Below are 57,671 nucleotides of genomic sequence, written 5' to 3'. Positions count from 1 at the left end.
TCAATTAATAAATTATCTAAAGGCAACTGATTGTGAAGTTGGATTACTATTGAATTTTGGCAAAAAGCCCGAATTTATTAGAAAAGTGTATCAAAACTATCAAAAATAAAATCTGGAACAATCCTTATTATCCGCGTTCGAATATATAAAGGCAAAAAAAGAAATCCGCGACTATCCGTTTAATCCGTTTAATCCGCGTTCCAAAAAAATAATAAAAATGGATCTACAAGACCAATTAAAAAACCTATTCCCAGACCACGTGCCTTCTGCAGAACCGGAAGCTGTTGTGGAACAAGAGCACGAATTGTATGTTCAAAAAGAGCCTATGATTTGTAAATATGAAAAACGAAAAGGTAAGCCTACGACCATCATTTCTGGTTATGAAGGTGAAGAGGAAGATTTTAAACTTTTAGCCAAAGAATTAAAAAACAAACTTGCTGTAGGTGGTACGTTTAAAGACGGTGAAATCATTATTCAAGGCGATTACCGCGATAGAATTATGAAAATCTTGCAGGAGAAAGGGTTTAAGACTAAGCGTGTGGGAGGATGAGGAAGTTTTCAGTGGTCAGTTTTTAGTGGTCAGTGGTCAGTGATTAGTGATTAGTGATTAGTGATTAGTGATTAGTGATTAGTGATTAGTGATTAGTGATTAGTTAACCATAAACAACAAACAACAAACAACAAACAACAAACAACAAACAATAAACAATAAACAATAAACAACAAACAACCAAATGATACAATCATCAGAATTAATATTAAATCCAGATGGAAGTGTTTATCACTTGAATCTGAAGCCTGAGCATATTGCGCGCGACATTATCTTTGTGGGTGATCAAAATCGTGTGGAGAAAATCACTAAGAGTTTTGATTCTATTGAGTTTTCGCAGCAAAAAAGAGAATTTAAAACGCAAACGGGACTTTATAAAGGAAAGCGCATTACAGTGATGTCGACTGGCATTGGTCCGGATAACATTGATATTGTGATGAACGAGTTGGATGCGTTGGTGAACATTGATTTGGAGACTAGACAGCCTAAAACTGAGTTAACTTCATTGAATATCATTCGTATTGGTACTTCGGGTTCGTTGCAAGAAGATATTCCGGTAGATAGTTTTGTGATGTCGAAATTCGGATTGGGACTGGACAATATGCTTCGCTCCTATTTACTTGATGAGGTTTCTAATCCTGAACTGGAAGCCGCTTTTGTAAACCACACTAATTGGGATTTACGAAAAGGAACTCCGTACGTGATTTCGTGTTCAGAAAAACTTGAAAAGATAATCGAAAGCGACCAAATGCATAAAGGTATTACGGCTACAGCTGGCGGATTTTATGGTCCGCAAGGACGTGTGTTGCGTTTGAACATTCAAGACGAAGCTTTGAATTCTAAAATGGATACTTTTGAATTTGAAAGCAACAAAATTACGAATCTAGAAATGGAAACAGCGGCTATTTATGGATTAGGAAAACTGCTTGGTCACGAGTGTTTGTCGCTAAATGCTATCATTGCTAACCGTGCAAGTGGTACTTTCAGTGAAGATCCTTACAAAGCTGTTGATGAGTTAATTGCTTATACTTTGGATAAGTTGTCGAAGTAGTTTTGGAGTAGTAAGATTGGAGTATTAAGTATTAAGACTTTTTTAGTATTTAGATTTTAGTCTTGAGTAGTAATACTTGTTTACTATTAAGATTTGAGTGTTAATAGTAAATCTTGACTATATATTAAAATGGGACATTTTATTCAGAAACTATTTTTTGCTTTGGGTGGATTTGCTCGATGGATTTACTTTATGTTTTTGAATGTTGTTTTTGATAGAAATTACGAGAAGAATATCGGGTATTATTTATTTGAAGAGGAATTGCAGGATAATAGCGGACTGGATTCAAATAAAAAGAATTTTGTTCTTGGAATCTTTGTCTTTATTTTAATTATTATGGCCATCGAGTATTTTGAGTAGCTAAATTGAAATTAAACTATGCATTTAACTTTAGAAACCGAACGTTTATTGCTTCGCCCTTTAGAATTATCGGATGCGGAAGCTATGTTTGCTATGGATCATAATCCGAATGTGCACAAGTATTTGTGGCAAACTCCGACGCAATCGGTGGAAGAAAACGTTAAAGTTATTGAGATGGTTCAAAAGCAATATGTTGAGCACAACATTGGTCGTTTTGCGACGATTTTGAAGTCAACTGGCGAGTTTATTGGCTGGACCGGCATTAAGTATGTTACCGGTCACGTAGAAAATGGCAATACCAATTTCTATGATTATGGGTATCGACTAAACGAAAAATTCTGGAATAAAGGTTATGCAACCGAAGCTTCTGTTGCGTGGTTAGATTATGCTTTTAGGCAAATGAATATTAACGAAATGAATGCTTACACCCATTCTGAAAACGGCGCTTCTAATCATATTTTACAAAAAGTAGGATTTAATTTTGTGGAAGATTATCCTGATCCGCAAGGCGTGATTTGGAAATGGTGGCAGTTGGTGAATAGTGGTCAGTGAGCAGTGGTCAGTGGTCAGTGGTCAGTTGTCGGTTGTCAGTTTTCGGTTGGGAGTTGTCAGTTGTCGGTTGTCAGTTGTTAGTTGTCTGATTTTTAAAATTAGTGGATTGAAAATTTATTTTAGTAATGCTTCCCTTCTAACCTTTTAAACTTTTAAACCTTTAAACCTTTTTAAACCTTTAAACTCTTAAAACTTTAAACTCATAAACTCTTAAACCTTTTTAAACCTTTAAACTCATAAACCTTTAAACTCTTAAACTCTTAAACCTTTTTAAACCTTTAAACTCTTAAACTCATAAACTTTTAAACTTTTAAACTTTTAAACTCTTAAACTCTTAAACCTTTAAACTCATAAACTTTTTAAACCTTTAAACTAATAAACTTTTAAAACTTTTTTACAAAAATGAAACACATAAAAATCGCTGGTGTTCCAGAACATTTTAATTTACCTTGGCATTTGTGTATTGAAAATGGCGAATTTGAAGCCGTTGGTATTGACTTGCAATGGACGGATGTTCCGGAAGGAACGGGCAAAATGTGTCAGATGCTTCGCTCTGGTGAAACGGATATTGCTGTGATTTTGACAGAAGGTATTGTGAAAGATATTACGGCCGGAAATCCTTCAAAGATTGTGCAAGTCTATGTTGATTCGCCTTTGATTTGGGGTATTCACGTTGCGGCTGGTTCTGACTATCAAACCATTGCTGATTTGGAGCACAAGAAAGTTGCAATTTCGAGATTGGGTTCGGGTTCGCAGTTGATGGCTTATGTCAATGCCGATGCTCAAGGTTGGAATTCCGACCAGTTGCAATTTGAAATTGTGAACACAATCGATGGTGCGGTTGAAAGTTTGACGAAAGGTGCTTCAGATTACTTTATGTGGGAACGTTTTATGACCAAACCATTGGTTGACAAAGGTATTTTCAGACGCGTTGGCGATTGTCCGACACCTTGGCCTTGTTTTGTAATTGCGGTTCGCAATGAAATCTTGGAACAGCAACCAGAGGTAGTTAAGCAAATTTTGGAAATTATTAATCAAACTACATCAGAGTTCAAAGAAATTCCGAGTATAGATAGAACTTTAGCGACCAAATACGAGCAAAAAATTGAAGATATTCAAGAGTGGTTATCGATTACGGAATGGTCTCAAAGTGTGATTTCAGAAAAAGTGTTAAACAAAATTCAAAATCAGTTATTTGACCTCAAAATTATAGAGAAAAAAGGTACTTTTGCATCACTTGTAAAAGCGATATAGCTTTACCTGTTCTTACAATGTTAGAAAAAACAAAACTTTATTATCTCTATTTCAAGAATAAGCTTACGGTTAAAAAACCGTGGGATATGGTAATCATTTTTGTTTTAAACATTTTAATAACCATTCCGATTTTTATTATTGTTCATCAAAATATTATTGAATTGGAGTGGTCGCTACACATTGACCGCATCCTGATTTTTTTGAGCTTACTAATTGCTATACAATTGGTTTTAAGAGCAATGAAACGTATTACTCTTATTTCTATCTTTTTATATTTAATTGCCTTAATTTATGGCACATTGATTGGTGGTTATGGTTTTCAAACCGTATTTGAAGATTATCAATCAATGCTTTACACGATGAGTAATAATCCTTATCCTCAAGATATTATTATTGATCGCTTATTGCCATTTCCGAATAAATCTAAGGTAATTGATGCGATTGATTACACCAATCCGAAGGTTCGGAATTTTTCGTTGATGGCTGTCAACAAACATTTTAAAGAAGTTAAAGGTTATAATGATTACTTCACCATTATACAGTGTTTTTCGGTATTTAAAGAAATAAACACCAATTGGAATTACGTCAGCGATCCTAAAGGAAGAGAGTATATTGCTGAAGCAAGCGAATCGGTAAAATACCTCTCAGGTGATTGTGACGATCATTCGATTTTGATGGCTGCATGTATTAGATCGATTGGTGGTATTCCGAGATTAATTCATACGGATGGTCATATTTATCCCGAATTGTTAATAGGTACCAAAGCAGATTTAGAAACTATTAATTACTTGGTTAAAAAAGAATTGTTTACCTCAGAAAGTAAAGGAAAATCATTGCATTACCACATTGATGAGCGCGGCAATATTTGGTTGAATTTGGATTATACTGCAAAATACCCTGGTGGACCTTTTATGAAGGAAGAAATTTTGAGTGCTTTAACTTTGAATTAAATTATAATTTCTGTCAAACCAATACTATATATACTTTTTATAATCTATAGTTTAAAAAAGATTTTAATTGGTTAGTACTTATTGTAGTATCCGTTTCAAATGAATTTTGAGCTAGAATTACAAGGTCCGATTTTGGGGATTAGTCTTGCGTTTTGGCTATAAAAAATGGGGCTATAATCCAGTATAATTGTATTTGAACGTTTCGAATGCTTGTCAGCGGCTGACTTTTTTTTTATAGAGTTATTATTAAATCTTCTAGTGCATTTTTTACAGTCGGAAAATTTGTTGCAACTCTTGGATCCATAATGTTGCCGCCAAATCCATTTTGTTCTGTTGAAGCATTTATAATTAGTTTTTCCAAATTCTTCTTGAAGTCTTTTGGTTTGAACTCTTTCAAAGTCCAGATACAAATTACAGTTGTAAAATCATCTTCTTTATTTGTTGCTATTTTATTTATCAAGAGATTGATAACTTCTTCATTATTGTATGCTATTAGTGCCCTTGAAGCAGAAACTCTGTTGTGATAATTTGTACTATCATTAAAAAAGGGAATTATTAAGTTGAAATATTTTTCAAGTTTCAAATGAAATATAGTTTCCAATGCAACATGTTGAAGGAAAAATGTATTAATTTCATCTTCTCCAAATCCTGCTGGTTTTGTAGAAAGTGCTTTATCAATGAAGTTAGTTATTTGTTTTGTGTCGTACTCAAAATTATGATAATTGCTAAATATTGCAGTCATCGTCATTTCATAAACGTCAATTGGGACAGATGCTTGATGATATGAATGTCGATAAGTAGCGTAAACATTGTCGTCTTTAATGTAGTCGAAACCAGATGTTGGTGTTGAAATACAATACTTACCTTTTGAGTTTTTTTTGATAAAGAAATAGCTTTGTTTAATATCTTTAAAACTTGGAAATTCCGCGCCGTGACCAGCAGAAGTACTCATTATGTCTAACAAATAGAAGTCAGTTATTTCAATTTCTACTGGAAGTTTTTCTCCACCAAATTGTTTTAAGATTTTAATTTTAACTCCTTTTTCATCATCGCAGGAAATTATGTCAGCCAAAACGAAATAGTCTGCTTGTTTAATAACTTTGTCTGCCCAAGGTTCATCCCAAGTAGTTGCAAATGTTTTTATGTTTCCTAAATGAAACAAGATTGTTAAAATTACCAGTTTATTTATTTTATGCATCGTTTGTTTTTTTAAGGTTGCCGCTGGTGTTTGGCAGCTTGGCGATGTTGCTAATTAAGGAAGTCTAAACTTTCGGTTTATGACTAATTTTCCAAGTACAAAACCATCTTTAAATTAAGCCCAAAACCCCAATCTTGCCAAACTGCTGTTACCAGCATGTGTTTTACTCATTCTCACTTGTCAGTCATTAATTATTGCTTTTAACTTAAACGTTTTCTGTCCTCTGTCAGGCAATACAGAATTTATTTTGTTGCTGAAGAAGTCTTTTAAAAAATCCCAATCACTTGCATTCATTCCACCATTACCATTTTTGTCAAGATTGTCAACTATTTTAAGATTGCCAATAATTTCAAAATTGTCTCTAAATTTCATAAAGTCTTTTCTCCAAATTATTAGCCCATACGAACCTAAAAAGTATGGTTTTGTTTCTGGGTGTATTCTCCACATTTGATTTAGTTCGATGTCGGAATATTTAAAATAGTCATTCTTCGTATTTCCAATTCCCCAAAAGTCACTATGTAAAATGTCTTCAACTGTCGGTTTGTCTTCATTTTCATAAGTTAAAGCAGCAAAAGAAAAGTTCTGTGGACTTTTCTCTTTATATGTGCTTGTACAAAGCAAGACTTTATACTTGCCATCAGTCGCTTTAAATGTCAATAAGTCACCCTGATTTATGTCGGTTATTTTTTTCATTGAGTTGTCTGTCTTAACATTGCTGGTAACTAGACTATAGGCGCCACAAAACTATGTTAAACTTGTTTGTATACTTTTGTAATGAGCTACTACTTTTACTTATTTTATCAAAGATAAAATTTCTTGCAAGAAATAAACGTGAATTTACTACAAAATTCGCAATGGCGAGAAAAGTGTATTGGCAGTAGTTTTATCATTTTTGTATGCAATCACAATTTGTGTCGCCATAATATCCCGGTTTTCTATTTTCTGTTTTTATTTTTTTAAATATTATTGTGTCTGTTATAATTGGTTTTTTCCAGCCAATATTTGGGTCGGGATTTTTCTGTTTAAAGACTACTTTTACTTCGTTATCTAATTTACTAATACTAATATCTTTACAATTTTCAGATTCTCCAAAACTTTCATTTAAACTATTATCAAGTATTTCAAATGAGTATAACATTCTATTTGTTCCGATTTGTTTAATTGGGATTCTGAAAATAAAATATGAATTTGGTTTACTTATTTTATAAAAATCTTCAGAACTACAAGCATTATCGATTTTTACGATACTATTGTCAAAAAGTTTTAATTCAGTTTTATTTGGTTTGAATATATATCTATTATAACTCAAAATATTCTTATCCACGTATGATTTTGGATAGAAAGAGAAAAATATTAATGTGTAAGTTAATGTGTTTAATAAGCAGAGCAGAATGTAATAATTTTTCTTTAATTTACTTTTAAAAATTAATTTGCTGATACAAATTTCAGAAAATGAGATAATAATTAAAACTAGACTTAAGCATATAATAATTGTAAATATTTCCGAATTTTCATTTGGGCTAAAAACGCTTATGTTTATTCCTTTTTCTATTGCAATTTGATACAAAACATTAGAAATTGAGAAAAATATAAAGTTTGGAATTAGAGCTTTTTTAAATATTCCTTTTTCAGTTTCATTTTTTATTTTTAAGAAAATAATTGAAATTAAAACCGATATTAAAAACAATATGAATAGTGCTATTAATAAGGATAAAATTTCTTCAAATGATTGATTTAAGTACATTTATTACGTCGTTTTTCGTTCAGCGGAAAAATTACTGGCAACCAGACTATAGGCGCCACAAAACTATGTTAAACTTGTTTGTATACTTTTGTAATGAGCTACTACTTTTACTTATTTTATCAAATACAAAATTTCTTGTGAAAAGAGAACTTGATTTTAGTGCAAAATTTGCAATCTTTTCAAATGCCTTTGTATGTTGTACCTATCAAATATTCAAAACCTTGGAACCAAATTTTATTTTTTTTTAAAACAATTGCTTCAATAAAAGTAAAGAAGAGTCAAGCTTTAATAAAATGAATCATTTGCAACTTGAAAAACTCGTTTTTAAGCCATCAAAAATTTACGATTTTGAACTTTAGTTAAAATACAAACCTCCATTAAATCACTTTAAAAGATGTTGAAATTTTATGATTTATGATTTTGTTATTTAAAAATTGTGGTTGTGCAACAGCTACTGCTGTTACCTGCTGTTTTTTTTTTAGATTGACCAATTTGCTTCTACATATTTAATATTCCATTTTCCGTTTCTTTTTTCTACAAATATTGAATTTCCATAGCTGCTGTCATTATTTGAATAATGATCAAATTCTATGTAGGCTTTTGTACTGTCCGTTGAAAATATTGGAATAGAAAATTGTATATATTTTTCAGCTATTTTATTGTTTTTAGTTTGTTCTATTGTTTTAAATTTTCCCACAATACTTTTTGGAATTTTGAATGTTTTAAAAGTTTCATTTTGATTTAAAATATCGAGTGAATCATTTTTTAGGAAAAATATGTTTTCAATTGGATTTGATTTGTAAATTTTTTCAATACAAACTTCTCCTTCATTTGTAAATGTTTTTTCAGGAAGTTTTATACTTCTTATTTTATCGTTAGTTTTAGTTTCTACGAAACATTTATTATTTACAAGAATTTTTTTTAAGTTTAAACAAATTGGAAGTTCACTTTCAGTTGATAAATCCTTTACTATTTCTATACCTTTTTGATCAATTATAGTTTGAATAATATTAATAGATTCTTTTTGACGTATTAAATTTTCTTTTTTGCTATTACAGCTTAGCAGCATTAACATAAATAACAATACTATATTTTTCATTTTTGTCAATTTTTAATTGAAAACCTTTAAGGTAAGTTTTTATGAGGTTTTTCCATAAAATAGCGGGTAATATGTCTCGGCTTCAAAAAGTGGCGATGAACCAAGACCAAGCCTTTACAAATATAGAAAAAACTTTAAATTTATAACCTTTCTGAATTCTGATAAATCCCGTGCCACGCCATTTCTTGAAACCGCTGTTATAAGCCGTTTTTCTTCATTAAATCTTCTATAAAATTTTTCAATTCGTCTTTTTTAATAATGCTAAAACATTTCCAATTTTTCATTTCGAACATTACACCTTGATTAAGAAAAAGTAAAAAGTCCTTTTGAGTTTTCGAAAAGTAAATTCTTAAAGCATATTGTTTTTTTTCAGTTAAAACATCAAATTTACACTTTTCCAATTGTTTAAAGTAAACTACTAATTTCTCAGATTCGCATTTAACAAGTGTTTTTGAATTCATTTCTTTAGATGTAAATTCTTTGTTTTTTTTAGATTCTCCTAGCGAATATATTTCAATTTTTTTTATTGTATTCCAATCAATTTTTTCTTGAGAGTAACTTCTTTGAGATAAACTTATTAAAGTAATAATTGAGTATAGTATGTATTTCATTTTTCTATTTTTAATTTTATTATCAGTCTTTGTATATCAAATACACAAGAAAAAATATAGTGATACAAGTTTTTTTTAGAATTAATTTGGACTATTCAAATCTATGTATTTTTACAATTGTTATTTTTTTTCCTTCGCTAAGCCTTTATTTTATTCGATTTTTCATAAAATGGCTTATAACTAGACTATAGGCGCCACAAAACTATGTTAAACTTGTTTGTATACTTTTGTAATGAGCTACTACTTTTACTTATATTATCAAAGATAAAATTTCTTGCGAAATGTAAACGTGAATTTACTACAAAATTCGCAATCTTGCCAAACGCTTGTTAACTGTAGTTTTTTTTATATCTCAAGTAGAGTGTTTTCTATGGTTTTAATTACGCTTTCTGTTTCAACTTCTAGAGTGTATAATTTTCCAATTTGATTTTCAGGACAAGGTTCACGCCATCCTTTCCATAAAAACTTAAGCATTCCATCTTTTTCAATTAATGAAATTAAATAAGCGTCAATAGTTTCATCAATAGTTACTTGAAGTGTTCTGTAATCTTGGCTATCATCCCAAATCAAATCAAATATTTCAACGTCAGTTTTGTCTTTGAATACTTTATACTTGTCTATTTTAAAATTTCCGTTTTCAATTTCAGTTTTTAGAATTTCGATTGAATTTTTCCAAGTTCCCAAATAACAAGTTTCATTTATATCGCCAATAATTTTGTCCGCCAACATTAAGTGACAGGTCGCAATCTTTGAATTCTCATTATTTTTCAAATATCTTATAGCAAATTCTTTTTTTTTACCGTAATATTTTTCGTTTTCGTATTTCATAAAATTACAGTTAACGTTCTAGTACTACTGCGGGTTTGGGTTTTAAATTAAGATTTATTTTTCGGTTATCACTAAACTACCAAATACAAAACTAACTTTCCATTAAACCAATTGCCCAAATCCATTGTAGTAACTATTAAACCTCGTTATTTTAGCACTCGTTTATGTTTCAGTGTCCTTCCATTGAGTAATTCTACTTCAATCTCCAATTCTTTAAACTTTTCTAATGAGGTATTGAAATTTTTTGGTAACCAAAAAAAATAATTTTTTGAAGAAATTCTACTTCCTGAATACAATCCTCTATTGTCATATGTTCCTTTGTATCTTTCCCCAGCTAATGAATTGTACAAGTTAATAAAATCTTCTATGTTTTTTATTATATGATTTCTATTCTTAGTTATATCATTTTTGATAAGTTTTCCTCCGAGATGTTCTCTTTTTAAGTTTTCAATTATTTTACCACTTTTTTGTTCGTAACATTCGCAACTAAAATCATTTATATTAAGTTGTGCTTTGGTGTATTTTTCAAAACTATTTAACATTTGTGCTTCTTCAATGTTATATAATTTATCTGTAACGTCCAATGTGCTATTATTGTTTATAAAAACTACTTTAACTTTCTTTATTTTTTCTTTAGTTCCATCTAATCCTGGCTCAAAAGCACAACAATGACTTCCTTTTCGTGGATTTTCGTAATTTACGTTAAGTTTAAATACTATTCCAATTTTCTGATTGCTTTTTATAGTGTCAGTTACGTTAAAAAGTAAACAAGGAATATCCTTTGTTTTTTTTTCATAAATCATAGCTATATCAACCTTTTCCAATGAAAAAGTATCCTTTTCTACGTTTTCTTTCTTTTGCGAACAAGAAGCTATTAAAAAGACAGATAAAATATATAAAATGATTTTCATTTTTCTTATGCGATTTTTGATATAATGAGGTATAACGTGTCGCGGCTTCAAGAAGTGGCGATGAACCAAGACCAAGCCTTCAAAAATATAAACAAAACTTTAAATTAAAAACCTATGCTATTTCAAATAAATCCCGAACCACGCCATTTCTTGAAACCGCTGTTGGCAGTAGTTATTTTAATTTTATATTTTCTGCAATAGTTTTGAATTCATTTATATGTTCAAAATTATCAGAATGATCTGTTCCAATAAATTGATAAATTCCTTTTGGATTATATTTTATGAATTGATAAATTTTTTGTTTTTCACCATTTAATTCTCCAAGCATTTCCACTTTTATTATTCTATTTTCTCCTTCTAGATAATCCTTTTCAGACAAAATTTTAATTTTAATACTTTTTTCTTTGTAAATGTTATTTTGATATTTACTAATTAATCTATCACTATATGCTTTCAAATCAAAATCTTTTGAAATTGGGATTGTACTAATTACAAAATGTGTGTTTTTTTCTGTAATATTTTCTCCGCTTAAAGTGTAAGTTCCAAGATTTAATGAAACTGAACTTAATTTGAAGTTTGAATTTTTCAAGTCTACTGAATAATATAAATTATCTTCAACATTTATTTTTAAACCTTTGTTATAGTATGAACTTAAAACTAAATCCATTATTTCTTTTCTTTCTAAGTCTTTGTTCGGATATATTCCTGCAACCATAACAGCAAATGATTTATCGCCAAATACAAGAAAAATTTGTTCTTTTTCACCTTGTGGAGCAATTCCAAAGTAAGCATTGTATTCACCTAATTTAAATTTCTTTTTAACTCTTATATTTCCTCCTTTATTTTGCAATTCATCAATTTTGTTTGAGGTTTTCTCAATAATTGCATCGCAATCTTGTCCGATATATTCAATTACTTGAAAGAAATTATTCTGGTCTTTTTGGAACCTTTTTAATTCATTGTAATAAGTATAGTTATTTGATTTATCAATTAAAACTTTTGTTCCAAGAACAGTAATTTTCTTATCCAAGTCTTTTATTTCAATTTTATCTGGAATATTTATGTTTTGAGAATTAGTTTCACAACTAAAAGTAAATAAGATTAAAATAAATAAAATAGCATTTCTCATATATTGTCTAAAGTGTTGATTTTGTTCGGTTTTCATATAATTACTGCCAACTAAAGTATAAGCGCTATTAAAGTAGGCTAACCTTGTTTGTTTACTTTTAATGAGCTACTACTTTTACTTATTTTATCAAAGATAAAATTTCTTGTGAAATGTCATCGTGAATTTACTGCAAAATTCGCAATCTTGTCAAACGCCTGTTACCAGCAGTAGATTTTATTCCTCAAACTTTGTTCGAATACTTTTCGGTAATACTTTTCAATACTGAGATTAGAAATCCTAAAAGTAACATTGCTAAAAATAATCCAACGCTAAACTTTACTTCGATTGTCTTACCATTAAAAAATTTCATTCCAATAAATATTAAGGCGAAAATTATACTAAAAACTATACTATTTACAATGTTTAACACAAACTTATTCCAGTTTCTTTTCAGAATCCAATTTCCAACAACTATTTGATACAAGCTTGAAATTAATATTATTACAAATGCGAATATTAAATATACTGCAGTACTCAATTCATATATTTCACACGTTTCTAATTCAGCTTCGTTTGTCGCAAACTTGTCAATAACAAAAAAGTATGAGATAAAAAGCAACGAGCCAATTGTACTTGGTACTATGGTTTGTAAGATAGTTTTAGAGATTTTCATTTTAAGCAGGTTGTTTTTCTATTGCTGGTAACTAAAATATACTCGTTATATTACCGCCTAATATACAAATAAGTAGTTAATTTGCATTAAACCCTGATTTACCATTCAATCGCTTTTAGATTTTTGCTTTTAAGAAACGTATTGGTTTTGCTAAAATGTTGGTTTCCAAACCAAAAGCCTCTGTTGGCGCTTAATGGTGAAGGATGTCCTGTTTCTAGCACCAAGTGTTTGGTTCTGTTTATTTTAACGCCTTTCTTTTTGGCAAATCCGCCCCAAAGGAGAAACACTATATTTTCTTTTTCGGTTGCAATCTTGCTAATTATAACGTCGGTAAATTGTTCCCAACCTTTTTTTTGATGGCTACCTGCTTGACCTTCACGTACTGTTAAAGTTGCGTTTAATAGCAAAACCCCTTGTTTAGCCCAGCGTTCGAGATTGCCATTTTCAGGAAATGGGATGTTTAAATCTTGTTCGATTTCCTTAAAAATATTTACTAATGATGGAGGAATTGGTATGGTATCACTGACCGAAAAACACAATCCGTTAGCTTGACCATAACCGTGGTAAGGATCTTGTCCGATGATTACCACCTTAGTATTTTCGAAAGCACAATAATCAAAAGCAGCAAAAATTTGGTTCTCTGGAGGAAAGCAAGTTTTTGTTGCGTATTCTGATTGAACAAATTGCATTAACTCTTTAAAATAGCTTTTTTGGAACTCCTCTTCCATTCTGTTTTTCCAAGAAGCATTTATATCGCTTAACATATCTTAATTTTTTACCAAAAATATAAAAATCTATTGCATAATGCTTAACAACATTCGTAACTTTGGATACCTAAAACAGTAGAATGATTTCCATCACAAATAAAACCCTTCAAGATTTAGAATTTGACACCATTTTAAACACCCTTTCTGAAGGTTGTAATACTGAAATTGGTAAGGCAAAAGCCTTAGAGATTACCCCATTTAAAGAGAAAGCACTCTTAATGGATAATTTGTTGCAAACTTCTGAATATGTCTCCTCCTATTCCAATAACAATGCTATTCCCAATCACGGCTTTGAGACCATTCACACCGAATTAAAATTTTTGGCGATTGAAGGTAGTCAGTTAGAAGTTTCTGGATTTAGAAAGATTGCTTCCTTGTCGGAAACCGCTAATTTTTTGATTTTATTCTTAAAGAAATTTCACGAATATTATCCAAAACTAAACGAAAAAGCCAGTCAGATTGAGGTAACCAAGGAGATTGTAAAACAAATTGATGAAGTGATTGACAAATATGGTGAAGTGCGCGATAATGCCTCACCAGACTTGTTGAATATTCGTCGTGATATGAATGTGGTACGAGGCAAAGTCAACCAAAGTTTTGGTATGGCTATGAGTCATTACAATTCGTTAGGCTATTTGGATGATATCAAAGAAAGTTTTGTAGAAAACCGACGAGTTTTGGCTGTTTTAGCTATGTACCGTCGAAAAGTTAAAGGATCGATTTTAGGTAGTTCCAAAACCGGAAGTATTGCCTATATCGAACCCGAAACTACCTTGAACTATTCTAGAGAATTGAAAAATTTAGAGTACGAAGAGAAAGAAGAAGTTACCAGAATCTTAAAGCAATTGACCAATTATATTCGTCCGTTTCACGAATTGATTGTGCAGTACCAAGACTTTTTGAGTGATATTGATGTGATTGCTTCAAAAGCCAAATATGCTAATAAAATCAATGGTATTCTTCCAAAAATATCCGAAGAAAAGCGTTTGTTTTTTAGAGATGCTTATCATCCTATTTTGTACTTGAACAACAAGTTGAAAAACGAAATCACTCATCCACAAACTATTGAATTGCATCCTAAGAGTTCGATTATAGTTATTTCAGGACCAAATGCCGGAGGAAAAACTATTTCGTTAAAAACCATTGGATTGCTGCAGTTGATGTTGCAAAGTGGTATTTTGATTCCGGTTCACGAACGAAGCGAAACCTTTCTGTTTGATCGCATCTTGACTGATATTGGCGATAATCAATCGATTGAAAACCATTTGAGTACGTACAGTTACCGTTTGAAGAATATGAATTATTTTTTGAAAAAGTGTAATTCAAAAACCTTGTTCTTGATTGATGAATTTGGTACTGGATCTGATCCTGATTTGGGTGGTGCTTTAGCCGAAGTTTTTCTGGAAGAATTTTACCATAGAGAAGCGTTTGGAATCATCACCACGCATTATACCAATTTAAAGATTTTGGCCAACGAATTGCCTAATGCTACTAATGCCAATATGTTGTTTGATGAAAAAACCTTAGAGCCGATGTATAAGTTGCATTTGGGTCAAGCAGGTAGTTCGTTTACCTTTGAAGTAGCTCAGAAAAACGGTATTCCTTTTGGATTGATTAACAGAGCGAAAAAGAAAATTGAAGGCGGAAAAGTGCGTTTTGACAAAACTATTGCGACGTTACAAAAAGAACGTTCCAAAATGGAAAAAACTACTGTAAATCTTAAAGAAGAAGAGATTAAGGCACGTGAGGAAAGCAAAAAAATGGAATTGATCAATGCTAAAATCAAAGACAAATTGGAGCGCTATCAAGAATTATATGATTCAAATCAACGCTTGATTTATATTGGACAAAAAATTGATGAAATTTCGGGCACCTACTTTAATAACAAAGATAAAAAGACTTTGATTGGAGAATTTTTAAAAGTTGTTGAGATTGAAAATTCAAAGCGAAGAAAAGCCAGCGTTAAGGAATTAAAAGAAAAAGAAGTCTTGCAGAAAAAGGTTGCTGAAGAAGTTAAAGTCCAAGTTGATGAGATAAGAAAAGAGAAAAAAGAGAAAAAACTTAAAGCTAAAGAAGTACCTGTTGTGCCTAAGGTAGTCTTAAAAGTTGGCGATAGAGTGCGCATGTATGATGGAAAAGCGATTGGTACGATTGACAACATCGAAAAAAACAAAGCTACAGTAAACTATGGCGTTTTTACCTCTAAAGTGAGTTTAGAAGCCTTAGAATTTGTAGAACGACCGAAATAATATGGAAGGTTTACCAAAAGATAAAAAAATTGTTCTATTTGATGGTGTTTGCAATTTGTGCGATTCCTCGGTTCAATTCATCATAAAAAATGATTCTAAAGATATTTTTAGATTTGTTGCCCTTCAATCGGATTTGGGGAAAAGCATTTTGGATTATTTAAAAATAGATTCTACTACCACGGATAGCATTATTTTGTATCTACCAGGTAAGGCCTATTATATCAAAGCTGATGCGGCATTAACTATTGCAGAAGATTTAAAAGGCATTTTAAGTTATTTAAGTTATTTAAAATTGTTACCTGATTTTATTAAGAATTTCGGTTATGAGTTAGTGGCTCGCAACCGCTATAAATGGTATGGAAAAAAAGACCATTGTATGCTTCCTACTCCAGCACTACAATCTAAATTTCTTTAGAATTGGGAATCCATTACTCGAATAGAGTCTAATCTATGATTTTTTATAAAACAAAAAAGACTAAACATTACGTTTAGTCTTTTTTTATATGATTAAGAATAGTACTTATTCTTTGATTACTTTTTTAGTAACGATTCCTTTATCAGAAACGATTTTCATTGTGTAGATACCTTGAGCTAAATCAGCTACTGAAACTTGTACTTCAGCAAGATTAGAGAACTCTTGGTTTTTCACCATTCTACCGTTGATATCAGTAATTTCGATAACTGAGATTAAAGCATCTGTAGTATTCACTACGTTGATAACATTTTTAGCAGGATTTGGGAATGTAGAAAATTTACCCTCTAAAACTTCGTTGCTAGCTAATGTTTGAGTAACTGTAAAGTTATCTAAGATTAACGCGTGAGTTGAATTAGCTACACCATTTATTGCAGAAGTATGTCTGATTCCGAAATAGTATACTCCAGTTGTAGGAGGAGTAAAAGTAAATGTTTTCAATGCGAATGCTGGCGTTGTTGCCGTACCTGTTCCAACTGGTAAAGTTTGAGCCGCTACAGTTTGATCTGTACCAGCGGTAATTGTGAAAGAAGACGTATTAGTTGCACCTGCTGCCACATAGTTACTTGCAAAGAATGAAATGGTCACTGGGTTTCCGCTTGCTTGCAAGTTGATTCCTCTAGAATACATGATTCCTGAAGATTGCGCTGTTGTGCTAGATAAAGATACACAAGAATATTGTCCGTTTTGAACTAAAGCACTACCAGTACCACCAAAATTCATAAACCAGTCTGTACCATTAGCATCTTCATCAGCAACCCATCCAAGGTTTGGGTGATTATCAATTTCGAAGCTAGTATTGTAACTTGGTGTAGCTGGTTCGAAAATAGTATGAAAAGATACTGGAACTGTATTAACACTTGTTCCTACAAAAGAGCCACAATCAGATTTTGTATACACTTCATAAGCTGTACTTGGTTGCAAACCTCCTAAAGTATAAGGAGAAGTTACGCCATTTACAAAAGTACCTGCAGTAGCTGGATTAAAATCGTAAAGACCATATTGAAGGTTTGCTGCATTTGCACTAGTTGAAAATGTAATATTAGCAGAATTTAGAGTAAAGCTAGGCACAGCAACAGCAACAGGTCTAGCACAATCTACTTGTTTTCCTACTAATGTTTGCGGTCTAAACGTTGAGTACGTTGCCCCTAAATTTGCTGGAACAGCCGTTGCACTTGTAGCTGTTCTTGTACCATTAGTAACTGTAGTGTTGGCATTTATTGTACTTGGTACTGTAGGTAAATTACCATTTGGATTTTGATAATCAAAAGCTACGTAAAGCGCTCCACCAGTGTAAGTGAAATTGGTTGTTGAAGGAATAAAAAACTCACCTGTTACCGCTGGAAGCGTAACTGAACCATTGTAGATGCTTGTCATTGGACTAATTACCGTAGCCCAAGCAGTTCCTTTAGTATTGGCAGCATCGGTTGTGTTTTGTAAATAAATTTGCATATTTCCTGTTGCAGGAATATCTAATGCCTCTATAAAGTTGAAACCTAAACCATTAACAATGTTTCCGTTTGCGAAACCAGCAGCAGTCATTTCCGCTTGGGTTAAAATCCAAACACTTCTATGGTATCTGTTGGTTCCTTGCGGACCACGAACTTGAGTTGATGAATTCCCAGTTGCAACAGCATAATAATCTGTTTGAGCAAAGAATTCAGTAGAAATTGCAGAAAGCAATACTACGAATAGTAAAGTAATTTTTTTCATAAAATTGATTTTAAGTTTTTTTCAATTCCAAAAATACTAAATATTTTGGAAATTCATATTTATTTAACTTTCTTTTTCCCATTTTCCTACTACTGAAGTAGCTAGAGCATTTCCTAAAACATTGGTTGCACTTCTAAACATATCACAAAAATGGTCAATTGGAAGTATTAAAGCAATTCCTTCAATTGGAATATCAAACATACCGCAAGTTGCGGCTACCACTACTAAACTTGCTCTTGGAACTCCGGCTATGCCTTTACTTGTAAGCATCAAAACTAAGAGCATTGTCATTTGCGTTCCTAAATCTAATGGTACGCCGTAAGCTTGTGCGATGAAAATACTTGCAAAAGTCATGTACATCATACTTCCATCAAGATTAAATGAGTATCCTAGTGGTAGCATGAACGAAACAATTTTATCTTTTACACCAAAGCGTTCTAATTCTTCTGTCAATTTAGGAAAAACCGCTTCGCTACTTGTGGTTCCGAAGGCGATAATTAGCGGACTAACGATTCGTTTCAATAACGCTGTCATTGAACTCTTTAAAAATAAATATCCTACTACTAATAATACGACCCAAAGGGACGAAATTCCTACTAAGAATGAACCGAAGAACTTTGCATAAGTAATCAATAATTCTTCTAGATCTCTTATTGCAAATACTCCAGCAATAGCGCCAAAAACTCCAAGCGGAGCAAATTTCATTACATAATTCACCATTTTTAGTATGATGTGCGATATAATGTCTAGCACTTTCACGACTGGTTTAGCGTGATCGCCCATTGAGGCTGCAGCCAATCCGAAGAAAATTGAAAAAATTACAATTTGAAGAATTTCATTAGTGGCTAAAGCTTCAAAAATACTTTTGGGGATGATGTGTTCGATAAAGTTTTGAGCCGAAAAAACTTTGGTTTTATCAGTTACTTCTGCAGCGGTAGCCACATCTACATCAGTTAGATTTAATCCAATTCCCGGTTCTAAAATATTAACCCAAAACAAACCAATTAGTAAGGATACAAAAGAGGCTGTAAAAAACCAACCCATAGCCTTTCCTCCGATTCTACCAACTGATTTTATATCACCTAATTTTGCAATTCCAACTACTAATGTAGTAATCACTAATGGAGCAATTATCATTTGTACCAAACGAATGAAAACCGTTGCTAACATTTTTATTTTATCACTAAAATTTTTAGCAAATTCGGCATCAAAATTATTATGAATATAGATTCCTAACGCTGCACCTAGCGCCATTGCAATTAAAATTTGAACGGTAAGATTACTAAAAAATGATTTTTTTTGTTCTATTTCTGCTGTCATTATTTTGCTTGATAAATTTTGTTTAATAAATAAAAATCGGCTAGTACGATTGCTGCCATTGCTTCCACAATTGGCACGGCGCGAGGCACTACACAAGGATCGTGGCGTCCTTTGCCGTGTTGTTCAACAATGGTATTTTGATTGGTTAGTACTTCTTGGTTTTGGATTAAAGTGGCCACTGGTTTGAATGCCACTCTAAAATAAATATCCATTCCGTTAGAGATTCCGCCTTGAATTCCGCCCGACAAATTGGATTTGGTTGTACCGTCTTCGTTATATAAATCATTATGCTCACTGCCTTTCATTCTTGCTCCACAAAAGCCGCTACCGTATTCGAAGCCATGTACGGCATTAATAGACAACATTGCTTTCCCAAGTTCGGCGTGTAATTTATCGAAAACTGGTTCACCAAGGCCTATTGGTACATTTTGTATTACACAAGTAATTGTGCCACCAACTGTATCGCCTTGTTTTTTGATTTCCTTAATATGTTCTTCCATTTTTTGGGCTGCTTCCAAATCGGGACAACGTACAGCATTAGATTCGATTAAGGAAAAATCCAAATCTTGATAGGGCTTATTAATGAAAATTTCACCAACGGACGATACGAACGCAGTGATTTTGATGTCTTTTACAACTTGTTTTGCAATTGCACCTGCTACTACTCTACTAGCTGTTTCTCTTGCTGAACTTCTTCCGCCGCCACGATAATCGCGAATGCCATATTTTTGTTCGTAGACGTAATCAGCGTGACTTGGTCTAAAAGTGTCTTTAATATGGGAATAATCGTCTGATTTTTGATTTGTATTTGGGATGATAAATCCGATCGGTGTTCCTGTGGTTTTTCCTTCAAAAATTCCGGATAACAATTGTACTTCGTCCTCTTCCTTTCGCTGTGTTACTATGCTGGATTGACCAGGTTTACGGCGTTGCATTTCGTTTTGTATTGCCTCTAAATCTATTGTAATTCCGGGTGGACAACCATCAATTATTCCACCAAGTGCTTCACCGTGAGATTCGCCAAAAGTGGTAATTTTATATAGTGTTCCGAAGCTATTTCCTGCCATTCTAATTAGTTTTGAACAAATATAGTTGATTAGTTTATAGTTTAAAAATATAGTGTTTAAAAAATATTTTGAGTTTGCGTACTCAAATGAATTTATGGAATGTATTATTGTAACATCTTTTTTATTAATTTAGCCAAAAACTAATACATTACCTATGAAAAAAAACCTTTTAATTGTTTCATTGTCATTACTTTTATTTATTTCTTGTGGCAGTGATTCTGATGAAACTCAAGTGCAAGGGGTTTCGGATCCAACAACCTTTTTACCATTAGCAAATGGTAACTACTGGACTTACGACGTTGATAATGACGCTAACAATCCTGGTCCATTGGGTAGAGATTCTTTATATGTTGCAAATGATACAGTAGTTAATTCTGTTACTTACAAAAAAATGAAAACTCGTGCTATACCCACAGGTTTTTTCTCAACATCGCTAAGAAATAATGCCGTTAAAATTGACCAATTCAAATTATTAATCAATGGAACTTTTAATTTTGATTTTGGTTTGACTACGCCTATTTCTATCGCTCTAAATGATTTTATTTTTTTCAAAGAAAATGCAGCCACTAATGAAGTGTTAAGCACAACCTCTGGAACCATTAACCAAACTATTCAAAATATTCCTTTGGTTATTGATTACAAGCTTTCTTCAGTTGCTAATGGTAGTTTACCTCTGTATATTTTACCTAATGGAGATGATTACACGGGAATTAGAAAAACTAAAGTTGTTTTAAATTTAAAAATTACAACGCAACAAACTATTTCTGGCATTCCGGTAACGGTAACTATAATGCCTGCACAAGATGTCATCGTTTCTACGCAATACTACACTGGTAATACTGGAATGATTTATGCAAATACGGTGCTAAATTATCAATTAAATACCATACCTGGGGTAACATTGCCTATTCCTGCATCTGGTAATCAAACACAGGAAGAATTTTTAAAGACCTTTGTCGCAAATTAATGTATGAATCTTAATTATATAACAAAAATTAAAAGTTTTATAACAAATTAATAGTACAAATTGTATTAATTTGCAGTATATAAATTAAACAAAATTAAAAATGAAAAAATTATTTTTATCTACTTTTATGCTACTAGGTTTAGCATTGAGTTCACAAGCGCAAGACATTTCTAAAAATGCATTAGGTTTAAGATTAGGAGATAATGATGGTTTTGGTGGGGAGATTTCTTACCAAAGAGGATTATCTAGCAACAACCGTTTAGAAGTAGACTTAGGTTTTAGAACTTCTAACAATGTTGATGCTTTTAAATTAACTGGTATTTACCAATGGGTTTGGAATATTGACGGTGGATTCAACTGGTATGCTGGTGTTGGTGGTGGATTAGGTAGCTGGAGCTATGACTACAATGTAAATGGTAACAAAATCAAAGATAGCGGTGCTTTCGTATTTGTTGCAGGTGATATAGGTATTGAGTATAACTTCAAAGAAGCTCCAATTCAATTATCTTTAGACATTAGACCAGAACTTTACTTCAATTCTGATGATTATAGAGAAGATAATTTTGGTCCAGATTTAGCTTTAGGTATCCGTTACAGATGGTAATATTCTATTGAAATAAAAAAAATCCACTTTTTGTAAAAGTGGATTTTTTTTTATTGAACAATCTCAATTGGTTTTTTTGATTTTATTTTGATGACATAACAAGGTTTAGTTACCGCCATTGTTGCAAAACCTTTTGGTTCGATTTCTTTTAATGTAACCAAAATCTTGTCAGCTAACTCTTCGACTTTTTTTACTTCTAATGTATAACCTCCTGATTTTTTTTCTCCCATATTGACCAAGATAAAATTGCAGGTATTGATGTCCTCTTTTTTAACATAAGGTTTGATCATTTCATCGGTAAGCAAAATATTAAATTCCTTTTCATCCGAAACAATTTCATAGAATTGAAAAGAAGCGCCACCATAATCACTACCAAAAAGCACATCATACATAGGTTGCGACAGCATTGGTTGTTTAGATGTTGAACACGAAAATAAGGTAACTAGAAGTACAAAAGAGGCGAATTTTTTAATCATAATTTAGTGTATTTGTTTAGACGTTTCCAATGCACTTTCATAAATACCTTCGTATAAAGGTAAAATATTTTTGATGTCGAATTGTTTTGCAACCGATAGTGCATTTTCTTTAAACGTTTTTAAAGTCGCAATATTGTTTAAAATTTTGACAGCATTTTCTGCCATTTCCTCAACATTGCCCACATCGCTTAAATAGCCTGATACTCCATCAAAATTCACTTCGGGCAATCCACCAGAATTACTAGAGATTACAGGTACACCCCAAGCCATTGCTTCTAACGCCGCTAAACCAAAACTTTCGGTTTCTGATGGTAATAGAAATAAGTCTGAATAAGATAAAATTTGATCAATTTCGTTACTATTTCCGAAGAAAATTACTTTTTCTTGAATTCCCAATTCTAAACATAAACGTTCCGCTACTTCCCTTTCTGGACCATCGCCTACCATCATTAATTTGGCAGGAATTTGTTGTTGGATTTTATAGAATATTTTCACTACATCAGGAATTCGTTTCACTTTTCTGAAATTACTGATGTGCGTGATAATCATTTCGTCTTTGATAGCCATAACGGAACGTTGGCAAGAGATTAAAGACTCATTACGCAGTTTATTTAATTCGATGAAATTTGGGATTACGTGAATATCTTTTTTGATATCAAAATGTTTGTAGGTATCATCCTTTAAACTTTGAGACACTGATGTCACCACATCTGATTTGTTGATGCTAAAACAGACTGCTGTTTTATAAAATGGATGTTTACCTACTAACGTAATATCGGTTCCGTGTAATGTGGTAACCATTGGAATATTGATGCCTTCATCTTTCAACATTTGTTTGGCCATATACCCAGCGTAGGCGTGCGGAATTGCATAATGAACGTGTAATAGTTCGATATTATACAACTTTACCATATCGACTAATTTACTAGATAATGCTAATTCATAAGGTTGATAATGAAATAAGGCATATTCTGGAACGTTCACTTCGTGGTAATGCACGTTAGAGTTTAAAAGAGCTAATCTAACGGGTTGTTTGTAGGTAATGAAGTGGATTTCGTGACCTCTATGGGCTAACTCTAAACCTAATTCTGTTGCTACTACACCACTACCTCCAAAGGTTGGATAACATACTATTGCTATTTTCATTCCTGATTTTTAGAAGTACGAAGTTACAGAAATTCTATTGGAATACCGTTAACAAAAGAATAAATTCTATTTGTCTAAAATAGCTTCTTGAATTATTTTTTGAATGTCTTCTCTGATGTTCTCTTTAGATAATTTATTCACTTCAGTATTACCAGGAAAAGTTCGGTTTGACAGGAAAACATAAATGATTTCAGTTTCAGGATCAGCCCAAGCCATTGTTCCAGTAAATCCGGTGTGACCAAAACTTGCCATTGAAACGCAGCCGCAGGTTGGACCTTCTTTCCCTAATTGCGGTTTATCAAATCCTAATCCTCTTCGGTTTCCTTCTGCACAAAAATGGCAGGTATTAAAAACATCGAAAGTTGCTGCAGAAAAATAGTTTTTATCCCCATAATTTCCTTTTTGAAGGTACAACTGCATCATTTTAGCAATATCCATACTATTAGAGAAAATTCCTGCATGACCTGCAACACCACCTTGCATTGCTGCCGTCATATCGTGTACGTAGCCTTGAATCGTGGTTTGGCGAAAATAATTGTCGTTCTCCGTTGGAGGAATGATTCCGTAATCAAATTTTCGTAACGGATTGAACATCGTATTGTTCATTCCTAGTGATTTGTAAAAATTATCATTACTTAATTGATCTAACGATTTACCTGTTGCTTTTTCAAGGTATTCTTTTAAAATGATAAAAGTGAAATCGCTGTATTTGTACTCTTTTTTGTCCAGGAGTTTACTGTCTACAATTTGTTTTAGAATGGTATCTTGATAATCATTTCTAATGTATAAATTTTCGGCTACTTGATAGTTGAACCCTTCCTTATTATACAAACTATAAATTTTATCCGAAGGACATTTTTCAGCATCTAAAGTATTTTTATAAAACGGAATCCAAGTTTGTAGTTTGGCATAATGTGATAATAAATCTTTAAACGAAATATCTTGTTTGTTACTACCTTGAAAAAGCGGCAGCATTTCGCCTAGTTTCGAATTAAGCGTTACTTTTCCCTGATCGTATTGTTGCATTACGTTAGGCAGTGTAGCCACCATTTTAGTAATCGAAGCTACATCATAGATATCGGAATTGGTTACTTTGGTTTGTTTGTCATAAGTATGATATCCGTAGGCTTTTTGAAAAATTACCTTTCCTCTTCTTGCTATTAAAATTTGCATACCTGGCGCCATTTTGCCATCAATAGCCTTCTTCGCATAAGTATCAATTTTAGCTAAGGTCGATGGACTCATTCCCACGTTTTCTGGAGCGGTAAAGCCTAAACGATTTAATTTTTCTGTTTTTAATCCGAGTCCTTCTTTAAATTCATCATTGATTGTTACTGGAAGATTTCCTTTTGCTTCTATAGCACCAAATATAACTTCTGCTCCTACTTCTTGTGCGATATCGCTGTTTTGGTAAGACATAACAATTCCTTCAATATCCGAAAAATTGGATATAGCTGACAGTGAGTAAGGTTTGCTAAAAGCATCTAAAATCACTTTATTATTTTTAGCAATTTCTTGCAACCATAGCAATTCAGCTTCCGTAAAATCGTGTTTTTTCCAAGCTCTATCCGATTTGTGATACCCGATAATAACCGTATTGTAGTCTTTAAGTTTAACTTTAAGTGAATCAATATTAGTTTCTACAACCTCAGTAACTTCTGTATATTTTTTTAAAGTACTTAAGAACGAAGAATTGACATCATCTCCCAACTTCACGTAGGCTATTTTCTGATCCAAATTTTTAATTGGCAGTATATTGTTTTCGTTTTTAATTACCGTGGTAGCATTTTCATATAATTCGTATTGCAATGCATCCTTGTTGGTTGTAATTAAATCGTTAGGAATATTTTTTAAATCAACTGGTTTGTAGTTGTTTAATCCGATTTTGTATTTATGAGCAAGAATCTTTTTAACTGATTTTGCCAAACGTTCTTCAGTAATTAGTCCGTTATTATAAGCCTCCAAAATTTTTTGGTAAGCTAAAGGAACATTTTCTGCAAAAAGCAAAATATCATTTCCTGCCATGAACGCTTCTAAATCGATGTCACCAGGTTTCATAAATTTACTAGCCGCTTTCATGTTTAAAGCATCGGTAAAAATCAAACCGTCAAAGCCCAATTCCTCTTGTAGTAAGTTGGTTACCACATTATAAGATACCGAAGTTGGAAAATTATCTCTAGGTTCGATACTTGGAATGTTCAAGTGCGCTACCATAACTGAAACTAAGCCTTCATCGAACATTCGTTTGTAAGGATACAATTCGACTTTTTCTAACCGGTCTTTTGAAAAATTAACTAAAGGCAACGCATAATGTGAATCGGTAGCCGTGTCACCGTGACCTGGAAAATGTTTCCCAGTGCAGAAAACACCTTCGCTTTGGATACCATCCATTATGGCGATTGCGTGTTCGGTAACATTCACTTTATTTTCACCAAAAGAACGGTGACCAATTATGGGATTTTTGGGATTGGTATTGATGTCTAAAACTGGTACGAAATTAAAATGTGCGCCGATACGTTTGGCTTCTTGCGCCATATTTTGTCCGACTTTCTTAACCAAATTCAAATCTTTGATAGCTCCTAGCGTTGAATTCCAAGGATATTTGTAAGTAGAATCTAAACGCATACTCAAACCCCATTCGGCGTCAATTCCGATAAATAATGGAACTTTGGATTTGGATTGAAAACGATTCGTAAGTTTAGCTTGTCGCACTGGACCACCTTGAAAAAAAATTAGTCCGCCTACTTTATTTTGGGTAATTAATTTGTCGATAGCGTTGAAATGCACTGTATCTTTATTAGAATAAGCTGCCACCATAAACAATTGCCCCACTTTATCCTCAAACGTCATTTGATTGTAAATACTATCTACCCATTTGGTTTCGGTGTCAGTAGTTGCAAAGAAATGCTTGCGTTTTGATTTTGATACTTGGACATAGGCTTCTTCTTCAAGAATTAGCTCTGGTTTTTTAATAGCACCAACCGTAACTTTATCTTTAGTTGAACCGCAATTAGTTACAACAATTACTATTATAAATAATAAAACTAGCTTACTTATATTTTTCATGAAAGGATGTAAAGATTAAAAGAATCTGCTGTGCCAGCTTTCGCTTGCAGGAATTTCCCAACCTTCATTGAGTTCTTCAATAGTATTAACGAGATTATTAAAAACTATTGTGTTTTCTGAAACTGATTTGTCTTTAGCCAGTTTTTTAAATTCTAGCAGTGTTTTATATGTAATGAATTCGCCTTGTTTGAAAGCTACATTCATTTTGTCTAATAAATCTATGCTGTATTTTTGTTCTAAATTTTGAATAAAACCTACCGATGCATCGATGGAACATCCTGTAGCGGCTTGAATTTCTTGATTTACTGCAATAATAATAAATCGATTATATCGTATGTCAAAAGATGCTTCGAGCGAAGTTCCGTGTGCCGACCAGTTTTCAATAAAATTAGTTAACTCTTTTTCAATATCACTAACTTCTTCATCAGAAAATTTTCTGCTGGATTGGTAGATCCAAATTTTAGATTCTTGCGGTAAATTTTCAAAAGGAATGTACATTTTTGGATATTAGATTTTAGATTTTAGATTTTAGATATTAGATTTTAGATATTGAATTTTATAGATCTTGGGCGTTTGCTATTAATTCGGCTATATCTAGTACTTTTATTTCGGCTTCTTTTTCTTTGTTTTTTACACCATCGGTCATCATTGTATTGCAAAACGGACAACCTGCTGCTATAATATCTGGCTTGGTTTCAAGCGCGTCTTCTGTTCTTTCGATGTTGATTTCTTTGTCACCTTTTTCGGCATCTTTAAACATTTGCGCGCCACCTGCACCACAGCATAAGCCGTTAGCTTTGGAGCGTTTCATTTCTACCAATTCAGCATCTAATTTTTGAATTAAATCTCTTGGCGCTTCATAAATATTGTTGGCTCTACCCAAGTAACATGGATCGTGGAAGGTAATTTTTTTACCTTTAAACTGTCCGCCTTCAATCGTTAGTCTACCAGCATCTAGTAATGATTTTAGAAACTCGGTGTGGTGCACCACTTCATATTTACCACCTAATTCGGGATATTCATTTTTTAGTGTATTGAAACAATGTGGACAGGCTGTAACAATCTTCTTGGCTTCATAGGCATTAAGCACTTCGATGTTCATCATGGCTTGCATTTGAAATAAAAATTCGTTACCTGCACGTTTGGCAGGATCACCTGTGCAACTCTCTTCGGTTCCAAGCACAGCAAATTCAACGTTGGCACGATTTAAAATTCGTACGAATGCTTTAGTAATTCTTTTTGCTCTATCATCAAAACTTCCTGCGCAACCTACCCAAAATAAAACTTCAGGTTGTTTGCCTTGAGCTAACATTTCTGCCATTGTTGGCACGTTCAATACTTCTGACATCTTTTAATTTTAGATTTTAGATTTTAGATTTTAGATTTATTTTGAAAAACTGATAACTAAAATCTTATATTTAATATTACTCATGTTGTCCATCGTCAAAAACTTCGATGGTTACTTCTTTTTCTATTAAGTCGGTGAATTTTCCTCTATAACGAGTGGCTTTCACTAAATGATTATCAATCCAGTGGTAATTTCCTCCGCGAGGCTTACCCATTACCATTCCGTGGTATTTAAAACCGTGTTGTTTTAACCAACGTTCGGTATATTCTCTGTGTGCTTCTGTTCTTGAAGTGAAGAAGAATATAATATGTCCTTCATCATACCAACGGTTTAAAGTGGCTAAAGCATCGGGATAAACTTCTGCTGTTAACATTCGCTCTGGTTCTTCGTTTGGAATATCATCGCAAATGGTTCCGTCGATATCAATTAAATAATTCTTAATTCCTTCTTTCAAAATCGGACTCAAATATTGTCCGTTTTCGGTTAATGTTTGGAGGTTTTTTTCAATGTCTTCCGTTTTCATGATTTTAAATTTATAATTTCACATTCCTTTAGACAATTTCTCAAGCCTCACATTTATGAGAAAATATCACTTATCTTTTATGGAGACGCAAAGAATCGTGTCTCTATCGTATTTTATTGTTCGTCTTTCCAGTTTAATCTGTCCATTTGGTTGTACTGCCATGGCGCTCCATTATTTTCAATGTTTGTCATCATTGCATTCAACGATTGTGGTGCTGCGCTTTGTTCCATAACTAAGAAACGACGCATGTCTGTGATGATTGATAATGGACTAATATTTACAGGACATTCTTCTACACAAGCGTTACAAGATGTACAAGCCCAAAGTTCTTCAGTAGTAATGTAATTATTAAGTAATGACACATTATCTGGTACAAAAACACCTTTGTTTTTATCTATATTTCTACCAACCTCTTCTAGTCTGTCTCTTGTATCCATCATGATTTTACGTGGAGACAATTTTTTTCCTGTTTGATTGGCAGGACAAGCCGAAGTACAACGACCGCATTCTGTACAAGTATAAGCGTTTAGTAACTGAACCCAATTCAAATCCATTACATCACTTGCGCCAAATTTGCTTGGAACTGCATTTTCATCGACAGGTTGCGCAGCAAATGGATCGGCGTTTGGATCCATCATTAATTTTACTTCTTTAGTTACACTTTCCAGGTTATCAAATTTACCTTTTGCGTTTAAGTCTGCAAAATACGTATTCGGAAATGCTAATAAGATGTGTAAGTGTTTAGAGAAATATAGATAATTCAAAAATATTAATATTCCGATGATGTGTAACCACCAAAATGTGCGCTCTAACATGAATACTAATGGCGTACTCATTCCGTCAAAAATCGGTGTCAAAAATTGTGATATCGGAAACGAACCTGCTTTTTCGTAGTGTCCAAAAACCTCTGGTAAGTTTTGAAGGTGCAAGTCTGCTGCATTCATTAACAAAAACAACGACATTAAAACTACTTCAAAATACAAGATGTAGTTCGCGTCATTTTTAGGTTTACCGTCCAAATCTGAACTAGTAAAACGTTTTAATTTGGATACATTTCTTCTCGTCCAAAAAACAACTACCGCTGCTAGTACTAAAACTGCTAAAATTTCGAAAGAAGCAATTAAGAAGTCGTATAAACCTCCCATAAACTTGAATACACGGTGCGTGTTAAACAAACCATCTATAATGATTTCTAATAATTCGATGTTAATGATTACGAAACCTACATAAACAATAACATGTAAAAATCCTGCAATAGGTCTCTTAATCATTTTAGATTGTCCGAGTGCAATCATCGCCATATTTTTCCATCTTTCAGAAGAATTATCAGAGCGATTAACGTCTTGACCTAAATTTATGTTACGGATTAACTTTTTGACATTGATGGTAAAATATCCGAATCCGATGATTAGTAATAGTGCGAAAAATATACTGGCTAAAATTTCCATAATAGTCTTTTTATTCTATTTAATTGTGTCGTTTTTTGGTGCTGTGTAAGGTTTGTTTTTCTTTCCGAAAAGAGAAACATTCACATATCTTGTTGGATTCAATCGTAAATCTTGCAATAATAATTCTAACTCTTTGGATGTTTTCGTAAAATTAGAGTACATCGCATCATCTTTAAGCAATTTGCCCATTGTTCCTTTTCCTGCTTGTAAATCGCCCATCATCTTGTCGACATTAGCTAATGTTTTTTCAAGATTTTTAACCGTTTGCCCAATATTTGCTTTAGCTAAAGAATCCGATACTTTAGAAAAATTAGCTGATGCTTTTTCTACATTGTTCATTGTGCCACTAATTTTCGACTTATTCTGAGCTAGCATTTCGTTTACCTCTTTGGAAGCGCCTTTGAATTCTACTAATATTTCATTTAGATTGGCTAAACTGTTTCTCAGATTTTCTTTCGATTTCGCGTCCAATACTTGATTTACGTTTTCAAGCATTACGTTGGCATTGTCTAGTAACTTAGTTATTTTATCTTTCAGCGGTTCGATTTGTTTGGCTAATTCATCGGTTAAACCTAATTTACTTGATGAAACTAAAAAGTCGCCATCGACTGCATCTTGACCTTCTTTTGTCGGAATGATTGCAATTTGTTTGCCACCGATAGGACTTGGAGCGTAAATTTCAGCTATGCTAGTTTTTTTGATTGGAAAATCAGAATTGATTTGCATTTCGACTTTAATTTTTCCGGTTTCATTATTTATTGCAACGGAGCTTACTTTACCAACAATTAATCCGTTAATGGTAACTGGAGACGAAGCAGTAAGTCCTTCAATGTTCTCATATTCAACATAAAGGTTTTTGTAATTGGTAAATAAGTCTCTTCCTTTTAAAAAGCTATAACCCCAAATAAAAAGTAATATTGAGGCAATAACTAAAATAGCGGCTTTAATTTCTCTTGATAATTTCAAAATTGTAGTTTTATTTTATGAATACAAAAATAGTATATTATTTGATAATATCTTTAACATCGACACTTTTCCCATCTTTAAATGCAATAATAAACGCAGAGGAGTACCCTTTGGTTTTAGCTTCTTGCAATAATTTTTTGGCTTCCTCATAATTTGATGTTTCTCCAAACATGTATTTGTAGATACTATTATTGTAGGAACTCGAAATGTTTCTTAAACCATTAAAATTACTTGGAATGGTTTCTAATTTCTTAGAGCTTGCTGATATTTGTACTTTAAAAACCACACCTTTAGCAGTAGGTTTAGAATCTACTTTAGGTTCGATTTTCTTTATTACAGAGTCAGCTTTTTTTGGTTCTGGTGAAGTTTTTACCGGACTATTTTCTACACGCTGAGATGGTTTGATTTCTTGCGCACCTTCGTCTTCTCCACCGTCAAATAAATCTTTTTTGTAGCTTATAATTGCTTTGGCAATCGCCTCAGCAATATCTTGTTGTCCTTGTTCGGAATCTAAGATATTTCCTTCAACTGGATTAGATAAAAAACCTGTTTCAATAAGAACTCTCGGCATGTAAGCTTTATGCAAAACCATGTAAGGAGCTTGCTTTACGCCTCCACCTCTACTTTTCTTACCTAAATCTTTTACAAACCTATCTTGAATTTTACCCGCTAAAGCAATACTGTTTTCAAGAAATTCTTCTTGCATTATGGTAATACCAAACATTGATTCTGGTTTATTCGGATCAAAACCTTGGTATTTTTGTTTGTAATCTTTTTCAAGTGATATAACGGCATTCTCACGTTTTGCTGCTTCAAGATTAGATGCGTTTTTATTCATACCCATTACATAAGTCTCTGTTCCGTCGGCCACCGTATTTTTGTTCGCGTTACAATGAATAGATACAAAAATATTGGCATCTGCCTTATTGGCTATGTTGGCTCTTTCAATTAAACCTATAAAAACATCGGTTTTTCGGGTATAAATTACGTCGATACTGGCATTTTTTTCTAGTATTTTGCCTACCTTTAAGACAATGGCTAAATTGATGTTTTTTTCAATATGACCGTTATATACCGCACCAAAATCGTGGTCTCCGTGTCCGGCATCTAAAGCTACTTTGAACTTACTAGATTGTGAAAAGCTAAAAATGGAGCACATTAAAAGTGTTACTGAAAGTATATTTTTAGTTCTATATATGTTAATCATTGTTATAAAAGTTAATTTTAATTAAAACTTCAAGGTTATAAATTTATTATTTATCTATTTTTGACGAAAAATAATATGTAAGTTTGGCTGTTCAAAAATCAAGCCATATTTTTACAAAAATAGCATTTAAACCTTTGCGTACAAACTTATTTTATATCGTTTTATCAGCCTATTTCCTAACAATTGGAAGTTCTAGCTTATGTGCTCAAGAAACACCAAAAGGCAAGAAATCTTTTCCTGCTAAAAATCAAGTAAATAGCCCAATAAAACCAACCGACACCGATCCAGAATTACCCAATCCGACCCTTAAAAAAATTGACACTTTAAAGCTCGATACCGTAAAAAAAATGAAATCGGTGCTTGAAGGTAAGGTTAAATATCGTGCTAAAAAATATGCCAAGTTTGATCAAAAGAAAAAAATAATCACGCTCTACGATGGTGCCGAATTGAACTATTTGGATTATGAATTAAAGTCGGGAATCATTGTTTTTGATTATGAAAAGAACGAAGTTTATGCCGGAAGATTAAAAGATTCGTTAGGAAATTATACTCAATTGCCCGTTTTTAAACAAGGCTCTAATATTGTGGAACCCGATTCTATTCGTTTTAATTACAAAACAAAGAAAGCTTTAATTTGGAATTCTAGAACTTCTCAACAAGAAATGAATATTAAAACAGAAATTGTCAAGAAGGAAAACGATTCTGTTTATTTTATGAAAGGTGCTAAAATCACTACTTCTAAAGATCTTGATGATCCAGAGTACTTTTTTTATGCTAGAAAAGCTAAATTGGTTCCTGGCAAAAAAGTCGTAGTTGGTTTGACTAATATGTACATCGCCAATGTTCCTACACCAATAGCCTTGCCTTTTGCTTTCTTCCCTATTACAGAAAAAAGTCGTTCGGGTATCATTCCACCAAGTTTTGGACAGAATAATACTAGAGGTTATGCCTTGCAAAATGGCGGCTATTATTTTGCTTTGAGCGACAACTACGATTTAACAGTACTCGGCGATTATTTCACTAACGGAAGTTATGCTATTCGGTTTGAGTCGAGTTATGCCAGCAAGTATAATTTTAATGGTAACGTAAACGTTAGATTTGAAAATCAGATCAATGGCGAACGTGGTTTTCCAGATTATTCTAAAAGTCGTGTTTATAATATTCAATGGTCACACACCAAAGATGCTAAATCTAATCCTAATTCTAGATTTTCGGCTTCGGTCAATTTAGGTAGTAGCACCTATTTTCAACAATCGTTAAACTTAGCGAATATTGGTTCATCTTTGAATAATACGCTAAACTCTTCTATATCATACCAAAAGACTTTTAATTCAGTACCACAAGTAAATTTGTCGGTAACCGCAAACCATTCGCAAAATACGCAAACGAAGTCTATTAGTATGACTTTACCAACAATTCAAGCCAGTGTGGACCGAATTTTTCCGTTTGCACCGAAAGATGGTATAAAAAAAGGCTTTTTCAAAAACATAAATTTGCAATATAACTTAAGGGCAGAGAATCAATTTCAAACTACTGACAGTTTATTCTTCAAAAAAGAAATGTTTGATCAAGCTAGAACGGGAATGCAACATTCTATTCCGATAAGCACCAATTTCAAGGTATTTAAACATTTTAGTGTTTCTACCTCAGTCAATTATCAAGAAACTTGGTATTTGAAAACGATTCGAAAAGAATTTCAAATTACGAGTACACCTCCAGTTTTACCAACTGGAAAGGTAGTTACCACTGACGTTAACGGCTTTGATGCGTTTAGAACCTATTCGGTTTCGAACTCTATTGGTACAGTAATTTACGGTACGTTTAACTTTAAGGAAACCGCTAAAATTCAATCGATTCGTCATACCATCACACCATCGATATCCCATAGTTATTTACCAAGTTTTTCAAAGTATTACGATACTTATGCTTCCGATGCAAGTGGTAAAATGGAAACTTACACAAGATTTGAAAATGGTGCTTTTGGCGCTCCAAGTAATAGTTTTGCTAATAACATTGGTTTTAACATCAGTAATAAATTAGAAGCAAAAGTAAGAGATAAGGATTCGACCGCAACTGCTCCGAAAAAAATCATTTTGCTGAATAACTTAACGTTTTCTGGAAGCTATGATATGGCAGCCGATTCTTTGCGTTGGTCACCGATGCGTGTTAGCGGTGGAACGCTTTTATTCAAACAAAAAATGAATGTGAATTTTGCAGCCACTTTAGATCCGTATGCGTTAGGAGCTAACAAACAACGAATCAATACCTTTAATATTGAAAATGGCGGTGGACTTTTTAGAATGACGAGTGCAAATATGACTATTAATTATTCACTAAGCAGCTCTAAAGACGAGAAAAAGAAAAACACCCAAGGTACGCGAAATGGTGGTCGAGAAGACGATTTATTTGGTAATAATGCAGAGATTAATAACGTTGATAAGGATTTTAACGAAGACGATAAAGAAGATACATTCACGGGCTTTTACAATGCGGAAATACCCTGGGATGTCAATTTAGCTTATTCGGTCACCTACTCTAATATTACTGGCGAAAAGAATATATCAAGTCACTCTTTGATGGTTTCAGCCAATACTGATTTGACACCAAAATGGCGCATTGGAGTCTCTTCGGGATATGATTTTACCAATAAAGGAGTAACGTTTACGCAGTTGCGATTGAATCGTGATTTAATGAGCTGGAACATGAGTTTCAATTGGTCGCCTTTTGGACAAAATTCGTATTGGGGATTTTTTATAGGCATCAAAGCTGGTGTGTTGAGTGATATTAAATATGATAAGCAACAACAACGAGATCAGACTTTGAGGTAGATTTTGGATTTTAGATATTAGATTTTAGATTTTAGATATTAGATTTTAGATATTAGATTTTAGATATTAGATTTTATGAAACAAATAATTACTACAGATAAAGCTCCAGCTCCTATTGGACCTTATAACCAAGCGGTTTTGATTGGTACTACACTTTATACTTCTGGGCAAATTGCTTTGAATCCGATTACTATGGAATTAGTGATGGACAGCATTGAGGCAGAGACTAAACAAGTTATGGAAAATATGAAAGCGGTTTTAGCTGCAGCTGAAATGACTTTTGAAAACGTTGTAAAAACAACCATTTTCATAATGGATATGAATGACTTTGCTGCCATTAATAGTGTTTACGGACAGTACTTTGATGAATCGACTGCTCCAGCTCGTGAAACGGTTCAAGTGGCTGGATTGCCTAAAGGTGTGAATGTGGAAATTTCAATGGTTGCAGTGCGATAGATTGCGTCCTGATTATTTATATTTTATAGAAATAATTACGTTTTAGCTTTGGACCATATGTTTATGTAGCTGATTGCATTAGAATACTTGTACTTTTTCTCCAATCTATAGACCAGTTTTTACTCCAAAACTTCTATTCCTAAAAGTAATAATTGTGCTGTTGCTTCGTTGGTTGCTAAGGGTACGTTATGGACATCACAAACACGAATTAGCATGTTAATATCCACTTCGTGCGGATGATTAGACATTGGATCTTTGAAAAACAATACCATTTTTGTCTTTCCTTCGGCTACTCTTGCTGCAATTTGTGCATCGCCACCAAGTGGACCAGATAGCATTTTTTTAACTTTAAACCCAGCGGCTTCTGCTTTTCCACCAGTGGTTCCGGTTGCAATTAACTTGATGTTTTCTTTAATCAGAATTTCTTTGTTTTTGTTTAAAAACTGTACTAAATCAGCCTTCTTTCCGTCGTGTGCTATTATTGCTATTTCCATATCGATTGAATTATTTATGCTGTAAAAATAAAAAAACCTGACGTGCTAGTCAGGTTTTTCTACTTATTTATTTAGAATATGATAAGCAATCAATCCGTCGATTGGACGTCTTAGTACATTACCAACTTTTATTCTATGTTTGGTTAAAACTTCAACCAATTCGTCTTTTAGATAGAAAGCTATCGAACCAACGAAGTGTACTGGAATTTCAGTGCAATTATCAAATTGTTTGATGTAATTTTCAACAAATTCTTCTAACTCAGCAAAGATGAATTTTCTACAGAATTCGGTATCTTTATGTTTGATTAAAAACTTTGCAAACGTCGCTAAATAGGCGTTTGGATTAGGTTCTTTATACAAATTATGTTTCACTGCATCTGGTTCGATGTCGTATTCTTGTTCAAATTCTAAAGCCAATTCTTTAGGCATTTTATTGAAATAGTAGCCACGTAATAAATGACGACCAAAACGATTACCAGAACAATCATCCATAGCGATGTACCCTAGTGATTGTACTTTTTGATGTAGTACTTTCCCATCAAAATAACTGCAATTTGAACCTGTACCTAAAATACATACGATAGCTTCTGCATCTTTCGGTGTAGTAGCATAAACTGCAGCGTAGGTATCTTCGTGAACAGAAACTGATGCATTTGCGAAATATTCTTGAAAAGCCACGGTTAAAAAATTTTTCATTCGATCGGTACCGCATCCAGCGCCGTAAAAAAACAAATGAGTAGCTTTATCTTTATTGTGTGAGATATCGAATTTATCGTCTAAACGACTGATGATTTCTTCTTTATCTAACACTTCAGGATTTAATCCTAAGGTTTGTGTCGTGAACAATACTTTTCCGTTGTCGTCTATCGCAATCCAATCGGCTTTTGTAGATCCACTATCAACTAATAATTTCATTGGTTGGGTTTGTTTGTGTTGGAAAATAGAAAATCCCGAACACCAATAATTAGTCTTCGGGATTTCATTTTAATATTATAAACCAGCTATGTGTACTGATAAATCGATTAATTTGCTTGAATAACCGTATTCGTTATCATACCAAGAAACCAGCTTGAAGAATGTTGAATTTAACCCAATTCCGGCTTTAGCATCGATAATTGATGTTCTTGAATCGCCAACGAAATCTTGAGATACAACATCATCTTCTGTAAATCCTAAAATACCTTTTAATTCATTTTCAGAAGCTTTTTTCAAAACTGCCATGATTTCATCATAAGAAGTTTCTTTAGCCACTTTAACTGTAAGGTCTACAACAGAAACGTCAACCGTTGGTACTCTAAATGACATTCCAGTTAATTTACCATTTAAAGCTGGGATAACTTTTCCAACAGCTTTGGCAGCACCAGTTGATGATGGAATAATATTTACACTTGCAGCACGTCCGCCTCTCCAGTCTTTTCTTGAAGGACCATCAGCGGTTAATTGTGTTGCTGTAGTAGCGTGTACTGTTGTCATTAATCCTTCTACAATTCCGAAGTTGTCATTGATTACTTTTGCTAATGGAGCCAAACAGTTTGTTGTACAAGAAGCGTTAGATACGATAGTGTCTGAAGCTTTTGCTTCGGTATGGTTTACACCCATAACAAACATTGGAGCGTCTGCAGATGGCGCTGAAATAACTACTTTTTTAGCACCACCTTCGATGTGGTATTGTGCTGTTTCTAAAGTTGTGAAAATTCCAGTACATTCTGCAACTACATCCACATCAACTGAAGCATCATCCCATTTGATTTGTTTTGGATCTTTTTCAGCCGTTACTCTGATGAATTTATCGTTTACATAAAGTTGTCCGTCTTTCACTTCTACTTTTCCTGCAAAGCGACCGTGCACTGAATCATATTTTAATAAGTAAGCTAAATGATCTACATCTAATAAATCATTGATAGCAACAACTTCTACGTTATCTCTATTGAATGTTTCTCTAAAAACAATTCTTCCAATTCTTCCGAATCCGTTAATTCCTAATTTTACTTTTGACATTTTTTACTTTGTTTATTGTTTATTGTTTATCGTTCATAGTTGTTGGTTACTAGTTAATTGCAAGAACAATTCACTAAAAAACCATTTACTATAAACTGTTTATGTTGTCATAATATCTGACACTCTTAATAATTCTCTATCAATTTCAGAATGACCTTTGATGGCTTGTTCTAATGGCGTTAAGGCAACTTTATCATTTAAAATACCTACCATATAATTAGATTTTCCTTCAAGAATAGATTCTACCGCTTTCACGCCAAGTCTACTTGCTAAAACTCTGTCGTAACAAGAAGGCGAACCACCTCTTTGCATGTGACCTAAAACCGAAACTCTGATATCGTATTCTGGAAAGTTTTCTTCGATATAATCTTTTAGTTCGAAAACGTTTTTACCAATTTTATCACCTTCAGCAATTACAACGATACTAGAAGATTTTCCTGATGCTTTACTTTTACGTAATGATTCTAGAAGACGTTCTAAACCTAAATCTTCTTCTGGAATTAAAATTTCTTCTGCTCCAGCACCAATTCCGGCGTTAAGTGCGATGTGTCCGGCATCACGTCCCATAACTTCTACTAAGAACAGACGGTTGTGTGAACTAGCTGTGTCGCGAATTTTATCAATGCAATCTACAACCGTATTTAGCGCTGTATCGAAACCTAAAGTGTGACTAGTACCAAAAATATCATTATCAATAGTACCAGGAATACCCATTACTGGATATCCGAATTCGTTGTTAAAAACTTCAGCACCTGTAAAAGACCCGTCACCACCAATCACTACTAACGCATCGATGCCGCTAGCAACCAGATTTTCGTGTGCTTTTTTGCGTCCTTCTAACGTCATGAATTCTTTAGAGCGCGCTGATTTTAAAATTGTTCCTCCTTTATTGACAATATTATTTACAGAACGTGGTCCCATTTCTTTAAAATCACCTTCTATCATTCCTTGGTAACCTCTATAAATTCCGACACATTCAATGTTGTGGAAGGCACAAGTTCTAACAACAGAACGAATAGCTGCATTCATTCCTGGCGAGTCACCACCAGAGGTCAATACACCTATTTTTTTTATCGTTTTTGACATAATTTTATGTTTTAAAATGTAAATTTAGCAAAGAATAAGCATATAAGTAAGGAGATTTTTACCAATATGATAAAATACGTGAAATTCAATCGTTTTCGTTGATAAGTTTTGAGTTATCAAGAATGTAAATTGCGAATTCCATAAAAAAAACCTGAATTAATCGTCTTCAGGTTTTCCTTCATTATTAGGTCTTATTTCGGGTGTAGTATCTTTTTTCTCTTCCTTCTTATCTTTATCCATTTGGATATAATCAGGAAGCATTTCGGAATCGTCGTGGTTTTCGATTAGTTGTTTTTTTTCACGATCAATTTTAGATCTAAAAATTTTATTAATTAGTTCTTTGAAGGTATCAAAATCTACTTCGTAAGAAACACCAGCGCCTTGCGTATAACCGATGCCTTGTCCGATATAGTTGATGTCGTTTTCACGATTAAATATCCTTAAATTCAAAGTTCCGTCATCGTTAACACGATATTGTGCTTCAAAGTTGCCCACAATGGCCGTTTCAGAAACACCACCTGTTGGCACACCTACTCGACCGTTGATGGTTATTCGCTCGTTAATTTGAGTAGTCACCGATGCAACCACTCGACCGTCTGTGGGATTAAGCGACGTTCTATCGGCTGAAGTGTAGGTGACGTCTACAATTAATTTTCCGTCTTTGTCGTTAAATAAATCTCCAAATAATCCGCTAGCGGTTTCGAAAAAGCTGTTCGTAAGTTGTGACTGACTTATTCCTTCTGGACTTAAAAATCCGCCTGTAGAAAGTAAATAAAGAGCTTGCTTTTGACGGGTATCTTTATCACTTAATTTAGTATCAATTTCAGATCGCAACACCGAGCTAACGTTTGGAAAGTTGATATTAAAGTCCGGATCAGGATTATTGATCGTTCCTTTTAAATCAATTAGTACTTCAACAGGAATTTTTTTATTAAACGAGGCGTTATCAATTAATACAGCAGGATTAGCCGTAATATTTCTAGAAACTGCTTGCAGATTTAAAGTCGCATTAAAAGGATTTCCTGTCCAAGCGATGTATCCGAATTTTTTTACATCAAACTTTTTATCAATTAATCCACCATATTTAAAGTTGTACGAACCTTCCCAAATGGTAAAGTCACCATACATTTCAAATTTACCGAGTGTATTAATTCGCATTGATAATCCGCCATTACCTTTACCTTTCATTCCGTGACCAGAATCTCTATCCAAAATCACTTCAATAGTAGCGTCGGTAGTGATGTCAAATTCAAAATTCATTTGAAGTCCGTTATAGTTTCTAATGAATTCGGTTTGCTTGGTATTCAATCCCATTTTCTCATTTTTAGACAAGAATTGGATATAGTTGTTTTCGCTCACGGCAGAAGCATCGTTGATAGGGATTTTAATATCGGTTCCTTTTTTAGATTTTGCATTGACGTTAATCTCTAAACCATTGGTTGGACCTTTAATCGTTGCACTTCCGTCGATGAAAGCCCTACCAAAATAGGCTGCATCTTCTTTATCTTCGGTATTTAAAGCTACAATATTATCTGAATCAATACTTAAATCTAACTCCCAATCGCCAAACTGTTTGTGTTTGATAAATCCTTTTAAATCGCCTTGCGTATTAAATTTAGTGTCTGAAATTTTAGTTCGTTGAATGATAAACTTATTTTGAGTCACATCAATAATGGAGTTGTCTTCAAGAGCATAATCCACATTTAAATAAGGAATAGTTACGCCAGCATCATTAACAAACAGTCTTCCGTTGTAATCGATATTATTAACATCACCACTCAAACTTGCTTTGCCAGATACAAATCCTCTTATATTTGACAACACTTCACCTCCTAAATTACCCAAAACACCTAAATTGAAATTTTGAAAATTTAAATCTAAATCAATCAGTGTGGTTTTGTCGACAATTTGAAGATTTCCGCCAGCTTCGAATGATTTGAAATTTTCATTTTCGATTTTAGAGTCGATATTAAATTTGGTAAAATCATTATTTCCTTCGATATCAAGGTTTAAATTACCCAATTCGTTTTCGTTGATTAAAAGATTGGTTATCTCTACTTTTGCTGTGGGTTGGTAGACCGCATTTTTCTGTTTTAAATATACTTCTCCATTTAAATTTCCATCAAATTTAAATTGCTTTACATCGGGTGTGACTTTATTTAAGTTTACATCGTGAAAGGTTAGTTGGATGTCTTTTTCGGTTTTTCCGTTTATCAAACCTTTTAACGCAACCGATTGCTTTTCGTGTGAAACAATGATATCATCGAAGGTAAAACTGCTTAACTTTTTATCAAAAATGATTTTATTTTTATCGTTTTCTTCTTCATTGATGTACCACAAATAATCCTTAAACATCATTTCCGATTTGTTAAAACCCACGATGTTTTGATTGTTTTGATCAATAGTATGGTATAAATTCAAGTTATAAAAGTCATTTCCTTTTTCGCCACCTTTAAACTCTGTTCGAAAGGATAAGGTATCTTTAGATGTTGCATTGATCAGAGAAAAATCTCTGATTTTATAATTTTTAACTTTGATACTGTCCATTTGCACATAAGTATTGTACAATGGATTTTTATTGTCTACTTCGAGTAATACTTTATCTAAATGCGTTCCAAAAACATCAATCGTTGTCGATGTGAAATTTAATTTGAAATCATTATCATCACTTTTAATTATTCCACCAAGAACAGCATCTTCACTGAAAGAGATGTCTGGATTTAAAATTTCGATTATTTTATTGAACTCCGTAAAATTAAATTTAAGATACTGCCCTTTCTTTAACAAATTGGGTTTGTAATTGGTATACAAGCTACCAATAGAGTTTTGAATCATTCCAGGTATTTGATTGATATCAAACTTACCTTGTACTTTTCCATTAACTTCATTTGGAGAATATAAAGAAATGGTACGTTCGTTTTCCGAATTAAAACTTGAATTGATGGTTAGATTATCAAAGAAATAAATGTCTTTTGTATTTTGATATGAGGCATTAGTCACTATAACATCTCCTTTCATATTATTGAGGTTGCTTCCCGAAACTTTCATAACCACATCGCCTTTAAAAACAGCAACTGCATCAGACATGAAATTTAAGTTTTTAAGGTTTGCATAATCCACTTTGGCGTGAAAATCATATAAATTTTCTTTTTTGCTCAAATCTACAATACCATCAAAATCAAAGTATAAATTAGGATCATTTACATTAATTGCACCTTTGAAAATTGGTTTTTTGAAACTTCCATCGGCCAAAATATTTTTATAAGTATATCCGTTGTATCTGATGCTACTTACTTCGCCAGAAAATTTAGTGTCTAAATATCTTTCGGTAAAACCTTTTCCATCCACATCAACATCCATCGAGACCTTTCCTACATCTTTTCGATTTAAAAAACTTCCTACATCAAAATTATCTAGAACAATATTTCCTTCATAGTTGGCATTGTCAATGTTGTCAATATTTGACATTGAAAGTTTGGAGATCACATTACCCAATTTGGTTTGCAAACTAAAATCACTTTCAATTGTTTTGGTAGTTATTTCGGCATCGCCAATGATTGTAAACTGACCGAGTTTTTTTAAAGAAGAAGGTAATTTTTTACCAAGAACATTTGGTAAAAGTTTTACTAGATTATCATAACTTGAAGTAACTCTGTCAAAAGAACCCTTCATATAAAACGAACCTTGGTCTTTTTTAGCAAAAAGATTTTTGAAATTCACATCGCCTTTGATCTCAGAATTTCTTGTATCTTTGAGTTTTAAATTTTTGATATACAAATTGTTTAACGTACCATCAATTTTACCGCTAAAATCAAACAATTGGTTTTTTCCTAATTCATCATAAAAATATCGGATATCATTAGAAGCAATAGTAGCTTTTTTGGAATTAACGTCAAAAATTACACGGTTGTTAAAGTCGGCAAAATCTTTTCTGTCGTATTTTAGAATCACGTCACCTTCAAAATTAGATTCCGCAGTTTTAAGCATAGTTTCCTCTAGGCGGATATTTTGCTTGGTGTAAGTAAACTTTGTTTTTAAATCCTCTACAAACAAACCGTGGTGTTCTTGAAAAGACATTTTTTTAATGTTAGTAGTAACATTCGGACCTAAAATTTTAAAATCGGAAGCCGTAGCATTAATTTTGGTAAAATCTACATTCTTTGGGATTTTGCTATTATAATTGTGTTGACTAAAACGACAATTGACTAGCAAAACCTCGGTAGCCGTCATTAAAAATGGTTTGGATTTAGGTTTACCGTTATCAAAAGCTTCTACGAATTTATTAAAATTAGAATCTTTATCGCCTTTGTATGTTTTTTCGTTTAGAATAAGTTCTTCTGCCTTGATAGTGCCGAAAATTAATTCACCATCCAATAATTTTTTAGAATCAAGAACGGATGTTACCAACCTTTTGGCGTAAATTAAAGTGTCTTTTTTCTCATCTTTAATCATCACCTTCTTAAGTTGCACACCACCAAAAACGGTTACTTCAACCTGCTCTACATAAATATCTGTACCATATTGTTTGTTGAGCTTTTCAGTAAAATAATGGGCGATTTTGGTTTGAACAGAAGGCAGTGAAAGCGCAATACCAATACCTAGTAGCAACACCAATAACGTTAAGAAAATACCTAGAATTATTTTCTTAATTTTTTTAAAACGTGTATTTACTTTTTTTTCTTTCAAAATTTATTTTGGCAATGAGTAACAAACATCGAAAATAGTTACTTTTGTATTCGATGTAAAAATAATCGATTTATAACGGTTATTCAAATATAATTCAAAAATTATGCCTAATGATAAATAATGACGTTTATATTTTAGCAATTGAAAGTTCGTGTGACGATACTGCCGCTGCTATTTTAAAAAATGACAAAGTATTATCTAATGTTGTTGCTGGTCAAAAAATTCACGAAGAATATGGTGGCGTTGTGCCTGAATTGGCTTCAAGAGCGCACCAGCAAAACATTGTACCTGTGATTGATAGCGCCTTGAAGAAAGCCAATATTGAAAAAAGTCAGCTCTCAGCCATTGCCTTTACACAAGGTCCAGGTCTAATGGGTTCGCTTTTGGTAGGTACTTCGTTTGCTAAATCATTGGCGTTATCCTTAAACATACCCATTATTGCTGTTAATCATATGCATGCCCATATTTTGGCCCATTTTATTGATGAAGAAGGATATGATAAACCTGAATTTCCCTTTTTAGCCTTGACAATTTCGGGCGGACACACACAAATTGTTAGAGTCAATGGATTTTTTGATATGGAAATTATTGGTGAAACTACTGATGATGCCGTTGGTGAAGCCTTTGACAAATCGGCAAAAATAATGGGACTTCCCTATCCAGGCGGACCATTAATTGATAAATTTGCGAAAGAAGGAAATCCGAAGAAATATAAATTTACCAAACCCAAAGTCGACGGATTGAACTTTAGTTTTTCAGGATTAAAAACCCAAATTCTGTATTTCATTCAGAAAAACGTTGCTGAAAATTCAAATTTTATTGAGGAAAACAAAGCTGATATTTGTGCTTCCATTCAAGATACTATCATTGAGATTTTGATGGAGAAATTAAAAATGGCCGTTGCAGAAACAGGCATTACTCATATTGCAATTGGCGGCGGAGTTTCAGCAAATTCAGGAATCAGACAAACTTTGAAAGACGCCGAAGCAAAGTATGGTTGGAAAACATTTGTACCAAAATTTGAATACACCACCGATAATGCAGCTATGATTGGTATCGTAGGTTACCAAAAATATTTAGAAAATAAATTTACTAATGCTACTGTGGTATCTAAAGCACGAATAGAATTTTAAGATGCAATTATTTTATAATCCCAACATTACTTTAACCGATGATTCTTTTGTTTTTGACAAAGAAGAAAGTAAACACATTATTAAAGTATTGCGTAAAAAAGAAGGTGACATCTTGTTTGTAACCAATGGATTGGGGTATTTATTTAAAACAGAAATTGCATTGGCTTCCGACTCTAAATGTACGGTTACAATCGTATCTTCTGAAAAGCAAGAACCTTCTGGTTTTCACTTGCATTTGGCGGTTGCTCCGACAAAAATGAACGAGCGCTATGAATGGTTTTTAGAGAAGGCAACCGAAATTGGAATTCACGAAATCACACCCATTATTTGCGACCATTCCGAACGAAAAGTGGTAAAAACTGATAGGTATCAAAAAATCATTGAATCAGCGATGAAACAATCCTTGCATTATTTTATTCCAAAATTAAACGAACCAATTTCTTTTAAAGAATTTGTCAAAAAAGACTTTAGCGGTCAGAAATTTATTGCGCATTGTGAAGAAACGGATAAGAAATCTCTTAAAAGCGAATTAAAAGCTGATGAAAATGTTGTTTTGTTAATTGGTCCGGAAGGTGATTTTTCAACTAAAGAAATACAATTAGCTTTGGATACCAAGTTTACTCCGATATCTTTGGGAAATACTAGATTAAGAACCGAAACTGCAGCCGTTGTAGCTTGTCATACGGTTGTTTTACTTAACGAATAACTCTTATGAAAAAAATATTTTTTGCATTCCTGTTACTAACTTCGATTTCTTATTCACAAGAAATTGCCTTATTAAAATATAACGGTGGCGGCGATTGGTATGCTAATCCGACGTCTTTACCGAATTTGATAAAATTCACCAATCAAGCTATTAACACAAAAATAAAAACTAAACCAGCAACCGTTGAGCCTGGAAGTCCTGATTTATTTTCGTACCCATTTGTTCATATGACCGGACACGGCAATGTAGTTTTTAGTGATGCTGATATTTTGAATTTAAGAAATTACTTACTGTCTGGTGGTTTTCTCCATATAGATGATAATTTTGGTATGGATGAATTCATAAGAAAAGAAATTAAGAAAATTTTTCCGAATGGCAATTTAATTGAATTACCGTCAAGCCACGCTATTTTTCAAGGACCGTTTATTTTTTCGAATGGTTTGCCTAAAATACACGAGCACGAAGGAAAACGACCGCAAGCCTATGGCATTTTTGAAAACAACCGATTGGTGTTGTTGTATACCTTTGAGTGTGATTTAGGTGATGGTTGGGAAGATGCCGATGTTCACAATGATCCAAAAGAAGTACGTGAAAAAGCTTTAAAAATGGGTGCTAACATCTTAAACTACATTTTTAATAATTAATTTGCTTGCATTTCATCGATTTAATAAAATTTATCGCTAAAATTATTTTTTTATTTAATTTATATGTTATAAAATTGCGTAACTATTAATTAACCAAAACTATAATTTATGAAAAAAGTTCTTTTATCAGCGTCTTTATTGGCGATGTTGTTTTCTTGTCAAAGTGAAGATTCTAAAATAGTATCTGAAAACACTCAAGCGCAAAGATTTTGTGCTTCACAAGAAGTTTTAGAAAGACAATTAAAAGAAGATCCAGAAATGGCTTTAAGAATGAATGAAATTGAATCATTCACAGAAAACTTTACTAAAAACAATCCAAATTACAGATTAGTAAACGGAAAAATTGAAATCCCAGTAGTAGTTAATGTATTGTACAGAACTGCTGCGGAAAATATTTCATTGGCTCAAATTCAATCACAAATTGATGTTTTAAACAAAGATTTTAATGCTACAAACTCTGATTTCAGTCAAGTTCCTGCCATCTTTTCAGGCGTAAAAGCAAATGTGGGTATTTCTTTTGTTTTAGATCAAGTTATTAGAAAGTCAACCACTAAATCTTCTTGGGGAACAAGAGATGCAATGAAAAAAACTAATCAAGGTGGTTTAGCACCAGTTTCACCAACAACAAAAATGAATCTTTGGGTTTGTACTATTGGTGGTGGTATTCTAGGGTATGCTCAATTTCCAGGTGGATCATCTGCTACAGATGGAGTTGTGATTGATTCAAAATACCTAGGAACTACAGGTACTGCTACAGCACCTTACAACTTAGGAAGAACTGGAACTCACGAAGTTGGTCACTGGATGAATTTACGTCACATTTGGGGTGATGCAACTTGTGGAAGTGATTTAGTTGCTGATACTCCAACGCACAACGAACCTAACTACGGTGTTCCTGCTTATCCTCATTTAAGTACTTGTTCTGGTACACCTGTTGAAATGACTATGAACTATATGGATTATACTGATGATAGAGGTATGTACATGTTCTCTAACGGACAAAAAGCTAGAATTGATGCTATTTTTGCTGTTGGTGGTTCAAGAGCTTCTTTCAGAAACTAAAATAAATTCTATTTGAAATTTAAAATCTCGTTCATCTTTATGGACGAGATTTTTTTTATATTTTTACTCGGTAAATTAAAATGTATGATAAATTCAAAAATAATCGCAAACGGAATTGTACGAGCAGTACTATTATTAGCAGCTTTAGTGCTACTTTTTTGCTTTATTTATCAAATACAAACCGTATTGGTTTACTTAGTTGTTGCCATAATACTTTCCTTAATAGCTAATCCGATTGTTGAATTTTTTAGAAATAGGTTGAAATTTTCAAATACACTTGCAGTCGTTGCAACGTTAATTATTTTTTTATCTTTTTTAATTGGTCTGATTTTGTTATTTGTTCCACTAATTACTTCACAAGGGAATAATTTATCTTTATTAGATACTGATTCAATTCAACAACGACTAGTTAGTTTGTATGGTCAATTAAAAGTTTATCTTGACGGTCATAACATTGATATTGAAAAGTTGATTAAAGAAGCTGACTTGACCTCTAAGTTAAAGTTCAATTTTTTTACAGACTTTTTTAATTCTGTAATCAATACTATAAGTAGTTTTGGAATAGGATTAGCTTCGGTATTTTTCATAACTTTTTTCTTATTGAAAGATAAAGTACAATTCATCGTTGGAGCGAAGAAAGTACTTCCGGACGATCACGAGGATAAAATTTTGAATTCTATCTACAAAATCAAAGAATTACTGTCACGCTATTTTATTGGCTTACTAATTCAGCTGACCATAATTTGTATTTTATATTTAATTGTATTATTAATTTTTGGAGTTGAAAATGCCTTTGTAATAGCCTTTCTGTGCGCAATTCTAAATATAATTCCGTACATCGGTCCATTAATCGGTTCGGTTTTGGCAGGAATATTAACGATGTTAAGCACCATTAATAGCGATTTTCAAACCGTAACGCTTCCGACAACTATTTATGTTACCATAGGTTTTTTCATTGTTCAAATGATTGATAACAATGTCTCCTCACCCATTATCTTTTCTAAAAGTGTAAATTCGCATCCTTTAGAAATTTTTCTTGTGATTTTGATAGTGGGAATGTTATTTGGTATTACCGGAATGATCATTGCTATTCCGTTATTTACCATTTTGAAAGTTGTTGGAAAAGAGTTTTTTCCTGATAACAAAATCATTAAAGTAATGACTAAAAATATCTAATTTTTTAGCAAAAATTATCTGATTATATGCTCTTTGACGAATTACAAGCTCCCGAAATCCAGAACTTTATTGTTGAAAAAACAGGAATTGAAATTTCTAAATTAGCACTTCAAAAAAATCCATTTAATTCTCTAGATTATAAGATTATTTTAAATCAAATTGAGTCGCGAACTAAAGCAAAAGACAAACTTCCGACTTGGTTTTCTTGTAAAAACATTATTTATCCTGCTAAAATTTCTATAGAGCAAACCTCTTCTGAAGCGACAGCAAAGTATAAAGCTTCATTAGTTTCAGGGTCGAATTTGATTGACCTCACTGGAGGATTTGGCATTGATGATTACTATTTTTCAAAAAAAATAAATTCGGTTGTTCACTGCGAAATTAATGCCGAGTTGTCTTCAATTGTTGCACATAATTGTATTCGCCTCAATGCAACTAAAATAAAATGTGTTGAAGGAGATAGTCTTGACACACTTCAAAATTTGAATCAAAAATTTGATTGGATTTACATTGATCCTTCCCGACGAAGTGATGCCAAAGGCAAGGTATTTATGCTAAAAGATTGCTTGCCCAATGTGCCTGAACTTCTTGAAATCTACTTTAACTATTCAGATTCAATATTGCTTAAAACAGCACCCATTCTTGATATTGCTGCTGGATTGGACGAATTACGAAATGTAAAGGAAATTCACATTGTAGCTTTAAATAATGAAGTTAAAGAATTGCTTTGGATTTTGCAGAAAAATTATAGCAAATCTGTTACTATAAAAACAATCAACTTAACCAAAGAAGTTGATGATGCATTTGATTTTCAATTAAAAACTGAAAACTCTGCTACGTATGGTTTACCACAAAAGTATCTTTATGAACCCAATAGTGCAATTATGAAATCTGGAGGTTTTGAGCAAGTTTCGTCCTTTTTTTCGATTGATAAACTGCACAAACATTCGCATTTATATACCTCAAATGATTTAATTGATTTCCCTGGTAGAATTTTTGAAATTCAAAAAATCCTTTCCTATTCCAAAAAAGATATGAATGAACATTTGGCCAATACGAAAATGAATATTACCACAAGAAATTTTTCTGAATCAGTTGAAAACATTAGAAAAAAATGGAAAATTAAAGATGGTGGAACCGATTATTGTTTTTTTACAACCGACCAAAATGAAAATAAAATAGTGTTACTTTGCACCAAAATAAATTCTAAATGAAAAAATTAATTTTATCACTACTTTTCTTAGTACTTGCTTTAAATACTGTTGCACAAACTGATTGTGAATATAGCTCCAATGTCACTGATAGCCTTGGTACTTATAAATCGACCAAAGAATATTTAATGCACGAACGCGTTTTTGGAAACAGTAAAACATCGATTTATTTTTCATTGATCAATGCCGACGGATTACTTTCGTTAAACGTTCAATTAATCAGTAAAAGTACCGACTTTATTGCCGCAAGATGTTTTGATAAAAACTCAAAAATTTATATTCAACTAACCAATGGTAAAATCATCACTTTAATTGCACCAGAGACTGAAACTTGTGGGAATGCTGTGATGAACGAGAAAGAAAATATAAGAGTTTTAAACGGCTACTTTTTATTTTCAAAAAACAACTTTGATGAATTAAAAAATGCGACTATATCGTTTATTAGAATAAAATTTTCTGGTGAAACTATTGATTATATTACCAAAAGTGCATTAACCTCTGAAATTGATAAGAATACTTACTTTCCTGAAAACTATTTTATAAAGTATTTAAAATGTGTTCAATAATTAAGGGCATTCCCATTTAAAATTGGCTATTTTATCTTTAGTGCTATCATTTAAATTATAATGCCACCATTCTGAATCAAACGATTTGAAATTGTGTTTTAGCATTATGCTTTTTAACAACAATCTATTTTGTTTGACTTTTTTGGAACTGTTCGCATAATTATGGCTTGCTTCTAGTCCGAAAAAATCAAAATCTGTACCCATTTCAAGTTCTTTGCCTTTGGCATCAACTAGTGTTATATCAATAGCTCCACCTCTATTGTGAATGGAACCTCTTGCAGGATTTGCCACATAATCGGCATTAGGCATAATTTCCCACATTTTTTTCTGTACATCTAAAGGTCTGTAGCAATCAAAAATTTTTATTTGGTAACCAAGCGCTTTAAATTCCTCATTAGCTTGAATTAGATTTTTTATGGTTTTTAATCTTAAATAACATTCCTCACAGTCATAAACTTTACTTTTCAAAAAATTATCCTCAGTAGCATACTTCATATCGAAAATAAAATCGGAACTAAAATCAGTTAATTTGACAAAGGAAGAATCGTTTATGCCGTCGTAGATCGCAATTGAATTCCCTGATAAATAATTATTAGATAATATTTTTTTGCTTTTATCAAATGAAGAAACGGTCGAAGAGCAGCTAAAAAGGAGAAATACTGGTAGGACAATTATAAAAAAGAATTTAAATTTCATTGAAGATTGTTTATTTTGACAATTTACGAAATTTTATAAAACAAAAAAACCTTCTTTAAAAAAGAAGGTTTGATTTGTGATCCCAGAAGGATTCGAACCTTCGACCTACGCATTAGAAGTGCGTTGCTCTATCCAGCTGAGCTATGGAACCAAAATAAGTTTTTAAAAAAACTCAAAAAGTCGGGGTGGCAGGATTCGAACCTGCGGCCTCCTGCTCCCAAAGCAGGCGCGATAACCGGGCTACGCTACACCCCGAAAACAAAAAAAGCGGAGAGTAAGGGATTCGAACCCTTGGTACAGTTTCCCATACGCATGTTTAGCAAACATGTCCTTTCGGCCACTCAGGCAACTCTCCAAAATTCAATATATTTAATAAGAACTTTTCTCTTTAAGCGGTTGCAAATGTAAGGTATCATTATAATATTTACAACATTTTATACTCTTTTTTTTGATATAATTTAAACATTTTAATGAATTACTTAAAAATCAAATGAATAGAAATAAATATTTTTTTAATATCGAATTAATAATCGAATATCTTTGAATGTAAAATGAATTTTACTTAAAAAATAGTAAATTTGCAGTACAAACTAACAAACCAATCCCGATAAAAAGGGCAATATTAAAAATTATGAATAAAAAAATAGTTATTGTTTCCGCTGTTAGAACTCCGATTGGAAGTTTTATGGGTTCTCTATCCACCGTTTCGGCTCCATTACTTGGTGCTGCTGCTATCAAAGGTGCTTTGAATCAAATTAATTTAGATCCTAATTTAGTTGACGAAGTATTTATGGGTAATGTTGTTCAAGCCGGTGTTGGACAAGCTCCAGCAAGACAAGCGGCACTTTTTGCAGGATTATCAAATGAAGTTGCTTGTACGACTGTAAATAAAGTTTGTGCTTCAGGAATGAAGTCCATTATGTTTGGAGCTCAAGCTATCTTGGCTGGTGATGCTGAAATTGTAGTTGCTGGTGGAATGGAAAATATGAGTATGATTCCGCACTATGTTCATATGCGAACTGGAGTTAAATTCGGACCAACTACTATGCAAGATGGTATGCAAAAAGATGGATTGGTTGATGCCTATGATAATAATGCTATGGGCGTTGCTGCTGATTTTTGTGCAACCGAATATAAAATTACTCGTGAAGAGCAAGATGCTTTCGCAATTCAATCGTATGAGCGTTCAGCAAAAGCTTGGGAAGCTGGAAATTTTGATTCAGAAATTGTACCTGTTGCTGTTCCTCAAAGAAAAGGTGACCCAATTATGGTTACTAAAGATGAAGAATATACTAATGTAAAATTAGATAAAATCCCTAACCTTAATGCTGTTTTTACAAAAGAGGGTACAGTTACTGCCGCTAATGCTTCTACCATAAATGATGGTGCTGCAGCTGTAATCCTTATGAGTGAAGAAAAAGCAATGTCACTTGGATTAAAACCTTTAGCTTATATCAAATCTTATGCAGATGCTGCGCAAGAGCCAAAATGGTTTACTACATCACCGGCAAAAGCATTACCTAAAGCATTAGATAAAGCAGGTTTAGCTTTGTCTGATGTGGATTATTTCGAATTTAATGAGGCTTTTTCTGTTGTAGGTTTGGCAAATGCAAAAATATTGGGATTGCCAAATGATAAAGTAAATGTAAACGGTGGTGCCGTTTCTTTGGGACATCCTCTTGGTTGTTCAGGTGCAAGAATTGTAGTAACCTTGATTAATGTATTACAACAAAATAATGCCAAAATAGGTGCTGCAGCAATCTGTAATGGTGGTGGCGGTGCTTCTGCAATTGTTATTGAAAAAGCTTAATTAAAATTTTACTATAATTGAATGTTTGCCATTTGTAATTTATCAATTGTTCCGTTAAGGATTGAAGCTAGTGATAGAAGCGAAATTGTTTCTCAAATACTTTTTGGAGAACATTTTGAAATTCTTGAACACAATAAGCAATGGTCAAAAGTTAGATTACATTTTGATGACTATGAAGGTTGGATTGACAGTAAACAATACCAACTAATTTCAGAAGAACATTATCAAATGCTTTGCAAAGAAGCTACAATTTTGAATTTTGATTTGGTAGAATACATCACTGCAAAAACTACTTTACTACCCATAACGCTTGGAGCTTCGTTATCATTTTTGAATTATAGCGAAATCAATACCGAAAATTATGAATTTGAAGGTCTTAAAATTAGTGGTGTAAAACCTAAATCTCATTTAATAAATACGGCTTATATGTATTTGAATGCTCCTTATTTATGGGGTGGAAAAACACCTTTTGGTATAGATTGTTCTGGTTTTACGCAAATGGTTTATAAACTTAATGGTTATCAATTGTTACGTGATGCTTCACAACAGGCAACCCAAGGAGATGTTTTAAGTTTTATTGAAGAAAGTGAACCTGGAGATTTAGCTTTTTTTGATAATGAAGAAGGAAATATCATTCACGTTGGAATAATGTTAGAAAACAATTACATCATTCACGCTAGCGGAAAAGTAAGAATAGACCGATTAGACCATTTAGGCATTTATAATGCTGAACTTAATAGGCATACACACCGATTGAGAGTGATTAAAAAAATTATATAAATAAAAAAAGCGTTCTGTGTAGAACGCTTTTTTTTATATGCTATTGCAATTTATTTCATTGCTTTGATTTTATCATTCAATTCAAGAAAACTATAAACTGATTTCAAATTACTTTTAACTACTTCGTTGCTTGGATCTAATTCTAAAGCTTTTTCTAAAACTGGCATTGCTTTATTGAATAGTTTTTGACGTTCTGCTTTTAAAACCTCATATTGTTTTTGGTCTTTTGCACTTACGCCAAGATTATTCATGTCTTTTACAATTTTTGCATCTGGTTTTAGAATGATATCAGATAAATTTAGATAAGCATCTGTATATTTAGGATCAATTTCAATTACTTTCTTGTAATACTTTTCAGCTTCCTCTAATTGATTTGCATTTCCGCTAGTAACTCCTAAATTAAATAATAAAACTTTGTCATTTGGACTTTTCAATAAGGCTTCATTGATTAATCTCTTATAACTTTCCGTGTCATTCATTTTTAAATAAATGTCAGCTTCATAAGTAATTAAGTTTACGTCATCTGGGTTTTCTTTTCTAGCATCAGCAAGAGCAGCTTTAGCCTCATCTTTACGATCTAATTCCACCAAAATTAACGCAATATTTTTAGTTATTTCCCCTTTTTTAGATGGCTCCTTTTCTTCTCTTGGATTGATGTGTGTTCCTAATTTTACTAAATTATCTCTTTCCTCTTTTTTAGTATAATTTTCCTCTTGACCTGTCGCTTTATTTTTAGCTACAAAGAAAGTTTTTTCTCCTGAATAGTTGATTGCTTTCAATTCTTTGTAATACTTTAAAGAATTTTCATAATCTTGAGCGTTAACAGCATAATTAGCAGCATAGTATAAATTGTCTACATCTTTTTTATCTAACTGATAAATTCCGTATAAAACTTCGGCTGCTTCTTTTTGCTTCTTTTCGTTACCTAATCTAATAGCGTAATTTAACAAATCAGGTTTTATACCACCAATCGTCTCAATAATATCGTCTGTTTGAATTTTTTTACCTACTTTTTTCTCGTAGTCAAGGGTTTTGTTCAATCCAGTAGCTAAATTAGAAATAGCTTTAGGATTCACAAATTTCATCATCGCCATTTGAATTTGCAACGGTGTCATTGATTTGTCTAAAGCAAAATATTCTAAAACTGGCGTCATGGATTTATAAAATTCAGCGTAAACTTTATCGCCTTCCTCTATAGCAAGTGGCTCTAACTTTGCCACTAAAGCTTTGTATTCTACTAAATCTGCACCTTTAATTTCTTCTTTTGCATAAATCTTTTTTAACGCTTTCAACTCGTCTTTTTGGGCGAAAGAAGCAACAGAAACTAATAATGAACTCGCAATTATTATTTGTTTAATTTTCATAATGGTCTTAATTATTTATTATTTGTATGAAGTAACAAAAGCTATGCCACCAGTAAAAATAAAGGAAAACATAGCTTTTAATTTTTATGGTTTATCAAAATTTATTCTTCTGAATCATCATCTGCGTCATCAGCATCTTCTTCTTGATTATCTACAACATCGTCGTCATCAGCATCGTCTTCGATAATTGCATTTGGATCAATTTCTAATTCTTCTCCGTCAATTGCAATGGCCTCTTCCTCTTCGTCTTTCATTACTTTTGTAACTGCTGCAATAGAATCGCTTCCTTTTAAGTTAATCAAACGAACACCTTGCGTTGCTCTTCCCATAACTCTTAAAGTAGAAACATCCATTCTGATTGTTAAACCAGATTTATTGATAATCATTAAATCATCGGCATCAGTTACGGTATTAATAGAAACCAAAGCACCAGTTTTTTCGGTGATGTTCAACGTTTTCACACCTTTTCCGCCACGGTTTGTAATTCTGTAAACCGCTTCACCTTCATCTTCTAATTTGGTTCTTTTTCCGTAACCGTTTTCAGTAACTACTAATAATTGGGTTTCATTTATATTGTTTTCATCAACAGAAACCATTCCGATAACTTCATCTTGGTCGTCTCTCAAAGTAATTCCTCGAACTCCAGATGCGGTTCTTCCCATTGGACGCGTCTTAGCTTCTTCAAAACGAACTAATTTACCGGATTTAACAGCAATTAAAACTTGGCTTCTTCCGTTAGTTAACTCTGCTCCTAATAATTCATCACCGTCTTTGATAGTAATTGCAGCAACACCATTAACTCTAGGTTTAGCATATTTTTCTAAAGAGGTTTTCTTCACTTGACCTTTTTTAGTAGCCATAATGATGTAATGATCTTTGATGTATTCTTGATTTTTTAAATCTTGCGTACAAATAAATGCTTTTACTTTATCATCACTTTCAATATTGATCAAGTTTTGAAGAGCACGACCTTTACTTTGTTTGTTTCCTTCCGGAATTTCGTACACACGCATCCAATAACATTTCCCTTTTTGGGTAAAAATCAATAGGTAATTGTGGTTGGTTGCAACAAATAAGTGTTCTAAGAAATCTTGATCTCTTGTTCCTGCACTCTTTTGACCAACTCCACCTCTATTTTGCGTTTTATATTCGGTTAAAGAAGTACGTTTGATATAACCAGCATGTGAAATTGTAATTACAACATTTTCATCAGCAATTAAATCTTCAATACTTACATCGCCACCTGCATATTCAATTACAGAACGACGTGCATCACCATATTTATCTCTAATTTCAATCAACTCTTCTTTAATTAAAGCCATACGTAAATCCTTACTAGCTAATAATTCTTTTAAGTGGTTGATTAATTTCATTATTTCTTCGTATTCCGCACGAAGTTTATCTTGCTCAAGACCTGTTAACTGACGTAAACGCATTTCAACAATAGCACGAGCTTGAATATCTGATAAATTGAAACGCTCAATTAATTTACCTCTAGCTTCTTCTCCATCTTTAGAGGCACGGATTAATGCAATTACTTCGTCAATATTGTCAGAAGCGATGATTAAACCTTCTAAAATGTGAGCTCTTTCTTCTGCTTTTCTTAATTCAAATTGTGTTCTTCTAACTACAACATCGTGGCGGTGTTCTACAAAATAGTGAATCAAATCTTTTAGATTCAACATTTGAGGTCTACCATTTACTAATGCAATATTATTTACACTGAAAGAAGATTGTAATTGCGTATACTTATATAAGGTATTCAATACTACATTGGCAACAGCATCACGTTTTAAGATGTAAACGATACGCATACCGTTTCTATCCGATTCGTCACGAATATTGGCAATACCTTCAATTTTTTTCTCATTTACCAAGTCAGCTGTTTTCTTAATCATTTCAGCTTTGTTCACTTGGTATGGAATTTCGGTAACGATAATCGATTCTCTTCCGTCTACTTCTTCGAAGCCTACTTTAGCACGCATTACAATTCTACCTCTTCCGGTCTTGAACGCTTCACGAACACCTTCATAACCATAAATCACACCACCAGTAGGGAAATCAGGTGCTTTGATGTGGTTCATTAATTCGTCAACTTCAATTTCTTCGTTGTCAATATAAGCTAACGTACCATCAATAACTTCTGTTAAATTGTGTGGTGCCATATTAGTAGCCATACCCACGGCAATTCCCGATGCTCCATTGATTAATAAATTAGGAACACGTGTTGGCATAACTGTTGGCTCATAAAGCGTATCGTCAAAGTTCAGTTTGAAATCAACTGTTTCTTTGTCAATATCTGCCATAATGTCTTCCGACATTTTTTTCATTCTTGCCTCGGTGTAACGCATTGCAGCCGGACTATCACCGTCTACCGAACCAAAGTTACCTTGTCCATCAATTAATAAATATCGTAAACTCCATTCTTGTGCCATACGAACCATCGCATCATACACAGAGGTATCTCCGTGTGGATGGTATTTACCTAAAACTTCTCCAACAATTCTAGCAGATTTTTTGTGAGCTCTATTAGAAAAAACTCCTAAATCATACATTCCATAAAGTACTCTTCTGTGTACTGGTTTCAAACCGTCACGCACATCTGGTAATGCTCTAGATACAATAACCGACATCGAATAATCGATGTAAGCTGACTTCATTTCGTCTTCAATGTTAATAGGAATTAACTTTTCTCCGTCAGACATATTTATAAATTTTTAAAATAAATTAATTTAGAATTCAAACGT

At 32.8% G+C, this 57,671-nt stretch carries 51 protein-coding genes and 3 tRNA genes (1 of these 54 running past the window's edge); 22 read left to right on the top strand and 32 right to left on the bottom strand.

The genetic code is table 11. From position 1 onward, the window contains the following. The 7 genes from Q0050_RS12620 to Q0050_RS12590 form a co-directional block, all read left to right on the top strand. Positions 1 to 109 carry the final stretch of a GxxExxY protein gene (locus Q0050_RS12620; protein WP_298396371.1) on the top strand. Its footprint begins 275 nt before the window's first position, so 109 of the gene's 384 nt are visible here — the last part of the coding sequence; its start codon lies beyond the left edge, outside the window; its stop codon occupies positions 107 to 109. Positions 110 to 217: 108 nt separating this feature from the next. After that, entirely contained in the window at positions 218 to 550 is a 333-nt protein-coding gene (locus tag Q0050_RS12615) for a translation initiation factor (protein ID WP_298396368.1), read from the top strand. Positions 551 to 734: 184 nt separating this feature from the next. Further along, the gene (locus Q0050_RS12610; RefSeq protein WP_298396366.1) at positions 735 to 1,601 is read left to right on the top strand and encodes a nucleoside phosphorylase; all 867 of its coding nucleotides are present in this window, start codon (positions 735 to 737) and stop codon (positions 1,599 to 1,601) included. 129 nt (positions 1,602 to 1,730) lie between these two features. After that, complete coding sequence (locus Q0050_RS12605) at positions 1,731 to 1,961, top strand: hypothetical protein (protein ID WP_298396363.1); 231 nt, start codon at positions 1,731 to 1,733, stop codon at positions 1,959 to 1,961. An 18-nt stretch (positions 1,962 to 1,979) separates the two neighbouring features. Then, positions 1,980 to 2,513 (top strand): GNAT family N-acetyltransferase, encoded by a 534-nt coding sequence (locus Q0050_RS12600; RefSeq protein ID WP_298396360.1) that lies wholly within the window; start codon positions 1,980 to 1,982, stop codon positions 2,511 to 2,513. Positions 2,514 to 2,915: 402 nt separating this feature from the next. Further along, positions 2,916 to 3,767: a substrate-binding domain-containing protein gene (locus Q0050_RS12595; RefSeq protein WP_298396357.1), complete on the top strand. Its 852-nt coding sequence runs from the start codon at positions 2,916 to 2,918 to the stop codon at positions 3,765 to 3,767. 17 nt (positions 3,768 to 3,784) lie between these two features. After that, on the top strand, positions 3,785 to 4,717 hold the full coding sequence (locus Q0050_RS12590) for a transglutaminase (RefSeq protein ID WP_298396354.1): 933 nt from the start codon (positions 3,785 to 3,787) through the stop codon (positions 4,715 to 4,717). A gap of 232 nt (positions 4,718 to 4,949) precedes the next feature. Here Q0050_RS12590 and Q0050_RS12585 read toward each other — a convergent pair whose 3' ends face one another. The 9 genes from Q0050_RS12585 to ung all read right to left on the bottom strand — a co-directional run bounded on the left by Q0050_RS12585 (position 4,950) and on the right by ung (position 13,653). Further along, positions 4,950 to 5,915: a hypothetical protein gene (locus Q0050_RS12585; RefSeq protein ID WP_298396351.1), complete on the bottom strand. Its 966-nt coding sequence runs from the start codon at positions 5,913 to 5,915 to the stop codon at positions 4,950 to 4,952. Positions 5,916 to 6,095: 180 nt separating this feature from the next. Further along, positions 6,096 to 6,608, bottom strand: coding sequence for a hypothetical protein (locus Q0050_RS12580; RefSeq protein WP_298396350.1), 513 nt, complete (start codon positions 6,606 to 6,608; stop codon positions 6,096 to 6,098). A 193-nt stretch (positions 6,609 to 6,801) separates the two neighbouring features. Then, positions 6,802 to 7,659 (bottom strand): hypothetical protein, encoded by an 858-nt coding sequence (locus Q0050_RS12575; RefSeq protein ID WP_298396348.1) that lies wholly within the window; start codon positions 7,657 to 7,659, stop codon positions 6,802 to 6,804. 478 nt (positions 7,660 to 8,137) lie between these two features. Beyond that, a complete protein-coding gene (locus Q0050_RS12570; protein ID WP_298396347.1) occupies positions 8,138 to 8,758 on the bottom strand; it encodes a hypothetical protein in 621 nt (206 codons plus the stop codon). 197 nt (positions 8,759 to 8,955) lie between these two features. After that, positions 8,956 to 9,369: a hypothetical protein gene (locus Q0050_RS12565; protein WP_298396346.1), complete on the bottom strand. Its 414-nt coding sequence runs from the start codon at positions 9,367 to 9,369 to the stop codon at positions 8,956 to 8,958. Positions 9,370 to 9,714: 345 nt separating this feature from the next. Continuing rightward, entirely contained in the window at positions 9,715 to 10,197 is a 483-nt protein-coding gene (locus Q0050_RS12560; protein ID WP_298396344.1) for a hypothetical protein, read from the bottom strand. A gap of 146 nt (positions 10,198 to 10,343) precedes the next feature. Beyond that, positions 10,344 to 11,108 carry a hypothetical protein gene (locus Q0050_RS12555; RefSeq protein ID WP_298396342.1) on the bottom strand — a complete coding sequence of 255 codons (765 nt, stop codon included), beginning with the start codon at positions 11,106 to 11,108 and terminating at the stop codon, positions 10,344 to 10,346. Between the two features lie 172 nt (positions 11,109 to 11,280). Further along, entirely contained in the window at positions 11,281 to 12,273 is a 993-nt protein-coding gene (locus Q0050_RS12550; protein ID WP_298396341.1) for a hypothetical protein, read from the bottom strand. A gap of 714 nt (positions 12,274 to 12,987) precedes the next feature. Then, on the bottom strand, positions 12,988 to 13,653 hold the full coding sequence (ung, locus tag Q0050_RS12545) for a uracil-DNA glycosylase (RefSeq protein ID WP_298396339.1): 666 nt from the start codon (positions 13,651 to 13,653) through the stop codon (positions 12,988 to 12,990). 83 nt (positions 13,654 to 13,736) lie between these two features. On the opposite strand from ung, the gene Q0050_RS12540 reads away from it, so the two are divergent. Then, positions 13,737 to 15,905, top strand: coding sequence for a DNA mismatch repair protein MutS (locus Q0050_RS12540; protein WP_298396336.1), 2,169 nt, complete (start codon positions 13,737 to 13,739; stop codon positions 15,903 to 15,905). Position 15,906: 1 nt separating this feature from the next. Continuing rightward, positions 15,907 to 16,320: a thiol-disulfide oxidoreductase DCC family protein gene (locus tag Q0050_RS12535; protein ID WP_298396333.1), complete on the top strand. Its 414-nt coding sequence runs from the start codon at positions 15,907 to 15,909 to the stop codon at positions 16,318 to 16,320. 105 nt (positions 16,321 to 16,425) lie between these two features. On the opposite strand, the gene Q0050_RS12530 is transcribed toward Q0050_RS12535, so the two are convergent. The 3 genes from Q0050_RS12530 to aroC form a co-directional block, all read right to left on the bottom strand. Continuing rightward, positions 16,426 to 18,090 (bottom strand): T9SS type A sorting domain-containing protein, encoded by a 1,665-nt coding sequence (locus tag Q0050_RS12530; protein ID WP_298396330.1) that lies wholly within the window; start codon positions 18,088 to 18,090, stop codon positions 16,426 to 16,428. A 63-nt stretch (positions 18,091 to 18,153) separates the two neighbouring features. After that, complete coding sequence (locus tag Q0050_RS12525; RefSeq protein ID WP_298396328.1) at positions 18,154 to 19,410, bottom strand: dicarboxylate/amino acid:cation symporter; 1,257 nt, start codon at positions 19,408 to 19,410, stop codon at positions 18,154 to 18,156. Then, positions 19,410 to 20,477, bottom strand: a complete 1,068-nt coding sequence (gene aroC / locus Q0050_RS12520; protein WP_298396326.1) for a chorismate synthase — start codon at positions 20,475 to 20,477, stop codon at positions 19,410 to 19,412. The genes Q0050_RS12525 and aroC overlap by 1 nt, the downstream gene beginning before the upstream one ends. A 154-nt stretch (positions 20,478 to 20,631) precedes the next feature. Here aroC and Q0050_RS12515 point away from each other — a divergent pair, with 154 nt between their 5' ends. Then, positions 20,632 to 21,444: a hypothetical protein gene (locus tag Q0050_RS12515; protein ID WP_298396324.1), complete on the top strand. Its 813-nt coding sequence runs from the start codon at positions 20,632 to 20,634 to the stop codon at positions 21,442 to 21,444. 100 nt (positions 21,445 to 21,544) lie between these two features. Beyond that, positions 21,545 to 22,048, top strand: coding sequence for a hypothetical protein (locus Q0050_RS12510; RefSeq protein ID WP_298396321.1), 504 nt, complete (start codon positions 21,545 to 21,547; stop codon positions 22,046 to 22,048). A gap of 50 nt (positions 22,049 to 22,098) precedes the next feature. On the opposite strand, the gene Q0050_RS12505 is transcribed toward Q0050_RS12510, so the two are convergent. The 9 genes from Q0050_RS12505 to Q0050_RS12465 all read right to left on the bottom strand — a co-directional run bounded on the left by Q0050_RS12505 (position 22,099) and on the right by Q0050_RS12465 (position 32,228). After that, on the bottom strand, positions 22,099 to 22,524 hold the full coding sequence (locus tag Q0050_RS12505; RefSeq protein ID WP_298396318.1) for a protease complex subunit PrcB family protein: 426 nt from the start codon (positions 22,522 to 22,524) through the stop codon (positions 22,099 to 22,101). A 3-nt stretch (positions 22,525 to 22,527) separates the two neighbouring features. Next, positions 22,528 to 23,670, bottom strand: a complete 1,143-nt coding sequence (bshA, locus tag Q0050_RS12500; RefSeq protein WP_298396316.1) for an N-acetyl-alpha-D-glucosaminyl L-malate synthase BshA — start codon at positions 23,668 to 23,670, stop codon at positions 22,528 to 22,530. Positions 23,671 to 23,736: 66 nt separating this feature from the next. Further along, positions 23,737 to 26,736, bottom strand: coding sequence for a glycoside hydrolase family 3 N-terminal domain-containing protein (locus tag Q0050_RS12495; protein ID WP_298396311.1), 3,000 nt, complete (start codon positions 26,734 to 26,736; stop codon positions 23,737 to 23,739). 15 nt (positions 26,737 to 26,751) lie between these two features. Next, positions 26,752 to 27,234, bottom strand: coding sequence for an ABC transporter ATPase (locus Q0050_RS12490; RefSeq protein WP_298396310.1), 483 nt, complete (start codon positions 27,232 to 27,234; stop codon positions 26,752 to 26,754). A 58-nt stretch (positions 27,235 to 27,292) separates the two neighbouring features. After that, a complete protein-coding gene (locus tag Q0050_RS12485) occupies positions 27,293 to 28,084 on the bottom strand; it encodes a (Fe-S)-binding protein (RefSeq protein ID WP_298396308.1) in 792 nt (263 codons plus the stop codon). Between the two features lie 76 nt (positions 28,085 to 28,160). Beyond that, positions 28,161 to 28,607, bottom strand: coding sequence for a phosphoheptose isomerase (locus Q0050_RS12480; RefSeq protein ID WP_298396306.1), 447 nt, complete (start codon positions 28,605 to 28,607; stop codon positions 28,161 to 28,163). Positions 28,608 to 28,720: 113 nt separating this feature from the next. After that, positions 28,721 to 30,055: a (Fe-S)-binding protein gene (locus Q0050_RS12475; protein ID WP_298396304.1), complete on the bottom strand. Its 1,335-nt coding sequence runs from the start codon at positions 30,053 to 30,055 to the stop codon at positions 28,721 to 28,723. A gap of 15 nt (positions 30,056 to 30,070) precedes the next feature. After that, positions 30,071 to 31,021 carry an MlaD family protein gene (locus tag Q0050_RS12470; RefSeq protein ID WP_298396302.1) on the bottom strand — a complete coding sequence of 317 codons (951 nt, stop codon included), beginning with the start codon at positions 31,019 to 31,021 and terminating at the stop codon, positions 30,071 to 30,073. A 37-nt stretch (positions 31,022 to 31,058) separates the two neighbouring features. Next, on the bottom strand, positions 31,059 to 32,228 hold the full coding sequence (locus Q0050_RS12465) for an N-acetylmuramoyl-L-alanine amidase (RefSeq protein WP_298396299.1): 1,170 nt from the start codon (positions 32,226 to 32,228) through the stop codon (positions 31,059 to 31,061). 134 nt (positions 32,229 to 32,362) lie between these two features. On the opposite strand from Q0050_RS12465, the gene Q0050_RS12460 reads away from it, so the two are divergent. After that, a complete protein-coding gene (locus tag Q0050_RS12460) occupies positions 32,363 to 35,056 on the top strand; it encodes a putative LPS assembly protein LptD (RefSeq protein ID WP_367277176.1) in 2,694 nt (897 codons plus the stop codon). A gap of 75 nt (positions 35,057 to 35,131) precedes the next feature. Then, complete coding sequence (locus tag Q0050_RS12455) at positions 35,132 to 35,512, top strand: RidA family protein (RefSeq protein ID WP_298396292.1); 381 nt, start codon at positions 35,132 to 35,134, stop codon at positions 35,510 to 35,512. A gap of 119 nt (positions 35,513 to 35,631) precedes the next feature. Here the strand turns inward: Q0050_RS12455 and Q0050_RS12450 are convergent, their stop codons facing one another. The 5 genes from Q0050_RS12450 to Q0050_RS12430 form a co-directional block, all read right to left on the bottom strand. Next, entirely contained in the window at positions 35,632 to 36,006 is a 375-nt protein-coding gene (locus Q0050_RS12450; RefSeq protein WP_298396289.1) for a methylglyoxal synthase, read from the bottom strand. A 63-nt stretch (positions 36,007 to 36,069) separates the two neighbouring features. Then, a complete protein-coding gene (locus Q0050_RS12445; protein WP_298396286.1) occupies positions 36,070 to 36,921 on the bottom strand; it encodes a BadF/BadG/BcrA/BcrD ATPase family protein in 852 nt (283 codons plus the stop codon). 75 nt (positions 36,922 to 36,996) lie between these two features. Next, positions 36,997 to 38,004, bottom strand: a complete 1,008-nt coding sequence (gene gap / locus Q0050_RS12440; protein ID WP_298396284.1) for a type I glyceraldehyde-3-phosphate dehydrogenase — start codon at positions 38,002 to 38,004, stop codon at positions 36,997 to 36,999. A gap of 99 nt (positions 38,005 to 38,103) precedes the next feature. Further along, positions 38,104 to 39,090, bottom strand: coding sequence for a 6-phosphofructokinase (gene pfkA / locus Q0050_RS12435; RefSeq protein ID WP_298396281.1), 987 nt, complete (start codon positions 39,088 to 39,090; stop codon positions 38,104 to 38,106). A gap of 156 nt (positions 39,091 to 39,246) precedes the next feature. Further along, positions 39,247 to 43,776, bottom strand: a complete 4,530-nt coding sequence (locus tag Q0050_RS12430) for a translocation/assembly module TamB domain-containing protein (protein WP_298396278.1) — start codon at positions 43,774 to 43,776, stop codon at positions 39,247 to 39,249. A 110-nt stretch (positions 43,777 to 43,886) separates the two neighbouring features. Between Q0050_RS12430 and tsaD the strand changes: the two genes are divergently transcribed. The 7 genes from tsaD to Q0050_RS12395 all read left to right on the top strand — a co-directional run bounded on the left by tsaD (position 43,887) and on the right by Q0050_RS12395 (position 50,274). Beyond that, positions 43,887 to 44,909, top strand: a complete 1,023-nt coding sequence (tsaD, locus tag Q0050_RS12425; RefSeq protein WP_298396274.1) for a tRNA (adenosine(37)-N6)-threonylcarbamoyltransferase complex transferase subunit TsaD — start codon at positions 43,887 to 43,889, stop codon at positions 44,907 to 44,909. A 1-nt stretch (position 44,910) separates the two neighbouring features. Continuing rightward, positions 44,911 to 45,615 (top strand): 16S rRNA (uracil(1498)-N(3))-methyltransferase, encoded by a 705-nt coding sequence (locus Q0050_RS12420; protein WP_298396271.1) that lies wholly within the window; start codon positions 44,911 to 44,913, stop codon positions 45,613 to 45,615. A gap of 5 nt (positions 45,616 to 45,620) precedes the next feature. Then, positions 45,621 to 46,259: a DUF4159 domain-containing protein gene (locus Q0050_RS12415; protein ID WP_298396268.1), complete on the top strand. Its 639-nt coding sequence runs from the start codon at positions 45,621 to 45,623 to the stop codon at positions 46,257 to 46,259. Positions 46,260 to 46,367: 108 nt separating this feature from the next. Then, on the top strand, positions 46,368 to 47,321 hold the full coding sequence (locus Q0050_RS12410; protein WP_298396265.1) for a zinc metalloprotease: 954 nt from the start codon (positions 46,368 to 46,370) through the stop codon (positions 47,319 to 47,321). 84 nt (positions 47,322 to 47,405) lie between these two features. After that, on the top strand, positions 47,406 to 48,497 hold the full coding sequence (locus tag Q0050_RS12405) for an AI-2E family transporter (protein ID WP_298396262.1): 1,092 nt from the start codon (positions 47,406 to 47,408) through the stop codon (positions 48,495 to 48,497). Positions 48,498 to 48,523: 26 nt separating this feature from the next. After that, positions 48,524 to 49,711 (top strand): class I SAM-dependent methyltransferase, encoded by a 1,188-nt coding sequence (locus Q0050_RS12400; RefSeq protein ID WP_298396260.1) that lies wholly within the window; start codon positions 48,524 to 48,526, stop codon positions 49,709 to 49,711. Further along, complete coding sequence (locus Q0050_RS12395) at positions 49,708 to 50,274, top strand: hypothetical protein (protein ID WP_298396257.1); 567 nt, start codon at positions 49,708 to 49,710, stop codon at positions 50,272 to 50,274. The genes Q0050_RS12400 and Q0050_RS12395 overlap by 4 nt, the downstream gene beginning before the upstream one ends. On the opposite strand, the gene Q0050_RS12390 is transcribed toward Q0050_RS12395, so the two are convergent. The 4 genes from Q0050_RS12390 to Q0050_RS12375 all read right to left on the bottom strand — a co-directional run bounded on the left by Q0050_RS12390 (position 50,275) and on the right by Q0050_RS12375 (position 51,325). Continuing rightward, positions 50,275 to 50,970, bottom strand: a complete 696-nt coding sequence (locus Q0050_RS12390; protein ID WP_298396254.1) for a M15 family metallopeptidase — start codon at positions 50,968 to 50,970, stop codon at positions 50,275 to 50,277. It abuts the gene before it with no gap. A 77-nt stretch (positions 50,971 to 51,047) separates the two neighbouring features. Then, positions 51,048 to 51,121, bottom strand: a tRNA-Arg gene (locus tag Q0050_RS12385). Between the two features lie 29 nt (positions 51,122 to 51,150). Beyond that, a tRNA-Pro gene (locus Q0050_RS12380) sits at positions 51,151 to 51,225 on the bottom strand. Positions 51,226 to 51,238: 13 nt separating this feature from the next. Then, positions 51,239 to 51,325: transfer RNA gene (locus Q0050_RS12375), tRNA-Ser, on the bottom strand. Positions 51,326 to 51,601: 276 nt separating this feature from the next. On the opposite strand from Q0050_RS12375, the gene Q0050_RS12370 reads away from it, so the two are divergent. Together Q0050_RS12370 and Q0050_RS12365 are read left to right on the top strand one after the other, a co-directional pair. Next, positions 51,602 to 52,780: an acetyl-CoA C-acyltransferase gene (locus tag Q0050_RS12370; protein ID WP_298396251.1), complete on the top strand. Its 1,179-nt coding sequence runs from the start codon at positions 51,602 to 51,604 to the stop codon at positions 52,778 to 52,780. Between the two features lie 21 nt (positions 52,781 to 52,801). Next, on the top strand, positions 52,802 to 53,560 hold the full coding sequence (locus tag Q0050_RS12365; protein WP_298396248.1) for a C40 family peptidase: 759 nt from the start codon (positions 52,802 to 52,804) through the stop codon (positions 53,558 to 53,560). Between the two features lie 50 nt (positions 53,561 to 53,610). Here the strand turns inward: Q0050_RS12365 and Q0050_RS12360 are convergent, their stop codons facing one another. After that, positions 53,611 to 54,924 carry a tetratricopeptide repeat protein gene (locus Q0050_RS12360; protein WP_298396247.1) on the bottom strand — a complete coding sequence of 438 codons (1,314 nt, stop codon included), beginning with the start codon at positions 54,922 to 54,924 and terminating at the stop codon, positions 53,611 to 53,613. Between the two features lie 101 nt (positions 54,925 to 55,025). Next, positions 55,026 to 57,629: a DNA gyrase subunit A gene (gene gyrA / locus Q0050_RS12355; RefSeq protein WP_298396244.1), complete on the bottom strand. Its 2,604-nt coding sequence runs from the start codon at positions 57,627 to 57,629 to the stop codon at positions 55,026 to 55,028. Positions 57,630 to 57,671 lie beyond the last annotated feature (42 nt).

Source organism: Flavobacterium sp. (genome assembly GCF_027483985.1).
GTDB lineage: Bacteria > Bacteroidota > Bacteroidia > Flavobacteriales > Flavobacteriaceae > Flavobacterium.
The sequence above is the reverse complement of the archived record's forward strand: the minus strand, read 5'-3'. Positions and strand labels throughout refer to the sequence as shown.

Bases quoted from the DNA above. Each gene is read 5' to 3' on its own strand.
- Q0050_RS12615 (WP_298396368.1), top strand. From the start codon at position 218: ATGGATCTACAAGACCAATTAAAAAACCTATTCCCAGACCACGTGCCT.
- Q0050_RS12610 (WP_298396366.1), top strand. From the start codon at position 735: ATGATACAATCATCAGAATTAATATTAAATCCAGATGGAAGTGTTTAT.
- Q0050_RS12605 (WP_298396363.1), top strand. From the start codon at position 1,731: ATGGGACATTTTATTCAGAAACTATTTTTTGCTTTGGGTGGATTTGCT.
- Q0050_RS12600 (WP_298396360.1), top strand. From the start codon at position 1,980: ATGCATTTAACTTTAGAAACCGAACGTTTATTGCTTCGCCCTTTAGAA.
- Q0050_RS12595 (WP_298396357.1), top strand. From the start codon at position 2,916: ATGAAACACATAAAAATCGCTGGTGTTCCAGAACATTTTAATTTACCT.
- Q0050_RS12590 (WP_298396354.1), top strand. From the start codon at position 3,785: ATGTTAGAAAAAACAAAACTTTATTATCTCTATTTCAAGAATAAGCTT.
- Q0050_RS12585 (WP_298396351.1), bottom strand. From the start codon at position 5,915: ATGCATAAAATAAATAAACTGGTAATTTTAACAATCTTGTTTCATTTA.
- Q0050_RS12580 (WP_298396350.1), bottom strand. From the start codon at position 6,608: ATGAAAAAAATAACCGACATAAATCAGGGTGACTTATTGACATTTAAA.
- Q0050_RS12575 (WP_298396348.1), bottom strand. From the start codon at position 7,659: ATGTACTTAAATCAATCATTTGAAGAAATTTTATCCTTATTAATAGCA.
- Q0050_RS12570 (WP_298396347.1), bottom strand. From the start codon at position 8,758: ATGAAAAATATAGTATTGTTATTTATGTTAATGCTGCTAAGCTGTAAT.
- Q0050_RS12565 (WP_298396346.1), bottom strand. From the start codon at position 9,369: ATGAAATACATACTATACTCAATTATTACTTTAATAAGTTTATCTCAA.
- Q0050_RS12560 (WP_298396344.1), bottom strand. From the start codon at position 10,197: ATGAAATACGAAAACGAAAAATATTACGGTAAAAAAAAAGAATTTGCT.
- Q0050_RS12555 (WP_298396342.1), bottom strand. From the start codon at position 11,108: ATGAAAATCATTTTATATATTTTATCTGTCTTTTTAATAGCTTCTTGT.
- Q0050_RS12550 (WP_298396341.1), bottom strand. From the start codon at position 12,273: ATGAAAACCGAACAAAATCAACACTTTAGACAATATATGAGAAATGCT.
- ung (WP_298396339.1), bottom strand. From the start codon at position 13,653: ATGTTAAGCGATATAAATGCTTCTTGGAAAAACAGAATGGAAGAGGAG.
- Q0050_RS12540 (WP_298396336.1), top strand. From the start codon at position 13,737: ATGATTTCCATCACAAATAAAACCCTTCAAGATTTAGAATTTGACACC.
- Q0050_RS12535 (WP_298396333.1), top strand. From the start codon at position 15,907: ATGGAAGGTTTACCAAAAGATAAAAAAATTGTTCTATTTGATGGTGTT.
- Q0050_RS12530 (WP_298396330.1), bottom strand. From the start codon at position 18,090: ATGAAAAAAATTACTTTACTATTCGTAGTATTGCTTTCTGCAATTTCT.
- Q0050_RS12525 (WP_298396328.1), bottom strand. From the start codon at position 19,410: ATGACAGCAGAAATAGAACAAAAAAAATCATTTTTTAGTAATCTTACC.
- aroC (WP_298396326.1), bottom strand. From the start codon at position 20,477: ATGGCAGGAAATAGCTTCGGAACACTATATAAAATTACCACTTTTGGC.
- Q0050_RS12515 (WP_298396324.1), top strand. From the start codon at position 20,632: ATGAAAAAAAACCTTTTAATTGTTTCATTGTCATTACTTTTATTTATT.
- Q0050_RS12510 (WP_298396321.1), top strand. From the start codon at position 21,545: ATGAAAAAATTATTTTTATCTACTTTTATGCTACTAGGTTTAGCATTG.
- Q0050_RS12505 (WP_298396318.1), bottom strand. From the start codon at position 22,524: ATGATTAAAAAATTCGCCTCTTTTGTACTTCTAGTTACCTTATTTTCG.
- bshA (WP_298396316.1), bottom strand. From the start codon at position 23,670: ATGAAAATAGCAATAGTATGTTATCCAACCTTTGGAGGTAGTGGTGTA.
- Q0050_RS12495 (WP_298396311.1), bottom strand. From the start codon at position 26,736: ATGAAAAATATAAGTAAGCTAGTTTTATTATTTATAATAGTAATTGTT.
- Q0050_RS12490 (WP_298396310.1), bottom strand. From the start codon at position 27,234: ATGTACATTCCTTTTGAAAATTTACCGCAAGAATCTAAAATTTGGATC.
- Q0050_RS12485 (WP_298396308.1), bottom strand. From the start codon at position 28,084: ATGTCAGAAGTATTGAACGTGCCAACAATGGCAGAAATGTTAGCTCAA.
- Q0050_RS12480 (WP_298396306.1), bottom strand. From the start codon at position 28,607: ATGAAAACGGAAGACATTGAAAAAAACCTCCAAACATTAACCGAAAAC.
- Q0050_RS12475 (WP_298396304.1), bottom strand. From the start codon at position 30,055: ATGGAAATTTTAGCCAGTATATTTTTCGCACTATTACTAATCATCGGA.
- Q0050_RS12465 (WP_298396299.1), bottom strand. From the start codon at position 32,228: ATGATTAACATATATAGAACTAAAAATATACTTTCAGTAACACTTTTA.
- Q0050_RS12455 (WP_298396292.1), top strand. From the start codon at position 35,132: ATGAAACAAATAATTACTACAGATAAAGCTCCAGCTCCTATTGGACCT.
- Q0050_RS12450 (WP_298396289.1), bottom strand. From the start codon at position 36,006: ATGGAAATAGCAATAATAGCACACGACGGAAAGAAGGCTGATTTAGTA.
- Q0050_RS12445 (WP_298396286.1), bottom strand. From the start codon at position 36,921: ATGAAATTATTAGTTGATAGTGGATCTACAAAAGCCGATTGGATTGCG.
- gap (WP_298396284.1), bottom strand. From the start codon at position 38,004: ATGTCAAAAGTAAAATTAGGAATTAACGGATTCGGAAGAATTGGAAGA.
- pfkA (WP_298396281.1), bottom strand. From the start codon at position 39,090: ATGTCAAAAACGATAAAAAAAATAGGTGTATTGACCTCTGGTGGTGAC.
- tsaD (WP_298396274.1), top strand. From the start codon at position 43,887: ATGATAAATAATGACGTTTATATTTTAGCAATTGAAAGTTCGTGTGAC.
- Q0050_RS12420 (WP_298396271.1), top strand. From the start codon at position 44,911: ATGCAATTATTTTATAATCCCAACATTACTTTAACCGATGATTCTTTT.
- Q0050_RS12415 (WP_298396268.1), top strand. From the start codon at position 45,621: ATGAAAAAAATATTTTTTGCATTCCTGTTACTAACTTCGATTTCTTAT.
- Q0050_RS12410 (WP_298396265.1), top strand. From the start codon at position 46,368: ATGAAAAAAGTTCTTTTATCAGCGTCTTTATTGGCGATGTTGTTTTCT.
- Q0050_RS12405 (WP_298396262.1), top strand. From the start codon at position 47,406: ATGATAAATTCAAAAATAATCGCAAACGGAATTGTACGAGCAGTACTA.
- Q0050_RS12400 (WP_298396260.1), top strand. From the start codon at position 48,524: ATGCTCTTTGACGAATTACAAGCTCCCGAAATCCAGAACTTTATTGTT.
- Q0050_RS12395 (WP_298396257.1), top strand. From the start codon at position 49,708: ATGAAAAAATTAATTTTATCACTACTTTTCTTAGTACTTGCTTTAAAT.
- Q0050_RS12390 (WP_298396254.1), bottom strand. From the start codon at position 50,970: ATGAAATTTAAATTCTTTTTTATAATTGTCCTACCAGTATTTCTCCTT.
- Q0050_RS12370 (WP_298396251.1), top strand. From the start codon at position 51,602: ATGAATAAAAAAATAGTTATTGTTTCCGCTGTTAGAACTCCGATTGGA.
- Q0050_RS12365 (WP_298396248.1), top strand. From the start codon at position 52,802: ATGTTTGCCATTTGTAATTTATCAATTGTTCCGTTAAGGATTGAAGCT.
- Q0050_RS12360 (WP_298396247.1), bottom strand. From the start codon at position 54,924: ATGAAAATTAAACAAATAATAATTGCGAGTTCATTATTAGTTTCTGTT.
- gyrA (WP_298396244.1), bottom strand. From the start codon at position 57,629: ATGTCTGACGGAGAAAAGTTAATTCCTATTAACATTGAAGACGAAATG.